We start from the raw sequence: 53,700 nt of genomic DNA, 5'->3' as shown, positions 1-53,700 counted from the left end.
TTCATCCTAGGGACGACGCCAACGGCAACTTGCCTACTTGCTCACAAAACGCCAGCATCCTGCTTGATTTCCGCCTTGTCCAGCGCGTCCAGCCGTGCGCGCATCGCCAGGTCAGGCTGCAGCGGGCCGGTCGGCGGCAGCACCACGGTGTCTTCCATGCCTACCTCGGCTTGCGGCAGGTCGCCCAGCCGGATCCGGCGAATCCGCGGCTGCTGGATCGGCAAGGTGGCGCCGCGGTAGATGATGATCTCGTGGTCCTGCGGGTAGTCGCGCGCCAGCACCTCGACCAGCAGTTCGCGGTAGGCCGGCCCGGTAGAGAAGCGCGCCAGCGACTGGTCGCCGACCAGACCCACCTGCCACAGCACCAGGTAGGCGGTCGGGTCGATCCGGCGCCGGTAGAACAGCAGCTGGCTGGCCTCGAAGTGCTGGCAGCCGTAGCGGCCGGGGTCGATGCCGAGGTCGGCGTAGAGGCAGTCCTCGGCCGAGATGCCCGGTTCCATGTGCGCCGCGTAGCCCTCGCTGCGGGCCACCTCGATCGACTTGTGCGGTGCCCAGGCGAACACGCCGGGATGGCCGTAAAACACCCCGCACACCCGCTTGCCCGCGCGCACCTCGGTGAGGATCGCCTCGACCATCTCGCGGTAGGTCTGCATGCGCGACTTCCCTTCGCGGTAGTACGGCTGCAGGCTGCGTACGTCCGGGTGCATCTTGTGCAGCCACATCTCGACGATGCCGTCGGAGAGCCCGGCGAACACCACGTCGGCCTGTTCGATGTAGCTGCGCGCCAGCGGGCCGAGGTGCGAGCCCAGGGTCATGCCCAGGCCAACGCAGACCAGGCTTCCGGGTGAACTTGCTGCATCCATGGTGGCGCACCGTCTTGGCAGTGGGATGGCGGCATTATTCGCACGCCCGCGACGGCGGCGCCAGTTCAGCGCTCCACGGGCGGCTTCGCCGGCAGCGCCTCCAGCAGCGGCTTGATCAGGTCCAGCGGCAGCGGGAACACCACGGTGGAGGATTTGCCGCTGTTGGACATGTCGGCCAGCGTCTGCAGGTAGCGCAGCTGCAGCGCCTGCGGCTGCTGCGACAGCAGCGCGGCGGCGTCGCGCAGCTTCTCGGCGGCCTGCAGCTCGCCGTCGGCGTGGATCACCTTGGCGCGGCGTTCGCGCTCGGCCTCGGCCTGGCGGGCGATCGCGCGCACCATGGTCTCGTTGAGGTCGACGTCCTTGAGCTCCACGTTGGCGACCTTGATGCCCCACGGGTCGGTGGCCTCGTCCAGGATCGCCTGCAGGGTGTGGTTGATCGAATCTCGCTGCGACAGGATCTCGTCCAGCTCGTGCTGGCCGAGCACCGAGCGCAGCCGGGTCTGCGCCAGCTGGCTGGTGGCCTGCAGGAAGTTCTCCACCTGCAATACGGATTTGTCGGGCTCGACCACGCGGAAGTAGACCACCGCGTTCACCCGCACCGAGACGTTGTCGCGCGAGATCACGTCCTGCGGCGGTACGTCCATCACGGTCACGCGCAGATCGACCCGGATCATCCGCTGCACGAACGGCACCAGCAGCACCAGTCCGGGGCCCTTGGTGCCGGTGTAGCGGCCCAGGGTCAGCACGACGCCACGCTGGTACTCCGGCAGGATCTTCACCGCGGAGAACAGCAGCAGCATGCCGAGGATTACCAGAACGCCGACGAATCCGAACATGATCATCTCCCGTCTCTCATGGATGGGTCGTGTCGGCTGGCGCCGGCTCGACCCGCAACAGCAAACCCTGCCGCGACACCACGCGCACCCGCGCACCAGCCGGCAAGGCGATATTGCTATGCACGCGCCAGCGCTCGCCGCGCACCAGCATCCACGCCTCGCCGTTGGCGCCCACCGACTCCAGCAGTTCGCCGATATCCATCCGCATCGCCGCGTCGCCGGTGGCCTGATGCGCGCGGCGCGAACGGAACACCAGCCACACGATCAGCGCCAGCAGCGCGGCCGCACCCACGGCAATGCCGGCGATCACGCCAAGGTTGACCGCATAGCCCGGCACGCCGGTATTCATCAGCATCACCGAGCCCGTCACGAACGCCACCAGTCCGCCGACGCCGAATGCGCCCACGCTGGGGTTGGCCGCCTCCGCCACCAGCAGGCCGACGCCCAGCGCCATCAAGGCCAGCCCGGCGTAGTTCACCGGCAGCAGCTGCAGCGCGTACAGGCCGACCAGCAGGCTGATGCCGCCGGCAATGCCCGGCAACATGGCACCGGGATGCATCGCCTCCAGGGCCAGCCCGAAGATACCGCCCAGCAGCAGCAGATAGGCGATGGTCGGATTGGTGATGATCGCCAGGAAGCGCGTGCGCGCACCGGGCGCATACTCGCGCACGGACGCGCCCCTGAGCTGCAGCGTGACATCGCGCTCGCCCACCCGCACCTTGCGCCCGTCCGCCTTGGCCAGCAGCTCGGCCAAGTCCGCCGCCACGAAGTCGACCACGTGCTGCTGCGCGGCCTCGCTGGCGGTCAGCGTGGCCGCGCCGCGCACCGCCTGTTCAGCCCACTGCGCGTTGCGCCCGCGCAACTGCGCCAGCGAGCGGATGTAGGCGATCGCGTCGTTCATCACCTTGTGCGACTCGGCGTCGTCGCCTGCTGCCGCCTCGTCTTTGGCGGCAGAACCGGCCGGCGCCGGCTGCTCGCCGGTTTTTGGCAGCGGCATCGGCGTGGCGCCACCCAGCGACACCGGCGTGGCCGCGCCCAGGTGGGTCGCCGGCGCCATCGCAGCGATCTGCCCCGCATACAGGATGTAGGTGCCGGCGGAGGCCGCCCGGGCGCCCTGCGGGGCCACGTACACCAGCACCGGCACCGGGCTGGCCAGCATGCCGGTGATGATCTGCCGCATCGAGTCGGCCAGCCCGCCGGGCGTGTCCAGCCGCAGCACGATCGCCACCGCACCGTCGGCCACCGCGCGTTTCGAGGCGTCATCGAAGTATTCGGCGGCGGCCGGACCGATCGGACCATCCAGCGCGATCTGCGCCACCATCGGCCGGCTTGCCGTGGGTTGGCCGGTCTCCGCCGCCAGCACCGTGACTACCGGCAGCATGCAGCAGCACATGATCCATGCCACCCTCGACCAGCGCTTCATCGGACCTGCCTCCCGCCGATTCGCCATCGACGCAGCCATCCTAGCGCGGACGGCGCGCGCAAGCTCGTCAATCGCAACTACCGGCAACCATTCCAGGGAAACCGTCATGCCAAGAATCGATACAGCTACCGTCCCGGAACGCAAGGGCTCCGGCTATCCGCCGCCTTATGCGGCGTTCGCCGGCGAACGCCGCAAGCAGGCGCTGGGCGACGCTGGCGGCTTGACCGACTTCGGCGTCAACCTCACCCACTTGCCGGCAGGCGCCTGGTCCAGCCAGCGCCACTGGCATTCGCACGAGGACGAATTCGTCTACGTGCTGTCGGGCGAACTGGTGCTACTCAGCGACGCCGGCGAACAAGTGCTGCGCGCCGGCGACTGTGCGGCGTTTCCCCGCAATGTCGCCGATGGCCACCACCTGATCAATCGCAGCGGGGAAATGGCCGTTTACCTGGAAATCGGCTCACGCTCGAACGAGGATGCCTGCAGCTATCCCGACATCGACCTGCATCTGGAACGCGGCGCAGACCGTTATTCGCACAAGGACGGAACACCCTATGCCTGAATTCCTGGGCTGTCGTGCGGCAGCGGCCATTGCGCCAGCACGTGGTAATCCGGCTGGCCGACCACGCTGTGCAGCAGCACGACGCGATCGACCGGCCACACCAATGGCGCGACTGGCGTGGCATCCAGCACCACGCCGTGGCTGTAGGCGAGCGTGACGTGCGGCGTGAAGCCCGCTTCGAGACGACGGCCTTGCCCGGCCAGGAGTAGCGCATGGCGCAGCTCGTGCCACAGCTGCTGCAGCGGCGCGGGCACGCTGGCACTGCGAAGAATGCATGGCGGCTGCCGGCCGCGGAAGCCGGCGGCCTGGTCCAGCACCCACTCGAACGATGGCGTGCGCAAGCGCTGCGCCGCCGCGGTGGCGGCGGCAACCACGTCCTGCCGCAGCGACGCGTGGTCACCGAGAAAATGCAGCGTGACGTGGTAGCGCGCCGGCTTCACCCAGCGCGCGCGCAGCCCGGGCTGGCCGGAGCGCAGCGCGGCCGCGGCCTGCGCCAGCTGGGCGCGCGTCGCCGCGTCCGGCAACAGGGCCAGGAACAGCCGATGCACCTCGGCCGGTTGCGCGTTATTGCCGCCAAGCAGGTCGAGCTGGGTCGGGCCGGGAGGCGAAAGTTGCCGGTTCATCGTCAGGTGGCGGCCGAGATGACGCGCGAAACTAGCCCGCCGTGCCCGCCGGCGCGGGCAAGGCCTGTCCGACCAGCAGGCCGCGGATCGTGCGCAGTCTGGCCTTGATCCTCGCCTCGTTGGCCGTGCCCGCGCGCAGCAGCAGCTTCTGCCCGGTCGACAGCGATTCCAGCGCCGGGTCGGCGTAGACGTAGTATGCCTTCGAGCGCACCAGGGCCGGCGGCTGGGCGGGTTCCGGCGCGGCCAGCATGTCGTCGATCGCCACGATCAGGCGATCGTTGAGATAGCCCTTCGGGTAGCCCAGCTGCCGATACGCCTGCTGGAACAGCGGATAGGCGTGCACGTACCAGGCCACCAGCGCCTGCGGATCGACGGCGTCGACCACCCGCATGTACGGCGCGTAGCGCGCGGCGTTCGCGGCGCCGGGGACCGTGGCACCGCCCACCTCCTCGACCGCAAATGCCCCCTTGGGCGCATGCGCCGGCAGCGTGAATGCCGCCAGCCCGTCGTGGCGCGGCAGCGCATCGACGGTGGCGACGATGCGCGCGACCAGTTGCTGGCTCACCAGCAACGAGGACAGCTCGCTGTCCCCGGCCAGCGCGACGAGCGCCGCGGCCACGCTGGCATCGCTGTCGCCCAGCGCGGGCAGCGCCGCGGTCGATGCCGTTGCCGGGCCGGTCTGCACCTGTTCGATCGGATGCTGGACCGACGCCGTGGCGGGAGGCACGGCGGTGGATGCCGCCGCGGCCGGCGTGCTGGATGCCGGCACGCCGGGCTGCATCGCCTTGCGCGCGAGGTACACGCCGCCCGCCACGACGGCCAGTACCACTACCACCGCGCCGATCCAGCTGCCTGTCGATGATTGCCTGCGCACGTTCACCCCTTCTGTCGTCGCGTATCCGCTATGGACTCGTTCATCCGCGATTCGTTCATTGCGGGCGCATCCCGCCACGCGAGCGTACCCGTTCCCTCGCTGCGCCGCGCCTTCCCCGGCCATAACAACCGGGTCACGTGCCCACAACGCCCCGGGGACTAAGAGCCAAGCGTGCAAGCCCGTCTTGCCGCGTGGCCCCGCGGGGTCGACCGGCCCGCCCATGCGGCAGCGCCCATGCCGGAAGCGGAGGCCTGCCCCGATGAAAACCCGCTGCGTATTCAGTACCAACGATCTGCCGGCCGCGCGTGCCGCGATGGCGGCCGCGCGCGAAGCCGGTGTCGACGACCGCGACATTTCGCTGGTCGCCCGCGAGGACATCGAACTGGAGAAGATCCCCGACCACCTGATGCAGGGACGCAACGACTTCTACCCCGCCGCCGTGCGTGGCGGCGTCTGCGGCGGGGGCACCGGCCTGCTGCTGGGGCTGGCCGCGGCCGCCGTGCCGCCGCTGGGCGTGACACTGGGCGCCGCCGCGGCGATGACCATCGCCGGCGCCGCTTTCGGCACCTGCATCGGCGAGATCGTCGGCTTCGAGGTGCCCGATACGGTGAGCCGCAAGTTCAGCGACGAGATCGCCGCCGGACGCATTCTGGTGGTAATCGACGCCCGCCGCGAGCAGCTCGACGCGGCCGAACCGGCGGTGCTGCACACCGGCGCCCGGGAGCTGCCATTCCATGCGCGTACCGCGCTGACCTGAATACGCCGGCATCCCCGGCTCAGGCCTTCAGGCGGTAGCCGCTGCGGAAGATCCACCACACCACGGCCAGGCAGACCGCGAGGAACACTGCGGTCATCCCCACGCTGACGCCCATGCCGACGTCGGACACGCCGTAGAAGCTCCAGCGGAAGCCGCTGATCAGGTACACCACCGGATTGAACAGGGTGACCTTCTGCCAGAACGGCGGCAGCATGTGGATCGAGTAGAAGCTGCCGCCAAGGAAGGTCAGCGGCGTCACCACCAGCAGCGGCACCAGCTGCAGCTTCTCGAAGTTGTCCGCCCAGATGCCGATGATGAAGCCGAACAGGCTGAAGGTGACCGCAGTGAGCAGCAGGAACGCCAGCATCCACAGCGGATGTTCGATGCCGAACGGAACGAACAGCCGCGCGGTGGCCAGGATGATCAGGCCGAGGATGATCGACTTGCTCGCCGCCGCGCCGACGTAGCCGGCGACGATCTCGAACGGCGACACCGGCGCCGACAGGATCTCGTAGATGGTGCCCACGAACTTCGGGAAGTAGATGCCGAACGAGGCATTGGAGATGCTCTGCGTGAGCAGCGACAGCATGATCAGTCCCGGCACGATGAAGGCGCCGTAGCTGACCCCGTCGATGCCGTTCATGTGCGAGCCGATCGCCGCGCCGAACACCACGAAGTACAGCGAAGTGGAGATCACCGGCGAGACGATGCTCTGCAGCAGGGTGCGCCCGGTGCGCGCCATCTCGAAGCGGTAGATCGCGCGGATCGCGTAAAGATTCATGCGCGTTCCCTCAGCAGGCCGACGAAGATGTCCTCCAGCGAACTCTGCCGGGTCTGCAGGTCCTTGAAGTCGATGCCCGCCTCGCCGAGCCGGCGCAGCAGCACGTCGATGCCGGTGTGCTCGCCCTGCGCGTCGAACGTATAGACCAGTTGCCGGCAGTCGGCCGACAGCTGCAGCGGGTAGCCGGCCAGCGCCGCGGGGATGGCTTCCAGCGGATTCTGCAGGTGCAGGGTCAGCTGCTTGCGGCCGAGCTTCTCCATCAGCTCGGCCTTGTCCTCGACCAGGATCAGCTCGCCCTTGTGGATCACCCCGATGCGGTCGGCCATTTCCTCGGCCTCCTCGATGTAGTGGGTGGTCAGGATGATGGTGACGCCGGAGGCGCGCAGCGCGCGCACCATCGCCCACATGTCGCGACGCAATTCCACGTCGACGCCTGCGGTGGGCTCGTCGAGGAACAGGATCTGCGGCTCGTGCGACAGCGCCTTGGCGATCATCACGCGCCGCTTCATGCCGCCGGACAGGGTGATCAGCTTGTTGTTGCGCTTGTCCCACAGCGAGAGGTCCTTCAGCACCTTCTCGATGTGCGCCGGGTTGGCGCTCCTGCCGAACAGGCCGCGGCTGAAGCCGACCGTGTTCCACACCGTCTCGAACGCGTCGGTGGTCAGCTCCTGCGGCACCAGGCCGATCTTCGCGCGCGCCGCGCGATAGTCGCGCACCACGTCGTGGCCGTCGGCCAGCACGCTGCCCTCGCTGGGCTTGACGATGCCGCAGATGATGCTGATCAGGGTGGTCTTGCCGGCGCCGTTGGGGCCGAGCAGGGCGAAGATTTCGCCGCGACGGATCTCCAGGTCGATCCGCTTCAGCGCCTGGAAGCCGGAGGCGTAGGTCTTGCCGAGCTGGCGAACGATGATGATCGGCGGCATGCGATCTCCTGGGGAACGGATCGGTCGCGGGAGCGTCGATGGTATGCCATGTCGCTCCCGGCATGTCGTCGCCGTCGCTCGACGCGGCGGCCGCCGTGTTGCTAAGGTCGCAAACGCACCCGGACATCCCATGAACTCGATCGAAGTAGCCTTGGCCATGCTGCTGGCGGTGGTCGGCAGCGGCTACCTGGTACGCATGCTGCCGTTCTCGCTGCCGCTGCCGCTGGTGCAGATCGGGCTGGGCGCGGTGATCACCGGCGTGTTCAAGCATGGCGTGGCGCTCGACCCGGCCATCTTCTTCCTGCTGTTCCTGCCGCCGCTGCTGTTCCTCGACGGCTGGCGCATCCCCAAGGACGGGCTGATGCGCGACCGCGGCGCGATCCTGGCGCTGGCGCTGGGGTTGGTGGTGTTCACCGTGGTCGGCGTCGGTTTCCTGATCCACTGGCTGATCCCGGCGATGCCACTGGCGGTGGCGTTCGCGCTGGCGGCGATCGTGTCGCCGACCGACCCGGTGGCGGTGTCGTCGATCACTGCGCGGGTGCCGATCCCGAAGCGGCTGATGCACATCCTCGAAGGCGAGTCGCTGCTCAACGACGCATCCGGCCTGGTCTGCTTCCGCTTCGCGGTGGCGGCGGCGATGACCGGCAGCTTCTCGCTGCTATCCGCGTCGCTGACCTTCCTGTGGGTGGCGCTGGCCGGGTTCGGCGTCGGCGTGGCGTTCACCGTGGCGGTGAGCTTCGCGCAACGCTGGCTGTCGCGGCACTTCGGCCAGGAGGCCGGCTCGCCGATCCTGATCAGCCTGCTGATCCCGTTCGGCGCCTATCTGCTGGCCGAACAGGTGCATGCCTCGGGCATTCTCGCCGCGGTGGCGGCCGGCATCACCATGAGCTATGTCGAGCTCAGCGGCCGCCTGCTGGCGACCACGCGCGTGCAGCGCACGGCGGTGTGGAACACCGTGCAGTTCGCCCTGAACGGCATCATGTTCGTGCTGCTGGGTGAACAGCTGCCCGCCAGTCTGCAGGGCGCGATGGAATCGGTGGCGCAAAGCGGCCATCGCAACCCCTGGTGGCTGCTGGTGTACGCGCTGGCGATCAATATCGGCCTGGCGCTGCTGCGCCTCGCCTGGGTCTGGATCTCGCTGCGGCTGAACGTGCTCAAGGCGCACCATCACGGCACCCCGGTGAGCCGGCCGCACTGGCGCCTACTGTTGGCGACCTCGCTGGCCGGCGTTCGCGGCGCGATCACCCTGGCCGGCGTGATGACGCTGCCGTTGCTGCTGCCCGACGGCACGCCCTTTCCCGCGCGCGAGCTGACGATCTTCCTCGCCACCGCGGTGATCCTGCTCTCGCTGCTGGTTGCCAGCATCGGCCTGCCGCCGCTGCTGAAAGGCCTGCAGCTGCCGCCGGAGCCGGCGGTGCAGCGGGAGGAGAACCTGGCCCGCCGGAGCGCCGCCAAGGCGGCGATCGCCGCCGTCGAGAAAGCCCAGCATGAACTGCTGGAAAAGGCGCCGGCCAGCGACGTCGATACCTACACCAACGCCGCCACGCGGGTGATCGCCCTGTACCAGCACTGGCTGGACGAGGACGCCTCCAGCGAAGACGAGGCGCGGCAGCTGCGCAAGGCCGACACGGCCGAACGCGAGCTGCGCCTGGCCGCGCTGCAGGGCCAGCGCGAGGCGGTCTTCGAACTGGCGCGCCACCGCCGTATCTCCGACGAGGTCTCGCGCCGGCTGGTGCGCGAGATCGACCTGCAGGAAGCGCGCTACCGCTAGACCGCCTGCCATGCTTCAACCATCCTTGGCCCCTCCCGCACCACGCACGCTCCACGGAACCAGGCCATGCATGTGTTTTGCCGATTGCTGATCGCGGCAACCCTGGCCTGCACCTGGCCGGTTGCCGCTGCCAGCTTGCCGAACCAGCCGGTGCCGTCACTGGACCTGCACCGCTACGCCGGCCAGTGGCACGAGGTCGCGCGCCTGCCGATGTACTTCGAGCGCAACTGCCTGGGTGCCGTGATCGCCACCTACACACCGAACCCCGATGGCACCGTGCACATCCACAACACCTGCCGCACCGGCAAGGGCCCGATGTCCGTGGAGGGCGTAGCGCGGATCAAGGACAACCAGCCCGCGGCGCTGGAGGTGCGCTTCGCGCCGGCCTGGCTGACCTGGCTGCCGATGGCCTGGGCCGACTACTGGGTGATCGAGGTGGACGCCGACTACCAGTGGGCGGTGATCGGCAGCCCCGGGCGCAAGCACCTGTGGATACTCTCGCGCCGCCCCGCGATGGACCAGGCGCTGTTCCTGCAGCTCAAGGAACACTCGCGCCAGCGCGGTTACGCGGTCGGCCGGCTGATCATGACCGCGCCGCTGGATTGAGCACCCGGCGCGCTCCATCCCGACCACGGCGAGGACGCCAGGCAGCTGCGGCGGCGCGCCGACGGCGCGATGTACGACGCCGAGCGGCAAGGCGGCGACCACGCGCGGATGAGCGGCACGCCACAACGATCCGTGGCGTCGACGCCGCGGCCCGGCCCAGCCAGCACGGCGCTCGCCGGTAGCAGCCGGATCCGCCCTGCTGATAGGCTCACGCGCGCACCGCGGCCGCGGCGGCATCGCCCGCCCGCGCCGTTTCCCCGCCACCGAACCGAAGGTCGAGCTGCCATGACGCGCCATGTCCACGGCTGAGTCCGCCGGCGGCATCGCCTTCGCACTGGTGCAGGCGGGCAAGCGCTACGGCAGGCTGCAGGCGCTCGAACAGGTCACCCTGGCGTTCGCTGCCGGCACCACCACCGCGCTGATCGGCAGCAGCGGCTCGGGCAAGTCCACCGTGCTGCGCCTGCTGCTCGGGCTGGAGTGGCCGGACCACGGCCACGTCGAGATCGACGGCCAGCCCCTGCAGCGCGCCGACGTGCTGCCGCTGCGCCGGCGGGTCGGCTACGTGATCCAGGACGGCGGCCTGTTTCCGCACCTCACCGCGCTGGGCAACCTGGCCCTGTTGCCGCGCTACCTCGGGTGGGATCGCGAGCGGATCCGCCAGCGCGCGGAACAACTCGCCGCGCTGACCCACCTGCCGGCGAACGTGCTGGAGCGCTATCCGGCCGAACTGTCCGGCGGTCAGCGCCAGCGCGTGGCGCTGATGCGCGCGCTGATGGCCGACCCCGACGCGCTGCTGCTGGACGAGCCGCTGGGCGCGCTCGACCCGGTGGTGCGGCACGAGCTGCAGGACGAGCTGAAGCAGATCTTCAACCAGCTCGGCAAGACGGTGATCGTGGTCACCCACGACCTCGCCGAAGCGGCCTGGTTCGCCGAGCGGCTGGTGCTGCTGCGCCAGGGCGCTGTGCTGCAGGACGGAGCTTTCCGCGACCTGCGCGAGTGCCCCGCCGACGCGTTCGTCAGCCGCTTCGTCGCCGCGCAGCGACGCTTGCCGGAGGCTCCGTGATGCACCGCCTGCTGAGCGCGCCGATGCTGCTGGCGGCCTGCCTGCTGCTGGGCCCATGTCTGCAGCCCGCGCCGGCGCAGGCCGCGCCGGTACGCATCGGCTCCAAGCAGTTCACCGAGTCGGTGATCCTCGGCGAACTGGCGCTGGCCGGCGCACGCGAAGCCGGCGTCGACGCGGTGCACCGGCGCGAGCTGGGCGGCACCCGCATCCTGTGGCGCGCCCTGCTCGACGGCGAGATCGACGCCTATCCCGAATACACCGGCACGCTCACCCAGGAACTGCTGAAGGGCATGCCGGCAAACGCGGACATCGCCAGCCTGCGCGCGCGGCTGAAACCCCTGGGCATCGGCATCACCGACTCGCTCGGCTTCAGCGACAGCTATGCGCTCGGCATGCGCGACGATGTCGCCGCGCGGCTGGGCATCCGGGACATTTCCGACCTGCTGCAGCACCCCGGCCTGCGCTTCGGCTTTTCCAACGAGTTCATGGACCGCGGCGACGGCTGGCCCGGCCTGCGCCAACGCTACGGCCTGCCGCAGGCGAAGGTGAGCGGTCTCGACCACGCGCTGTCGTACCGCGCGGTGGCCAGCGGCGCGGTCGACGCGATCGACCTGTACAGCACCGACGCGGAAATCCCCTACTACCACCTGCGCACGCTGCGCGACGACCGCCATTACTTCCCGCGCTACGACGCGGTCTACCTGTACCGCCTGGCGCTGGAGCAGAGCGCCCCCGCCTTCGTCGGCGTGCTGCGCAAATTCGCCGGCAGCATCGACGAGGACGCGATGCGCGCGATGAACGCGCGGGTGAAGCTGCGCGGCGTGAAGGAAAACGTGGTGGCTGCCAGTTTCCTCGGCATCCATGCGCACGACCACGAGGGCGGCCGGTGGACGCAACTGCTCCAGCGCAGCGTCGAGCACCTCAGGCTGGTGGCGATCTCGCTCGGGCTGGCCATGCTGCTGGCGATCCCGCTGGGCATCCTGGCGGCCCGGCGGCGGCGTCTCGGCCAGTGGCTGATCGGCTTGACCGGCATCCTGCAGACGGTGCCGTCGCTGGCGATGTTCGTGTTCATGATCCCGCTGCTCGGCATCGGCACCTGGCCGGCGATCGCCGCGCTGTTCCTGTACAGCCTGCTGCCGATCGTGCGCAACACACACGCCGGCCTGGTCGGCATCGCCCCGGAACTGCGCGAGTCCGCCGCCGCGCTGGGCCTGCCGCCCGGCGTGCGCCTGCGCTGGGTCGAGTTGCCGCTGGCGATGCGCTCGATCCTGGCCGGGATCAAGACCGCGGCGGTGATCAACGTGGGCACCGCCACGCTGGCAGCGCTGATCGGCGCCGGCGGCTACGGCCAGCCGATCCTCACCGGCATCCGGCTGGACGACGTGGGCCTGATCCTGCAGGGCGCGATCCCGGCCGCCGTGCTGGCGCTGCTGGTGCAGGGCCTGTTCGAGCTGGTCGAGCGCCGGCTGACCCCGCGCGGGCTGCGGCTCGAAGCACGCCAGTAGGCCCGCGCGCGCTCAGAGCCTGTTCATGATCTCCAAGTACCCCGCGCCGGGAGCTGTTTGTCCGCAGGCCAAGGAAGAACGTGGGCACGCGGGGAGAGTCCATGGATGGACTCGGCTTTGAGGAGCTGAGGAGTGGACGTCCGTCCACGACCGAGTGATGACGCCGGCATGCGGACAAACAGACCCGGCCCGAAGGGTTGTCATCGAGCGGCTGCGAGGCAGTCGCTCGATGACAACGCGGGGCACTTGGAGATCATGAACAGGCTCTCAAGCCTTCTTCAGGAAACACGCCTTCAGCACCAGCCCCTTGATCTTGTCCGAGCTGCCTTCGATGTGCTCGTCGTCGCCGTCGACCAGGCGGATGTTGCGGATCACCGTGCCCTGCTTCAGCGGGATCGACGACCCCTTCACCTTCAGGTCCTTGATCACCGTCACCGTGTCGCCACTGGCAAGCACGTTGCCGTTGACGTCGCGCACCACCAGCGCGGCGTCGCCTGCCTGGGTTGCCGCCGCGATCGGCCACTCGTGGCCGCAGTCGGCGCAGACGTAGTTGTCGCCGTCCGGATAGGTGTTTTCCATCGCGCACAGCGGGCAGGCGGGGATGTCGGACATCGGTCGATCCTGGTCGTCCAATCAATGGGCCGGCGATTATACTGGCCAGCGGAGCATGGCTTGCCCCGGCCAGGTGGCCCGGACGGCAGCACCCGTGATCATCGCCGCATCCTCGACCACTCGAGCCCCGACTCGACTATCCTGACCGTCTCCCCCTTCCCCGAGACATACGCCGATGTACCGCCTACTGCTGCTGTTGCTGGCACTTGCCCTGTCCGCTTCCGTCGCCGCCGCCGCGCCGGAAGAAGCCGCCTTGGCCGGGCTTCCTCATGTTGCGTTCCCCGCGCCGAACCGCGTGGCCTCCGGGCGCCTGCAGGCCAGCGACATCCCTGCGCTGAAGCGCGCCGGCATCCGCCAGGTGATCGACCTCAGCCTGGACAGCGAGACGCCCGACTTCGGCGAAGCGGCCGCCGTGCAGGCGGCCGGCATCGGCTATCACAACCTGCCGATCCGCGGCGCCGACGATCTCACCCGCGACCAGGTGATGCAGTTCGACCGCCTGCTGCGTGAGGCCGGCGAGCAGCCGACCCTGGTGCATTGCGCCAGCGGCAACCGGGTCGGCGCGATGATCGCCCTGCGCGCCGCGCTGCTCGGCGGCCAGTCGACCGACGCCGCAGTGGCGGAAGGCCACCGCTGGGGCTTGAAGGGTCTGGAGCCGGCCGTGCGCGAGCGGCTGCAGGCGTGGTCGGGCGATGACACGAAGGCCGCGGCGCCGCCCGCACACTGAAGCGCCGCGCCCGGCGGCGCCAAAGCCGGCGCGCAAGTGGGGTACCATGCGCGCCACCTCGAACTGCCCCGCCACGGCCCTGGACCCGATCCCCGCATCGCCGCCCGTTCCCACCCCGCTGCCGCTGCGCGCGGTGCTGCTGATGCTGGGCAGCGCCGGCTTCTTCGCGCTGATGGCGGTGACCATCCGCTTCGCCTCGGCCCAGCTGCACCCGTTCCAGATCACCTTCTTCCGCAGCGCGTTCGGTGCCTTGTTCGCCCTGCCGCTGCTGCATGGGCACGGCTGGGCGCTGCTGCGTACGCCGCGCTTCGGTTTCTACGTGATGCGCTGCGTGCTCGGCATGGGCGGCATGCTGGCCGGCTTCTGGGCGATCGTGAACCTGCCGCTGGCCGAGGCGGTGGCGCTGTCGTACTCCTCGCCCTTGTTCGTCACCATCGGCGCGGTGATCTTTCTCGGCGAAGTCGTGCGCCGGCGCCGCTGGAGCGCGGTGGTGGCGGGCTTCATCGGCGTGCTGGTGATCGTGCGGCCCGGCAGCGCGGCGTTCGCCGCCGGCAGCCTGGTGGCCCTGCTCGCGGCGGCGTTGACCGGCGCGGTGACGATCAGCATCAAGTCGCTGACCGGCAGCGAGCCGGCCGACCGCATCGTGCTGCTGACCACGCTGCTGTGGGTGCCGCTGTCGCTGCCCGCCGCGCTGGCCGTATGGCAATGGCCGCATGCCGCCATCTGGCCGTGGCTGGTGTTGTCCGGCGCGCTGGGCACCAGCGGCCACTGGTGCTGGACGCGCGCGCTGCGGCTGGCCGACGCCTCGCTGCTGGCGCCGTTCAGCTACCTGCAGCTGCTGATCGTGGCCGTGCTGGCGTGGTGGATCTTCGACGAACAGGTGGATCGCTACACCGCGGCAGGCGCGGCCATCATCATCGGTGCCAGCCTGTACATCGCCCACCGCGAACACAGCCTGGCGCGCCAGCGGCGCCGCGAGGTGCGCGCCGCGAACGCCGAGCCGCCGATCTGACGCGAGCCGCGTCCGGCGCCAATCACTCCACGTCGGACCAGTCAGTCAGCTCCGCAAGATCCGGCAGGTCCACCACGCTGGCCAGCTCCGCCAGCAGGTCGAGTGGCTCGGGCGCGGCGCCTGCCGCCAGCGGCCAGCGGCCTACCACTTCGTACTTCGACTGGCCGAAGAAGCTGCGGATCAGCACGAACTCGGACACCTGCCACTGGATCGCCGCGACCGATTCCTCGACCGCGTCGACCGCATGGCCGTGCAGCAGGCTCACGTGCGGCAGGAAGCTGGACACGCCACTGACCTGCAGGCCCACACGCGACTGCGCCACGGCAATCGCCTTGCGCAGCTCCAGCGCCGCGGCGGTGGTGAGCCCGTCCGCGCACAGCACGAACGGGAACTGCCCGTCCCTGGCGCTGAAGCGCATCGCTGCATCCAGCGTCACGGTGAACCCCTGGGCGCGCACGTCGCCGGCCGCGGCCAGCAGCGATTCTTCCAGCGGCCGGCGCAATCGCTCAGGCTTGCCCATCGGGCACAGCGTCAGGTGCAGGTCGTCGATGCCGACCGGCGTTCCCTCGACCCGGTGCGACTTGCGGAAACGCTCGCCCACGCCGGCGATCGCACGACGCGTCTGCTCATCCGGCAGCAACGCAAAAAAGTAGTTGATGCCGGCGGCGAGTTCGAACGGGTTCAATGAAGTGGAAATGAGCGCTGCCTCCATGCCATCGCCTGAATTAAGCCGAGCCGCGAAGCGGCTTCGGCTTGAATGAAGTTTTAGAGCCGCTACCGCTCACTGGCAGCCCCTGCGATTTGCTTGCAGAGAAGCGCAGCCGACCTAGGACATTGGTTCCGAGCTGAGGTTGCGACTCTATCCAGCTCAGTAGTCAAGGCGGAGCCATTGATGTGGCGCAACACGAAGACTCGGAACTTGGGGTCACTGGCGATGAGCTGCTGTGCTTGGCTGAGCGAATCCCAGCGAGTAGCAAGCAGGTGGACGATCTTGTCGGTGAATCCCTCAGCAATGGAACCATCGTCGCAATGACCATACTGCCTATAGGATGCATAGATGGATTGCCATGAGGCAAGCGAATCAACGGAGCTCTCAGCGGCCTGCGCCTCTGCAGTGGTGCACTTCTGCGCCCAGGCAGAGGAAGCGACTAAAAGAAGGACTATGGCAGTTGCAATGCGCATCATGCGGCTCTAACACGCCAGTGACCCGTTGCCGACTGTCCCGCGACACCAAGTCGGCCAGTCAATGGGATCCAGCTTGCCGTTTGTCCATCGGACGCACAAGTACCATCCTCGTCTGCATCCCGAGGCAGCGGTCATCTATCCCGCTCTGCGGGATGATCCGGAACAACTGACCGGACGGCTTCCGGCACGGGACCCGCGTGTGTAGATTCGGCGAACCCGCATATGTGATCCAGCCCATGTCGCCACGATTCGTCGCCACCCTGCTCTGCCTGTCCGCGTTCTCGGCGCCCATGGCGACGGCCATGGAGGCAGCTCGACCGCAGGCGCGCAATTTCTTCCAGGAACTCAAGCCGCTGCCCAACGACCTGGCGCGCTACCAGTACCTGCATCGGCTGATGCCGCAACTTTCGGACGACGACCGCAAGCAGGCGCGCCAGTTCCTCGCCTTTGCCGACGCCAATCTCGACCTGTACCGGGCCGCCGTCAGCGACTTTCCGTTCGCCAGTGCGGGCCGCGCCGACCGGGCCGTGCCGTCACCGACGCAATGGCAGGCCGTCAACGCGGTGGATGCCATCACCAGGCTCGCTGCGAACCGCCGCATCGTGATGGTCAACGAAGCCCATCACGACCCGCATACCCGCCTGCTCACGCTGGCCTTGCTGCCGCGCCTGCGTGCCTAGGCTTCACCCACTTCGCTGCCGAGGCGCTCGACAAAAGGGATACCGAACTGGCCCACCGCGGTTACGCACTGGCCACGAGCGGCAGCGAATACCTGCGCGAACCGCTGTACGGCGACATCGTGCGCGAGGCGATCCGGCTCGGCTTCGTGATCGTGCCGTACGAGTCATCCGACATGACGCCGCAGATCCGGGAAAACAGCCAGGCCGATAATCTGTATCGCCGTGTTTTCATGGCAGACCCGGCGGCACGCCTGTTCGTGCATGCCGGTTATGCGCACATCGACAAGGCTCCCGGCGGGCTGGGTGAGGATGTCAGACCGATGGCGATGGAACTGAAGCGATTGAGCGGTTTCGATCCCCTGTCCATCAACCAGACCGTATTCAGCGGAGTCGATCCCCCCCGCGACAGTCGCCGCCTTACCAGCAACTGATTGCGGCATTGCACCCGGCCAGGGCGATGGTTCTGCTGAATCGTGTCAACGGCAAGCCGTGGAGCGCCTACCCCCAGCGCAATGACGTCAGCGTGATCCTCCCGCCCACCAGCGACACCCCGCGTCCCGAGTGGCTGCGCAGCGACCAGCGGCGCCACGCATGGCTGATCGACACCGCCCTGTGCGCGCGAACCCGCCCCTGCGTTATCGAGGCACGGCTGGCAAACGAACCGGACGATGCCACCCCGGCCGACCGATACACCTTACTGGACGTGCACGAGCGAGCCGCGCTTTATCTGCCGCCAGGCGAGTACAGGGTGCGGGCATGGGGTGCGAGCGGCAGGACGCTAGGCGAGCGCCGCATTTCGATCGGCAAGTGAGGAGCGCCGTCGCACTCCAAGCATGGGCTTCAGCGCAGCTGGCTGTCCTTGCTGCCGCGGCGGTTGTACAGGCTGGCGCTGCGCTGCTCCGCGTCCTGCGCTTCCTGGCAGGCCACGCACAGGCGCACGCCGGGCACGGCCTGGCGCCGTGCCGCGGGAATCGGCGCGTCGCACTCCTCGCAGTGCTTGAGGCCCGGGCCCTTGCGCAACTGCTGGCGCGCCCGCTGCACCGCATCGTCGACCGTGGCGTCGATCTGCTCCTGCACGGCGCCGTCGCCCGCCCAACCGGTTGCCATGGCCCTACCTCCGAAAACCCGCCGATATGACGTACCACAAGCGGTGATCTGGGTGCGCCGGAAAACGTTTCAAGCACCGGCGGCCCGTCGTCGCCGCCGGACGGCATGGCCACGCGACGCGCCGGGTGCGTCGATTGGCAACATGAGTAGGTGCGGCGAAAGTGCCAGAATGGCGCTTCGCCTTTCATGGAGATCGCGTCATGAGCTCGTCGCCGCCCGCCACCCCCGCTTCTGCCACCTTGCGCAGCGACGACAGCGTCGCCAAGCAGCTGTTCCTGGGCAACATCCTGGAAGAGAACCTGTTCCCCTACCCCGAGATCAACGCCCGCGACAAGGAAATGCTGGGCGCGATGACCGACGCGATCGACCAGTTCCTCGCCGACAAGGGCGCCGAGCTGAAGCAGTACGACCGCGACGCCGAGCAGCCGGCCGAGTTCATCCAGGCGCTGCGCGAGATGGGCCTGTTCGGCCTGATCATCCCCGAGCAGTTCGGCGGCATGGAACTGTCCAACGGCGCCTACGCGCGCGTGCTGGGCCAGACCAGCAGCCACGACAGCTCGGTCTCGCTGACCATCGGCGCGCACAGCTCGATCGGCATGAAGGGCCTGCTGCTGTTCGGCAGCGACGAGCAGAAGCAGCGCTACCTGCCGAAGCTGGCCAGCGGCGAGATGATCGCCGCGTTCTGCCTCACCGAATCCGGCGCCGGCTCCGACGCCGCCTCGATCCGCACCAAGGCGGTGCGCAACGACGACGGCAGCTGGACGCTTTCGGGCGAGAAAATCTGGATCACCAACGGCGGCATCGCCGACTTCTACACCGTGTTCGCGCGCACCGACACACCCGAGGGCAAGATCACCGCCTTCCTGGTCGAGGCGAAGTGGCCCGGCGTGAGCCACGGCCCGCACGAGGACAAGATGGGCATTCGCGCATCAAGCACCACCACGGTGGCGTTCGCCGATGTGCGCGTGCCGGCAGAAAACGTGCTGGGCCCGGTCGGCAAGGGCTTCAAGGTGGCGATGAGCATCCTCAACTCGGGCCGCACCGGCCTGGGTGGCGGCGCGGTGGGCGGCATGCGCACGCTGATCCGGCTGGCCAGCGCGCAGGCGAAGGAGCGCAAGCAGTTCGGCCAGCCGATCGCCGAGTTCGGCCTGGTGCGCGAAAAGATCGCGCAGATGACGGTGGACTGCTTCGCCGCCGAGAGCGCGGTGTGGATGGTGGCGCACCTGATCGACGGCGGCGGCAGCGACTACTCGGTCGAGGCGGCGATGAGCAAGGTGTTCGCCAGCGAAGCGGTGCAGCGCGCGTCCTACGAGGCGCTGCAGATCGCCGCCGGCAACGGCTTCATGCGCGAGTTCCCGTACGAACAGATCACCCGCGACACGCGCATCCTGTCGATCTTCGAGGGCACCAACGAGATCCTGCGGCTGTACATCGCGCTGTCCGGTCTGAAGGGCGTGGGCGCGGGCCTCAGCGAGCTGAAGGCCGCGGTGGGCGACATCTTCAACGAGCCGATCAAGGGCTTCGGCGTGCTCGGCAGCTACACCGGCCGGCGCATGCGCGAGGCCACCGGCTACGGCATCGACCGCATCGCGCACGAGCTGTCGCCGCGGCTGCGCAAGGTGGCCGCCACCTACGAGAAGTACACGGTGGAGTTGTCCAGATCCTCCGACGCGCTGCTGCGCCGCTACGGCAAGAAGGTGGCCGACATGCAGCACGCGCAGAAGCGCCTGGGCGACATCGCGATCGACCTGTTCGTAGGCCTGTGCGTGCTGTCGCGCGCCGACAGTCTGCTGAAACAGGCGCATCCCGCCGCCAACGAAGCCGTGAACATCGCCGAGGTATTCGCACGCCAGGCGCGCCGGCGCATGGCGCGCAACGTACGCGGGCTGGAACGCAACGAGGACGAGGCGATCGAACAGCTGGCCGGCGCGGTGCTAGCGCACGATGGCTACATGTGGGACGTGATCTGAAACCCGACGAAGGAGAACCCGCCATGCGCATCCCCACCGTCCGCGCCAGCACCGGCAATGCGCCGTACGCGGTCGATTTCACCGACGACCAGGGCAACACCTGGCACGCCGACGAACCGCTCGACGAAGGCGGCGCCAACACCGGTCCGGCGCCGCACCGGCTGCTGCTGTCCGCGCTGGGCGCCTGCACCGCGATCACGCTGCAGATGTACGCGGCGCGCAAGCAGTGGCCGCTGCAACACGTCGACGTCGAGCTCGCGTTCAACCCCGACGGCACGCCCGAGTCGGGCAACGACATCACCCGCGTGATCACCCTGCAGGGCGAGCTGGACGACGAGCAGCGCGAGCGCCTGCTGCAGATCGCCAACAAGTGTCCGATCCACAAGGTGCTGACCGGCGAGGTGCGCATCGCTTCGCGACTCGGCGGTTCCCCGTAACGCGCTGCTACCGCGGCTGGGACCTCGACTCGACAGGTGGCCGTGCCGGCGTCACGCGCGTCGCAGCGCGGCCGTCTGGAAGGCCGTTCCGGGACAGGTACCACGGCCGTCATCCTGGCTTCCCCGCACTGCTGTCCGGAATGAATTCGCCGCAGGGCGGCGGAAGAGCTGCGGCACAGTGTTGGGCGGTCATCACCCGCAACCTCGCCCCAAAATCTCCGCTCGCCTTGCCGTCATTGCTGCGAAGGCGGGACAAAAGCGAGCCACGTGAGCGTTGAACAGCCGAAGGCTGGCTCCGCAGGGGCGAGCACAGCGAGTTGTCGCACTGCCCTACGCATTCAGGCCACCGAATCAAGTGCGATCCCGGCCTTCGCCGGGATGACGGTCGGGAAGATTGCGGGAATGGTGGCCTTGGGCGCAGGGCGTGGATTTATTCCGGACAGCAGCAGAACAGCAACAAACTTTTCCTCACCACCCTTCCTTGACACTGCCACCCGGATAGGGTAAATGGCTTCGACGTGGTGCTTTTCGGGGAGGCACGGCCATGATTTTCCAGAACGTGATTTGGGCGATCACGCTGACAGGCATGGGGCTGGTGACACTGGGCTTCATCTACGCGATCGCGCAGGCTGGCAGGCCAGCCGATACCGCCGAGGCAGAGCGGGCACATCGAACTTCCATCAGCTTGCGCCGCGTCTTGTTCGCGGCGCTTTTGCTGTTGGGTATCGGGATCGCCTGGGCCAGCCTGCGACCCTTTCCCATCCCGGCGCAGCATGCGCCGCTGCAGGCGGCGCAGGTGGTCGATGTGGTCGGCCACCAATGGACCTGGGACGTCAGCCAGACCCACCTGACCGCAGGCGAGCCGGTGGAGTTCCGGGTGACCGCCGGCGACGTCAACCACGGCTTCGCGATCTACGCCCCGGATGGGCGCATCGTCATCCAGACCCAGGCGATGCCCGGCTTCACCAACAAGATCCTGTACACCTTCCGCACGCCGGGCACCTACAAAATCATGTGCCTCGAGTACTGCGGCGTCGCGCACAACGGGATGACCGCCGAACTCGACGTCGCTGCCCGGGGGGACAAGTCATGAGCTCGCTCGAACTCTACCCGCAGGACGAAAAACTGCCGCGCGGCGAACACGTGGCGTTCAACCTGTACATGATCACCGCGTTGCTGCTGTTCGTGCTGATGATGCTGCTGGGCCTGACCATGCGCATGACCCAGGCCGACTGGACACCGGTGCAGGCCGCGATGTTCTACAAGATCATGACCATGCACGGCGCCGGCATGGTCGGCGCCATGAGCCTGGCCAGCATCGCGGTGATGTGGTTCTTCCTGCGCAAGTACGTGTCGCTGCACCTGTGGGCGTTCGTGAGCAACTACGTGCTGTTCATGCTGGGTGCGCTGTGCATCATCTGGGCGGTGTTCGTCGGCGACTTCGCCAGCGCGTGGACCTTCCTGTACCCGCTGCCGGTGCACTCGATGGGCCTGTGGAGCAACGGCGCCGCCGCCGTGTTCATGGTCGGCTACCTGCTGATCGGCGTGGGCATGCTGCTGTTCTACCTGGACGCCGCCGCGGCGATCATCCGGCGCTACGGCAACCTGGGTCGCGGGCTGGGCCTGCAATGGCTGTTCGGCGGCGCGATCGACCCGACCCATCCCAAGGCCGTGGTCGCCAGCACCATGGTGATCATCGCCAACTCGCTGGGCATCCTGGCCGGCGCGGTGGTGCTGGTGATGTGCCTGATCAACGTCTACGACCCCGAGATCGCGCTGAACGCGCTGGTGGCGAAGAACCTGATCTACTGGTTCGGCCACATGATCATCAACGCCACCATCTACATGGGCGTGATCGCGGTCTACGAACTGCTGCCGCGCTACACCGGCAAACCCTACGGGGTCTCGCGCCCGTTCCTGTGGTCGTGGGCGGCGAGCACCGTGTTCGTGATCATCGTGTTCCCGCACCACCTGCTGATGGATTACGCGGAGCCGCGCTGGATGCTGGTGATGGGCCAGATCATCTCCTATGCGGCCGGTTTCCCAGTGTTCCTGGTCACCGCCTACGGCGTGCTGACCAACATCCATCGCTCCGGGTTGCGCTGGACGATGCCCTCGATGCTGGCCGTGCTGGCGCTGTTCGGCTGGGCCGCCGGCATCGTGCCGGCGATCATCGACGGCACCATCGGCGTCAACCGGGTGATGCACAACACGCAATGGGTGCCGGGGCATTTCCACTTCTACCTGCTGCTCGGCGTGCTGCCGATGGTCCTCACCCTGCTTTACCACGTGGTCGGCAGCCGCCGGCGGGCGCCGGTGAACAGCGGAACCGACCGCGCCGGCCTGCTCCTGTATGTCGTGGGTGGCATCAGCTTCTGCATGGTGTTCCTGTACGCCGGCCACATGAGCGTGGCGCGGCGCTTCTCCACGCACCTGCCGGAATGGTTGCCATACGACCGGGCCGGTTCCATCGCCGCGATGGTGCTGATCCTGGGCATGCTGGTGTTCGCCACGCGCATCATCGTCGGCCTGCTCAAGGCGCCGGTCGATGCCGATGCTGCGCACCCTGCTGGCTAGCGCCCTGCTGCTGGTGCTCGGTGGCGCCGTGCTGACGGTTGCCACCGACGGTTTCCACGCATTCACCAGCGAAACCGCACGCCGCCTCGCGGTGCGGCACGACCCGCCGCCAGTACCGGCGGTGACGCTGGAAACCCAGTCAGGCGCGCACGTCAAGCTGGCCGAGCTGCGCGGTCGCTGGGTGCTGGTCGACTTCATCTACACCCGCTGCCTGACCTGGTGCCTGGCGCTGGGCGGCGAATTTGCGCAACTGCAGGATCAGCTCGCCACGCCGCTGGCCGACGGCCGGCTGGTGCTGCTCAGCATCAGTTTCGACCCGGCGCACGACACGCCCGCCGAGCTGGCGGCCTACCGGCAGCGCTTCCGTGGCCGCGACCACGGCTGGCTCATCGCCCGGCCGACGAGCAAGAACGACCTGCGGCAGCTGCTGCGCACCTTCGGCGTCACCGTGGTGCCGGACGGGATGGGCGGCTACGTGCACAACGCCGCGATCCAGGTGGTCGACCCGCAGGGGCGGCTGGTGCGGATCCTGGACGGGGGCAATCCGCAGGCCGTCGCGCAGGTCATGCGGCGCAAGCTGCCATGAGCATCGCCGGACGCCAGCGACTGGCGCCGGCCTTCGCCGCCGTGCTGTTCGTAGCCCTGCTGCTGCTGCCGGCGCGGGCGTGGCTGGAGGGCAGCATGACCCTGCAGATGCTGGTGCAGATCCCGCTGCTGATCGGCGTCGGCTACCTGCTGCCGGCCGCGCTGCCGCCGCGGCTCGACGCCAGCATCGCGCGCTGGAACCACCACGGCATCACCAGCCTGGTGCTAGCCAGCCTGGCTGGCATGTTCTGGATGCTACCGCGCTCGCTGGATGCCGCCGCCAGCGAGGCCTGGATGGCGTTCGCCAAATTCACCAGCGTACCGCTGCTGATCGGCCTGCCGCTGGGGCTGGGCTGGCCGCGCATGGGTTTCGTGGTACGCGGCGTGTTCCTGCTCGAACTGATCGCCACGTTTTTCCGGCTGGGCTGGCTGTATCTGGTCTCGCCGATACGTTTGTGCAACAACTACCTGCTCGACGACCAGCAGCACTCGGGCGAAGCCATGCTGGTGATCGGCAGCCTCCTGCTGGCCGGCGTGACCATCAAGCTTTTGTGGGGGCGCTTCAACTCGACTTGACGGGCCGCCGGCACCACGTCAGCCAATACCTGCCAGCCGGAGCAGCGCCGCCACGAGCGCGCCCGCAACCACCACCAGCAGGAACGGCGCGCGCAGCCACAGAGCGGCAGCGGCGGCGAGCAAGGCGCCGAGCCGGGCGTCGAATGCCAACACCGGGCCGGCGCTGAACGTGTTCATCGCGGTCAGCGAAGCCAGCAGGCCGATCGTCAGCGTGCCGGCCACCCGGCTCATGTGTTCGTTCTCCAGCCAGCGCGCAGGCACCAGGTAACCGGCCAGCTTGATCGCGTACGCCGCCGCACTGGCCAGCAACAGCCATCCCCACAGCGCCATCAGCGGTGCTCCTGCGGCGGTGTGTCGGCACCATCGAAACCGACCGGATCGACGTCCGGCTCCAGCCCCTCGTCCGCCGGCCCGCGACTGAACCAGCCCCACAGCGCCGCGACCAGTGCAGCGAGCAGGATCGGCACGCCCGGCGGCACCCGCGGCATCGCCAGCACGGTCACCAGCGCGCAGACCACGGCCAGCGCCACCGGCTCGCGGGCGCGCAGGCGCGGCCACAGCAGGCCGAGGAACGCGGCCACCGCCGCGCCGTCCAGGCCCCAGCGGCGGGGATCGCCCAGCGCGTCACCGAGCAGCGCGCCGGCCAGGGTGAACAGGTTCCACAGCACGAACACACCCAGCCCCGCGCTCCAGAAGCCGCGGCGCTGCTCGCCGGGATCGAGCTGGCCCGCGGCGGTGGCGGCAGATTCATCGATGGTGAGCTGGGCGGCAAGCAGCCGGCGCCAGCCGCGCGGCCTGAGCATGCGGTTCAGCTGCATGCCGTAGACTGCGTTGCGCACGCCCAGCAAGGTGGCCGCTCCGAACGCTGCCGAACCGGCGCCGCCGCCGGCCAGCACGCCGATGAAGGCGAACTGCGAACCGCCGGTGAACATCAGCGCGCTCAGCGCCACCGTCTGCCACACGCCGAGCCCGGAAGCGACGCCGAGCGCGCCGAACGACACGCCGTACAACCCGGTCGCCACGGCAATCGAGAGGCCAATCTTCACGGCGGGGGACAGCGCGGGGCTCACCGGCGGATTTTATCCCATCGGCCCTCCGTCCTGCGGGATCGCCGCCCTCTTTCTCTTTTTAGTACATTACTGTAATATACAGTTATGGAAACAATCACAACGAAGATATGAGCGACTTCTTGGCCATCGAACAGAAGCTCGCGGTCAGCACGCGCAGGCACCGCGGCTTCCCCCGCGACCAGGCCATGCTGGTACGCATGGTGAAGCTGCTGCACAAGCTGTTCAGCGACCACGCCAACCTGCTGCTGCGCGCGCATGACCTGACCCACCCGGAATACAACGTGCTGATGATGCTCGACGGCAGCAAGGGCGGGCTGAGTCCGTCGCAGCTCGGCGAAGCGACCAGCGAGAAGTCGTCGAACACCACCCGCCTGATCGACCAGCTGCTGGCCAAGGGCCTGCTCACCCGCTCGCCCAGCAACGGGGACCGCCGCAAGCTGCTGGTGCAGCTCACCGACGAAGGCGAGGCGCTGATCCGGCAGGTGGTGCCGGCGGTCACCCTGCAGCTGCAGGGCTTCTTCGCCGGCATCACCGACGCCCAGCGCAGCCAGCTGGAACACCTGCTGAAGAAGGTACTGTGCGGGGTGGAGTCGCAGGGATGAGCAACGCCGCGAGCGCGGAACTGCCGGCAACGCCGGCGCCGTCCTGGCGCCAGCAGATCGCCCACGCCATGGCCGGCGAGAAGGCCGCGTGGCTGTTCGTCCTCAAGACCCTGCTGGCGATCTACCTCACCGGCTGGCTGGCGATGCGACTGCAACTGGGCTCACCGTCGGTGGCGATGGTCACCGTGATCGTGGTGATGAACCGGCAGTCGGGCATGGTGCTGGCCAAGAGTCTCTATCGCGGTCTGGGCACCCTGCTCGGCTGCACTGGCGCCATCCTGGCGGTGGCGCTGTTCCCGCAGCAGCCGTTGCCGCTGGTGCTGTTCATCTCGCTGTGGGCCGGGCTGTGCGCCGGCGGTGCGGTGCTGTTCCGCCACTTCCGCGCCTATGCCTTCGTGCTGGCCGGCTATACCGCAGCGATGATCGTGCTGCCGGCCATGCACCATCCGGTCAACGTGTTCGACAGCGCGTTCGCGCGCACCTCCGAGGTGCTGCTGGGCCTGCTGGTGGCCAGCGTGGTGTTCGACGCGGTGTTCCCGGTCCGCCTGCGCGGCGACCTGCGCGGCAGCGCCGACCGCAACTTCGACGGCTTCCTGGATTTCATCCGCGACAGCAGCCGCGGCGCGCTGGTCGACCATGAGGCGATGGAGCGCACGCAGATGCGCGTGGTGCGCGGTGCACTCGGCTTCGAGGACCTGCGCACCGCCGCGTTCTTCGACGACCCTTCCCTGCGCACCCGCAACGGCGTACTGAAGCTGCTCAACCAGCGCTTCATGGTCTCGGCTTCGCGCTTCCAGTTACTGCATCACCTGATCGACCGCCTGCGGCGCAAGGGCTCGACCGCCGCCGTGCAGGCGTTGATGCGCCTGCTACGCCCACTGGGCGATGCACTGGACCAGCGTGCCACGCGCGACGACCTGGACCGGCTGGCCGACGAGCTTGCCGCCTGCCGTCGACGGATCGTCATGCAGGCGACGCACGAGCGCGCCGCGCTGGAGCCGCCCTGCCACGACGACTTCGATACCGGCTACGCGCTGATCCGCCGCTTTCTCGACGAACTGCGCGACTACGTGCGCATCAAGGCCCACCTGGACCTGGGCCGCCGCGCCGGCAAGCCCTTGCCGCGAGCGCGTGGCCGCGTGCACTTCGCCCGTACCAACGACAGCCATGCCGTGATGCTGGCGATGCTGCGTTCGGCGGCAGTGACCCTGGTGCTGTCGCTGTTGTGGCTCTCCAGCGGCTGGACCGGCGGCGGCATCGTCCTGTTTGGTCTGGTGGCGCTGATCTCGATGGCCTCGGCGGCGCCGGATCCGGTGTTCGTCTCCAAGCGCATCGCAGCCGGCCACCTGCTGGCGCCGATCGTGGCGCTGCCCACCTACAGCGTGCTGCCGTTGCTGCCCACCTACCCGCTGCTGGTGCTCGGCACGCTGCCGCTGCTGATGCTGTCGCTGTACCTGGTCACCCGGCCCAGGCTGGCCATCATCGGCACCGCCATGAGCGTGGGCATCCTGGTCGCGCTGGCGATCGGCGAGGCGCCGCACGTCGATGCGCCGATGTATCTCAACAGCGGGCTGACTTTCGCGGTGGGCGCCTGCCTTGCGGTGGCGATCTTCAAGCTGATTCCCTCGGGCCACGGCAGCAAGGGGCGTCGTCGCCGGTTGCTGCGCCGCCTGCGCGGGCTGGTCCGGCTTGCCGCCAGCGCGCCGCTGCCGGGCCTGCTGCCGCGTTTCGAAAGCCTCGCCCGCGACCTGTTCCAGCAGATCGTGGCGCAGACCCGGCCGGGCAGTCGGCATTCGCACGAACTGCTGGGCTGGGCCCTGATGGTGCATGAAACCGGCCACACCCTGATCGAGCTGCGCCACGACCTGGCCGAACAAGCGCCGCCGCCCGCGCTGCACGCCGACCTCGCCGCCGCGCTGGACGCGCTGGCCCGCGTCTACGAACGGCTGGACCCGGCCGACCGCGCCGCTGCGCTCGCCCGCATCCGCCATGTCCTGGCGCAGATCGACTTCACTCACCCGACGCTGCGCGAACACCTGCACCTGCTGCTGGGCGCACTGGAGGACGGCGATTCCATGCTGGCCGCCGGCGTCGCCCGCCAGCACCGTCTGCAGCGTTCGCCGGGAGCCGCCCATGCCGTATGAAGTCTCCCTCGGCGGCATCTACTTTCCCGGTGTGCTGGTGCTCGCCGTCCTGCTGCTGCCCGTGCTGTGGCTGCTCGACCACCTGCTCGGCCGCATCGGCCTCTACCGTCATGCGACACATCCGTCGCTGCTGCGCATCGCGCTGTTTGCCGGCGTCTGCAGCGTGGCGACGCTAGCCATGTTTTCCTGAGGTATCCCTGTCATGAGAAGTACAACCCTGATCCGTGCCGGCTTCACCGCCGCGATGGTGCTGCTAGCGGCGGCGACCGCGTACGCCGCCTGGCAACACTACATGTTGTCACCGTGGACCCGCGACGCGCGTGTCCGCGCCGAAGTGGTGCGCATCGCGCCGGATGTCTCCGGCCTGATCACCCGCGTCGCGGTGAAGGACAACCAGCCGGTGAAGAAAGGCGACCTGCTGTTCGTGGTGGACCGCGACCGCTACCAGCTGATCGCCGACCAGGCCGAGGCCGACCTCGCCGCCGCCGAAGCCGCCGCGGCGGCCGCCGGCGCGAACACCTCGGCCGCCGCCGCTGGCGCGCAGGCCAGCGAGGCCGAGGCCGCCATGCGCCGCCTGCAGGCACAACGTCGCGACCGGCTGGGCGACGTGATTTCGCGCGAGGCGCGCGACGATGCCTCCGCCGCGGCCGAAGCAGCCCACGCCAACTGGCGCCAGGCGCAGGCCGGGCGCAGCGCCGCCAGTGCCAGCCAGCGGCGCGCCCTGGTCGCAGTGCGCCAGGCGCGCATCGCGCTGGAGCGTGCGCAGCTCGATCTGGCCCGCACCGAAGTGCGCGCACCCAGCGACGGCACCATCACCAACCTCGACCTGCGCGCCGGCGACTTCGCCGACACGGGCAAGCCGCGCATGGCCCTGGTCCAGCGCGACGACATCTGGATCTATGGCTACTTCGAGGAAACCAAGCTGCCGCAGGTGCACGTCGGCGATCCGGTCGACATCCGCCTGATGGCCGGCGGCATGCACCTGCGCGGCCACGTCGACAGCGTCGCGGTGGGCATCGCCGACGGCGCCAGCCCCACCAGCGACAGCCTGCTGGCCCAGGTCGAGCCCACCTTCAACTGGATCCGGCTGGCCCAGCGGGTGCCGGTGCGCGTGCGCATCGACGCGTCCTCGATCCCGAGCGGAGCCGTGCTCGCCGCCGGCATGAGCGCCACCCTGGTCGTGCAGGGAAACCCGCAGAGCTGATCGTCAGGCCGGCCGTGGCCGGCGCAACAGCCGCAGCGGCGCGGGTACGCCGCCCTGCTCGGCAGTGAGGCCCGACATCACCAGCCGCCGGAACGGTCGCAGCCGTGCGCCGGCGCCCAGCGCCAGCTTGCGCAGCGCACGCGCCGGGCGGCGGTCGTCGGTATACAGGCCGGCCAGTGCGTTGGTGGCCAGGTACAGCGGCCGCGTAGCCAGCCGCAGCCGGCGTTCGTAGCGCGCCAGCAGCGCCGGTGCGGCGATAGACTGGCCGGCGGCCTGCGCGGCGCACAGCTCGCGCGCCAGCAGATCCTGCCCGAGCAGGCCGAAATTGAAGCCGTGCGCAGTGACCGGGTGCATGCCCACCGCCGCGTCGCCGATCAACGCGAAGCGCTCGGCCACGAAACGCTTCGCGTACACGCCCACCAGCGGATAGGCGCAGCGCGGGCCGGCCACGGTCATACTGCCCAGCCGGTGCCCGAAACGTTCGGCCATGGCCGCTTCCAGCGCCGCATCGTCCAGCGCCAGCAGCTCGCGCATTGCCGGCGGGGCCAGGGTCAGCACCACCGACGAGGTATGCGCATCGTGCAACGGCAGCAGTGCCAGGGTCTGGCCGTGACCGAACCACTCCCACGCCACCTGCTCGTGCGGCACCTGGTGGCGCATGCGCAGCACCAGCATGGTCTTGCCGAAGTCGCGCATCTCCGCGCCAATGCCCATCGCGCGGCGCGTTTCGGAGAAACGGCTGTCCGCTGACACCACCAGTTGCGCGCGCAGCATGTCGCCGTTGTCCAGCTCGACCTCGGCGCCGTCGGTACCGGTGCGCACGGCGTCGACCCGCGCGCCGGTGATGCGCTCGACCTCGCTCAGGCCTGCCACCTCTTCGTATGCGGCGCGGCGGATCGCGTGGTTCGACAGCAGCCAGCCCAGCTGTTCCTTGCCGGCCTCGCCGTGGCGGAACATCAGGCCGTCGCGGTCGTCGCCGTCGAGCACCATGGCGTCACGCAGCGTGCCGATCTCATCCTCGCGCAGGCGCGCCCACAGGCCCAGTTCGCGCAGCAGCCGTCGCGAGTGGTGGGTGATCGCGATCTCGCGGCCGTCGTCGGCTGGCGCCATCAGCGCCGTCTCTTCCTGCCGCTCCACCAGCGCGATGCGCAGGCCGCTGCCGGCCAGCGAGCGGGCGAAACACAGCCCGGCAGGGCCGGCCCCGACGACCACGATATCGAACGACATGGCAGAACGCTCCTGGGGTTGATCGTCGGCAAGCGACGAGGCGCGACGCCGGCCCGCGCCGACGCCGATCAGGACAGCATCGCCGGCCGCCGTCGCGTCAGCCGCCGCAACCGCCGCAGCAGATCGACGGCAACTGCACCACCTGCTTCGGCGCCACCGACCAGCCGACCTGACGCAACACCTCGATCAGGTCCGCCGCCGTCGCCGAGGCGGATACGCGCATCACCAGGCCGCTCATGTCCAGGTCGGCCACCGCGGTGGGATCGACGTTGAACAGGGCATCCTGCACCACGGCCGGATCAGGGGAGGCCTCGGTCAAGGCAATATGGAACTCCATCGGATTTCCTCGTTTCAGGGGCACCGCATCGGTGCCGTCGACGCCCATATTCGGCACGCTCTCTGGCTGCCACCTTGATCCAGATCAAGTGCGCAGCGGGCCATGGCGATCCGGCTGGCGACCATTCATCGCATGGACAATCTCCACAAAAAGGCGCCGCCATGCCCTTGCAGCTCTACGCCCACCGGTTCTCCTCCTACTGCCAGAAGGTGCTGATCGCGCTGTACGAGAACGGCATTGCGTTCGAATGGCGCGTGCTCACGCCGGACGATGCCGTCACCGACGCCGAGTTCACCGCGCTGTGGCCGATCCGCCGCTTTCCCCTGCTGCGCGACGGCGAACGCACGGTGGCCGAGTCGGGCATCATCATCGAGTACCTCGATCGGCATTACCCCGGTACCGCACCGCTGATTCCCGTCGACGCCGACACCGCGCTCGAAGCACGCGCGATGGACCGCTTCTTCGACCACTACGTGCACACTCCGCTGCAGAAGATCGTGTTCGACAGCCTGCGCCCCGCGGCCGACCGCGACCCCTACGGCGTGAAGGAGGCACGTGCCCTGCTCGACACCGCCTACGCCTGGCTGGAGAGGAAACTAGCCGGCCGCCATTGGGCCACCGGCGGCGACTTCAGCCTCGCCGACTGCTCCGCCGCGCCTGCGCTGTTCTACGCCGACTGGACCCACCGCATCCCGGCAAGCTGCATCAACGTCACCGCCTACCGGCAACGCCTGCTGGCGCGCCCCTCGTTCGCCCGCGCGGTGGACGAGGCGCGACCGTACCGCCCGTACTTCCCGCTCGGCGCACCCGACCGCGACTGAGGTGGGCGCCATCGGCCGCAACATCGAGCTCGCCATGCCCCCGCTTCGTAGAGCGGGCACCGCCCGCCGCTCTTGATGGCGCGCACCGTTGAAAAGCGCGGCGGGCCGTGCCCGCCCTACGAAACCGGCGCGGACCGCGCCACCTGCCGCGGTTACGGTGCGTCACTCGGCCGGCAAGGCCTGGGCGCGGCGCAACCGGCGCTCCTTCCACAGGTAGCCGATGCCCAGCAGCACGAACCACACCGGGCTGGCAATCAGCGCCTCGCGGGTATCCGGCTGCAGGCTCAACAGCACCAGCACGAACACGAAGAACGCCAGGCAGGCCCAGCACATGAACACGCCGCCGGGCATCTTGTAGGTGGAGGCTTCATGCAGCTGCGGGCGCTTGCGCCGGTAGGCCAGGTAGGCGAACAGGATCAGCGACCAGACGAACATGAACAGTACCGCCGACAGCGTGGTGATCAGGGTGAACGCGGTGACCAGGTCGGGGATCAGGTAGATCATCGCCGCGCCCAGCAGCAGGCAGAAGCAGGAAAACAGCAGGCCCAGCGACGGCACCGCCGCCCGCGACAGCCGCGCGAACATCTTCGGCGCGTGCCGTTCCTCGGCCAGGCCGTACAGCATGCGGCTGGTGGAGAAGATGCCGCTGTTGGCCGACGAGGTGGCCGAGGTCAGCACCACGAAGTTGATCAGGCTGGCCGCGGCCGGGATGCCGGCCAGCACGAACAGCTCCACGAACGGGCTCTTGCCCGCTTCCACCAGGCGCCACGGCGTCACCATCATGATCGCGACCAGCGCCAGCACGTAGAAGATGATGATGCGCACCGGGATCGAGTTGATCGCCTTCGGCAGGTTGCGCTTCGGGTCCGCCGTCTCGGCGGCGGTGGTGCCGACCAGCTCGATGCCGACGAAGGCGAACACCGCGATCTGGAAGCCGGCGAAGAATCCGCTGATGCCCTTCGGGAAGAACCCGCCGTCACTCCACAGGTTGGCCAGCGAAGCCTTGTGCCCGCTCGGCGAGGTGAAGCCCCAGGCAACCAGCGCGAAGCCGGTAACGATCAGCGCGACGATCGCCACGATCTTGATCAGCGCAAACCAGAACTCCAGCTCGCCGAACAGCTTCACCGTGACCAGGTTCAGGCTGAGCAGCAGCAGCACGCACAGCACCGCGGGAATCCACGGCGCCAGCCCGGGGAACCAGAACTGCGTATAGGCGGCGATCGCAATCACGTCGGCGATCGCGGTGATCACCCAGCAGAACCAGTAGGTCCAGCCGCAGAAGAAACCAGCCCACGGTCCGAGCAGGTCGGTGGAAAAGTCGATGAAGGATTTGTACTCGAGGTTGGACAACAGCAGCTCGCCCATCGCCCGCATCACGAAGAACAGCATCACGCCGATGACCAGGTAGACCAAGAGGATCGACGGCCCGGCCAGGCTGATCGTCTTGCCCGAGCCCATGAACAGGCCGGTACCGATCGCGCCGCCGATGGCGATCAGCTGCAGGTGCCGGTTGGAAAGGCTGCGCCTCAGATGATCGGGGTGTTCCAGCGATGCGGTCATGCGGCGCGCCTTGACGTTGGGAAGCCGCCAACATACCGAAAAGCGCCCGCCGCATCCACGCGCCGCGCCATGCGGCGCCCCGCCGCTACCCCCAAATGCCCGGTTGGACCCACACTGATCCGCGAAGACCCCAACTAATTGACATCCACGCCGAGGAACCCACCATCATCGAAGTGCACCCGAAAGTTCTCCTTGTTACAACCTGTCATCTCATGACAGTGAGGACACTGCGCTCGGTTCGCAAAAAGTATTGAGGTGTCGAACGACTCGCTGTCGCCAAAGAAGATAGGAGACGGAAGCCACTGGTGACAATACTCGCAGCGAATCTCGATGCTCTTCGTCTTGGACATTTGCATCCTTCTGCGGTCTAACGCTGGAGTTAAGCGGCGGCGTAGCCGTCCGCCTTGAACGAGTAGTTAGAGCGCACCGCCGCCTACAGCGAGCTCAAGACAACAGCAACCGAAGGTAGCAAGATTAACGCCACACAGGCACCGGCACGAACCTTTGCGGCGGAAAAACTGTAGCCGGACAACCAGAGCGCCGTAAGGAGGCTCGCTACACCGATGAACAATACTGCCAGCGACTGGTGTCGAGAAGCTTCGATTTGTGCGCGTGAAGCTGATGGCGACGGGTCGCCAAGTTGCGACATGACGCCATAGTAAGCCAGCAACCAACCGGCTAGAACAAGAAGCAAAGCTAAATTTGCCGCGGTGGTCTGTTTCATGCGCTCTAACGCTGGAGTTAAGCGGCGGCGAAGCCGTCCGCCTTGAACGAATTGTTAGGCTGCTGCTAGAGCAAGCCCTAGTGCCTGGAACATCGCAGCGATGGCTGCTGCAAACGCCGCGCGTCGGCTCCATGTGGTTTGCGCCTTAGTTGTCTCTACGAAAGCGAAGCCGTCTACGACCATTTCAGGGTTGCCAGTGCCACCAGGTTTGAGTGGGATTCGAACCTTTGCAGAGATATACCAAAGCGCAGCAGCGATGAGTGCGAAGAGTGCAGCCAGAGCATTTGACATGCTGCTTGCGATGCGAAGTGACATGGTGAGCCTCAATCCCTTTTGAAAGCCTAACGCTGGAGTTGAGCGGCGGTGTAGCCGTTCGCCTTAAACGAGATGTTAGCCCGCTACAGAAGTAGCTGGGAGCGGAGGTTTGCACGATTGACTGCGTGGTTTTGCACGAAAACCTCGCCTGTTGTTCGTTGCGTCAAATTCTCGTACGTCTCAGAGCCGAGCCCATAGCCGTTTGACCAAGCTATAACGTCACCTATTTCCAAGTCCCAGCCTGACATCAGCTCGATGATCGTAAAGCCGTCGTCCTCCGTGACTATTGCGACCATGCCACGGTTCGCATTGATCGCGGCAACTTGACCGGTCCGGCGCATGTTCGTTGCTCCTAAAGGCTAACGCTGGAGTTAAGCGGCGGCGCAGCCGTCCGCTTTGAACGAGTGGTTAGAACCGCCACCAACAGCAACCAGGCGCCCAATTATAGATCGCCCCTGAAAGTCGGGATGAAGCCAAGCGTGCCAAAGGAAACCACGAATGCGAGTAGAGCGACGATAGTAATCAGGAATCCGCATAGGACAAACATAATTGCGACAGCACCCGTCGCCTCGACCCAGCCGCCAAAAATAACGACGCATTCGCTCCCCAGTAGAAACGGCTGTCCCGGCTCATGAATCTCTGATTTCCAATGTTGGACTGACCGTGCTACTTGTTCGGAGAGATGTAGTACACATGATATGAAAAAGGCCAAGAGCCCAACGCCGCCGATTGTCATGAGAACTTGAAGGCTCAACTTTCCTGCGTCGGTCTTCGGGAAAATTGCGTAGATTGCTCCGGCAAGGTACATGCCATAGACCGCCGTAGCTAAGACTATGCGGTGAATCATGCTCGGATGAGAAGTGTTGAGCCCCATTACGGTTGAGCCCTAACGCCTGAGTTAAGCGGCGGCGAAGCCGTCCGCCTTGAACGAGTTGTTAGGCATTGTTGCTGCGCAAGTGAAAACGCATGGTTTCTTTGAGCCCGCCAATCTTGTAAATCTGGCGATTCGCCTTCCTGACTGCTGCACGATAGGACTTTGGAAAGTCGTCGAACAGGAAATATATCTCTTGGACACCGTCTAAGGTCTTTTTGCCTACAATCACATTTGGGTGTGCAATGTAATTTCGGACACGCTGTACCGCCTTGACCGTCTTGAGGTACTCGAAGGCTTTTGGCCTAGGCTTGAACGGGAGCGTTCGAAATAGCTCGATGCGATCATTGAAAGAAAGGCGATTCTCAAAGGCAGTTACGAACTCGTGCCCTCGCTCCCTAGGAGTGTAGTAAATGCTAATCATCAGAAGTAACAGATCGCTAAATCTCTGCGCATCTTCCAACACCTCTTGTCGGATGTCAGAATCTTCGAGAAGCGCTTTGATGGTGCTGGACGGAGTACTCATAGATGCCTAACGCTGGAGTTAAGCGGCGGCGAAGCCGTCCGCCTTGAACGAAATGTTAGACGGTTGCGACGCAGCTTGCTCGGGCGACAATAACTAGCCAACGAGTGCACCGCTTGAACAACCGACTACCCCAAAACTACCAGCTCTGAAAGCTGAGACTTGCGATGACGCTGCGCGAAAAGTTGCTGCGGCGACGGACGACAAGCTAACGCGAAGCTGGGCGAAACGCATGCAACGAAGAACCACCACGAGCTACCGACTAACGCTTGAGTTAAGCGGCGGCGTAGCCGTCCGCCTTGAACGAGTAGTTAGAGCGCACCGCCGCCTACAGCGAGCTCAAGACAACAGCAACCGAAGGTAGCAAGATTAACGCCACACAGGCACCGGCACGAACCTTTGCGGCGGAAAAACTGTAGCCGGACAACCAAAGCGCCGTAAGGAGGCTCGCTACACCGATGAACAATACTGCCAGCGACTGGTGTCGAGAGGCTTCGATTTGTGCGCGTGGAACTGATGGCGACGGGTCGCCAAGTTGCGACATGACGCCATAGTAAGCCAGCAACCAACCGGCTAGAACAAGAAGCAAAGCTAAATTTGCCGCGGTGGTCTGTTTCATGCGCTCTAACGCTAAGTAGACCCCAAAAGTGGGGTGTTGCATCAAGTATGCGGCTCCGCCCCTGACCGCACAAGCCGACAATTCCTGCGGCAGATCAGGCTCTTGCGCGGCAGCACCGCTATCGATACGGGTACAGGTAGCGGTGTTATCCGACACTTTTGAGGGTGTATGAGTTACACAGGCAAAAGTACGGGTGTAACCGGGTGCGAAAATGCCGTGGCGGCCGGATCGGGTGCAGGCGCATCGGGGGGACAAGGAGGCGGGTTTGCATTCCCGGGACGGAAGGCCGATCCGCCACCCCTGGCTCTCTTTACGCCGCCGGATTCCACGCCACCTGATTGCGGCCCTGGTGCTTGGCCCGGTACAGCGCGACATCGGCGGCATTGACCAATTGCTTGAAGTCCGCGTCGATGGCCGTGGCCACGCCCACGCTGGTGGTGATGTCGATGCTGCGGCCCTCGAACAATGCCGGTTCCGCCGCCACGGCGGCGCGCATGCGCTCGGCGAGTGCGTCGGCGGCCGCTGGCTTGATGGCGGGCAGCACCAGCATGAACTCCTCGCCGCCGTAACGCGCGAACAGCGCCTCGCGGGCCAGTCCCGCGCCACGGATCACCCCGACGAAATGGCTGAGCACCGCATCGCCCGCCGCGTGGCCCCAGTTGTCGTTGATCGACTTGAAGTGGTCCAGGTCGAACATCAGCACGCTGCAGGCCTGTCCGCGTGCGCGGCAGGCCTGCACCAGGCGCGTGCCCGCCTCGATCAGCGCGTTGCGATTGAGCAGGCCGGTGAGCCCATCGGTGCGCGCCAGCCGGCGCAGGTCCAGGGTCAGCCGCTCGGCCAGCATCAGGGTGAACCCGGTGCTCAGCAGGAACGAGGACAGGATGCCGAACAGGTAGTTCCAGGTGGTGAGCAGTTGGTCGAGCGGCGAGTGTGCGAACAGCTGCGGAAACAGCACCACCACCGAACGCAACAGGTAGAACAGCGCGTCGATGGTGAAGATCAGTGCGGTGAAGCTGCAGGTGTTGCGCATGTCCCGCGGCGAGCGCCACAGCAGCACCCAGACCATCCATGCGTCCCAGACCACGCTGTAGCCGCCGAACATCAGTGCCGAGATCGTCTGCGTCGGTGGCGACAGGTAGACGTAGACCTGGCAGGCGACGAACAGGCCCACCACCGCCATTGACCAGCGCCAGCGCAGCGGGTAGTGCAGGTGAATGGCGATGCCCATCAGCATCAGCGCATTGGCCAGTGCGATCAGGCCGCCGCCCACGACCGTTGAGAGCAGGCTGCCGTTTTCGTTCAGGCCCTGCAGGAGCACGGCGACGGTTATCACCCAGAACGCGGTGGCCCAGATGCGCAGCGCCGGCAGGCCGCGCAGCACCAGCCCGAGCAGGGTGAAACTTATCGAGATGGCGATGCCGATGGCCGCGCCGATGACGCCGAGCGTAAAAAGGTCGAAGTGCATGCCCATTCCCGTATGCAGACCGAAAGCCGGGGTCGGCGTGCCGCTTCCATCATGCGCACGCGGGGCTTTCGGGCCGACACGCCCCGCAAGGTAGCACGGCAGGACGCCGGCATTTCCGGCCGATACCACGCCGCGCCAGCCTCAATGCACCCGCCCCCGAAGCGCGTACTCTGCGGGTGGACACCCCGCCAGCGCCCTGAAACCGCGCAGGAGTTTTCCACGAAAGCCGCGGTTCCACGCTTGCCTATACTTGCAGCGTTCATCCTCGCTGCGGACGCCACTGACGCGCCTGCGCCACCCTCCCGGAGCCCACCGCCAAGCATGCCACCGGCCATTCGACGTCAGCATCCCCCGCAAAACCCAGACAACCCGCAGGCCCGGGTCTCCGGCCTCGCGCAGCTGTCGCTGGACAAACAGTTCCATGGCGACCTTGACGCCACCAGCCAGGGCGAGATGCTGGCAGCGGGCGACGGCACCACCTCGGGTGCCTGCGTGGCGCTGGAAAAAATCAGCGGCAAGCTGCATGGTCGCAGCGGCAGCTTCGTGCTGCTGCACCGCGCCTTGATGGTCGACGGCATGCCGCAGGAGTGGACGGTGGCGGTGGTGCCCGGCTCCGGTACGGGCGAGCTGGCCGGCCTCGGCGGCGCGATGACGATCACCGTCGCCAACGGCAAGCACGGTTACGATCTCGGCTATACCCTGCCCGGCCGCCGAGCGGCCTGACCATGCAACCCCGGGAAGCACCGCGATGAACCAGCACACGGAAGTACCCAGCAGCGCCACGCCGAAAACGCCTTCCGTGCTGCGCCGGATCCCGGCCGGCATCTGGGCGCTGGGCATGGTCTCGATGCTGATGGACACCTCCTCGGAGATGATCCACGCGCTGTTGCCGGTGTACCTGGTCAGCGTGCTCGGCGCCTCGGCGCTCGCCGTCGGCTTCATCGAGGGCATCGCCGAATCCACCGCGGCGATCACCAAGGTATTTTCCGGCGCGCTGTCGGACTGGCTGGGCCGACGCAAGCTGCTGGTGGCGATCGGCTACGGCCTCGCCGCGTTCACCAAGCCGATCTTTCCGCTGGCGAGCACGCTCGGCTGGGTGGTCACCGCACGCTTCGTGGACCGTATCGGCAAGGGCATCCGCGGCGCGCCGCGCGATGCGCTGATCGCCGACCTGGCGCCGCCCGCACTGCGCGGCGCCTCGTTCGGCCTGCGCCAGTCGCTCGATACCACCGGCGCGTTCCTCGGCCCGGCACTGGCGATCGTGCTGATGTGGCTGGCTGCCGACAACATCCGGCTGGTGTTCTGGTTTGCGGTGCTGCCGGCCTTCGCCGCATTCGCGCTGGTGGTGTTCGGCGTGCACGACGTGCCGGACAGCGGGGAAAAGAAGCGGGCGCGCTCGCCGCTGTCGCGCGCCGAGTTGGCGCGCCTGCCGCCGTTGTACTGGGGCGTGGTGGCGATCGCCGCGGTGTTCACCCTGGCCCGCTTCAGCGAGGCCTTCCTGGTGCTGCGCGCGCAGGAACTGGGGCTGGGGCTGGTGCTGATCCCGCTGGTGCTGGTGGTGATGAACGTGGTGTATGCGCTGTCGTCCTACCCGGTCGGCGTACTGGCCGACCGCTTCGACCGCGGCACGCTGCTCGGACTGGGCGTGCTGGTCCTGGTGCTGGCGGACCTGGCGCTGGCCCTCGTCGGCGGGTTGGCCGGGCTGGCGCTGGGTGTGGTGCTGTGGGGTTTGCACATGGGCATGACCCAGGGCCTGCTGGCCGCCATGGTCGCCGACACCGCACCGGCCGACCTGCGCGGCACCGCGTACGGCATGTTCAACCTGGTGAGCGGGCTGGCGCTGCTGGCGGCCAGCGTGGTGGCCGGCGAGTTGTGGGACGCGTTCGGCTCGCACGCCACCTTCCTCGCCGGCGCCGGCTTCGCGATCGTGGCGTTGCTCGCGCTGGTGCCGGTGGCACGGCGGGTGCGCAGGAAGCGGCCTGCGCCGGGCTGAACAGCGCACTGCGCATCGCGCGACGCGCTCGACAGGCGGTGCGTCCACCGCGCCGATGCCGGTTTCGCCGGTGCCTGTTCGTCATCCAGGCAGTCCCGTCGATTCGACACATGCCGCTTGCGCACCGCTACGAAAGCAGGTGCCGCTCCACCGCTGCGGCATCCACCTCGCAGCGACCCTCGGCGCAACGTTCCGCCGTTGGCGCCGCGGGCGTGGCATCGAGGCGCTGCTGCGCCGCCTCGGCCAGCAGCGTGCCGATCTCCGCGCCGAGCAGCAGGTCGTCGTACACGCCGAACACCTGGCGACGCAGCCGCCCTTGTGCGTCGATCAGGATCGCGGTCGGCGTGCCCTGCATGGCGTACGCGCGCATGGTGCGCGGGATCGGGTCGCCGTCCGGGCCGGGCATGTCGATGCCGACGGGAAACGTCACGCGGTATTCGTACAGAAACGCGCGCAGCGACTCCGGACCCATCGCCGCATGATGCTCGAACACCGTATGCAGGCCGACCACTGCCAGCGGCGCACCCTCGAACAGCTTCGCCACGCGCTGTGCCTGGGGGATGCCGTGCGTCACGCAGCCGGGACAAAGCATCTGGAAGGCGTGCAGCACCACCACCCGCCCGCGGAAGTGGTCGAGGCTCAGTGGCTCGGCAGTATTCAGCCAGGCGCTGGTGCGCCACTCGGGTGCCGCTTCGGGCTTCATCAGAAATCTCCGTCCTTGACGTATGGGTAGGTCCACAACGTCATCTGCAACAGGCACGACTTCAGCCACGCAGCGTACATCTTCCCCACCTCGTCGGCGGTGTGACCCTTGCCGGCAAGGAACGGTTTGAGCGTATAGGTCACCGGATAGACCAGCGCAAACAGGTCGCGAAACGGCACGATCGCGGTGGAGGCGGCGCCGTCGGTGCGGTTCTTCTTCGCGCGGTGGTGCGCAGGCCGATCTCGTGCTGGTAGTCGAGCCACGCCTGGTCGTATTCGGCATCGGCAGTGTCGAGGATCCAGTGGCCGAAGCGCTTGCGCACGGCGCCGAGGTAATCGCCCAGCGGCTTGCCGTCGGTCCTGCCGGTGAAGGACGCCAGCAGGTGCGGCTGCGCGCCGATGAAGCCGTACCAGACGTCGATGATCGCCTCGACCTGATCCGCCACGATACCGCGCGAAAGGCGCAGATACTTGACGTCCTCGTCGTCGAACAGGATGCTCTTCTTCATCAGTTCGAAGTCGCCGGGCGTCACTGGAGAACGTGCGATCGCACCGGTGCCGAAGGTGTATCCGGGAATGGCGTGGTTCTCTTTCATGGCCTGATTCCTCTCGTTTCGCCAGGTTCGAAGCGCGGGCCTGCGCTCCGTGGCCACGGACTCTAGCGACGGCACCGGCGCGCGTCAGGAAGGCACTTTTCGGTAAGGTGGTTGCGACATGGGCGAACACGAACCCGCGGGCAGCAGGCGGCCGGACCCGGCGGACGCCACTGCCGTTCCCGTCGCCTCGATGGTCGAGAGCATCGTCGGCTGCAAATGGTCGGTCCAGCTGCTGCAGCTCTGCGCGGAAGGCAACCACCGCCCCAGCGCGCTGCTGCGTGCCTGCACCGGGCTCTCGGCCAAGGTGCTGAACGAGCGCCTGCGCAAGATGACCCGCTTCGGCATCATGCACCGCACCGTGCATGGCGAGAAACCGCCGGTCGAGGTGGAGTACCGCCTGACGCCGTTCGGCCGCCGCTTCATGGGCATCCTCGAAGAGGTGCAGCGGCTGCAGCAGGCGGTCGAACATGGCGCGATCGGCGACGCTGGCGAAGCTGCGGAAAGAACGCGGCGGGGACACGCCTGACTGCCCCGCGCTGAGCCATCGCTTCGCAGCGCGTCAGCCTCAGCGCGGCAACGCGGCCTGGCGACCTTGCAGGAAACGGCGCACGGCGGGATCGCCGGCAAGGCCGATCGCGATGTCGAAGGCGTGCCGCGCGTCGCGGCAGGCATGCGTCCTGGCCAGCAATGCCGGATTCGCGGGGCAGCCGGTGCGCGGCCAGTCCGCCAGGGCCGTGGCAAAGGCTTCGGACAAGGCGTCCTCGGCCGCTGCCACGTCATGCATGGCAGCGGCGAAGATGGCGACGAGCTTGCCGTAGCTGCGGCGGGCCACGGCGTCCGCCGCACGGCATGCCTGCGCGGTACGATCCAAGCCACATGCACATCCTCGGGCCAGACGATGCACCGCTGCGCCGGCGCGGATTCCGCCAGCACACGGCAGATGTTCTCGGCGCCGAATACCGTTGCCCCATCCTTCATGAGCCCGGCCGCTTGAGTGCGGAGTTCCCCGCATAGTCACGCGCATCCAGCGACGCCCGGTCGTGGACCGGGGCGAACTCGCAGGCCACACCCAACTCCCGCGCGAACACGCGCACCAGGCGGGTGAAATGCGAACGACTGCGACCGGTGATCCGCGGCGGCGGACTCACACCGGTCGTGTCGCTTGCACCGGACAAGGCACTACATCCTGCGTTCCATCAACCGCGGCTTTCACGGCTTTCCCGTCGAGCCACCCTGCGCGAACGCGACGAAGCCTTCCATGAACTTGTGCAGCTGGTCGCTGGTGCGCGCGTCGGCGATGGCGCCATCGGCATCGAACACGCTGCTCGCGTGCGACACCATCAGGCGGCCGCCGGTCCACAGTTCCGCGCCGAGCGTGCGCAGCACCGGCAGCCAGGCGTTCTGCGACAGGATGGTGCCGAAGCCGCCGGGCGAGGCGCCGATCAGCGCGACCGGCTTGCCGGCGAATACGCGCGGGATGTCGGCTGGCGGCCGGGTCAGCCAGTCCAGCGCGTTCTTGGTCACGCCGGGGATGCTGTTGTTGTATTCGGGCGTAGCGATCAGCAGGCCGTCGGCCGCGGCGATCGCCTCCTTCAGCGCCGTCACCTCGGCCGGAAGGCCGTGCGCGGCCTCGTCGTCGCCGTTGTACAGCGGGAACGCGGCGATCGACATGATCTGCAGCCGGCTGCCGGCTGGCATCGCCGCCACCGCGGCATGCAGCAGCGCGGCATTGAACGAGCCCTTGCGCAGGCTGCCGGAAAAACCCACCAATGCGGCCATGTTCCACCTCGGAGCGGCGACAGTAGCGGCAAGAGTAATGCGGAAACGGTGACGCGGATGGCAACCCGATCGGCTCGCCGCCGTCACGTCGGGAGGCGGCCGGGTTACGATGCCGCTCCTTCGCCGCACCGCGGCGCGTTGCCATCATTGTTCGGGACAATCCGCCGTGTCGCATTACTCCGGTCCCCTGCTCACACGCCCAATCGCCGAGGCGCTGCTGGCTGCACGCGATGCCGGTGCGGGCGAATGGGCCGGCTCGCTGGATCTGGGCCGCTCGAACGACAGTGCGTCGCTGCAGACGGACACCTGGCGGTGGCAGGGTCAGCGCTACCCGTATCCGCACAAGCTGAAGGACCGCACGATCCACTACTGGGACGGCGACGACTTCGCGCCGGTGGCGCGCTACGCCGGCTCGCTGATCAAGCTGGTGCCCACCGAGTGGGGCGCGCCCACCTTCGAGATCGACGGCATCAAGATGCTGCCCACTGCGAAGGAATCGCCGGTCGCGGACGCGCGCCGCAAGGTGGCGCTGGTCGAGCCGCGCGGCAAGGTGGTGCTGGATACCTGCGGCGGCCTGGGCTACTTCGCGGCCTGCTGCCTGGAGGCCGGCGTGGCGCGCATCCTCTCGTTCGAGAAGAACGCCGACGTGTTGTGGTTGCGCACGCTCAATCCGTGGTCGCCGGACCCTGACGCTCCGGCCAGCGGCGGCCGCCTGCAGCTCACTCACGCCGACGTGTCGCAGGCGATCGCGCAGATCGCCGACGCCTCGGTGGACGCGCTGCTGCACGACCCACCGCGCTTCGGCATCGCCGGCGAACTCTACGCGCAGGCGTTCTACGACCAGCTGGCGCGCGTGCTGCGCAAGGGCGGCCGGCTGTTCCACTACACCGGCAGCCCGAACAAACTCACCAGCGGCCGCGACGTGCCGCGCGAGGTGGCCAGGCGGCTGGAGAAAGCCGGCTTCAAGGCGCAGCTGGCGCTGGATGGTGTGCTGGCGGTGCGACGCTGAGCCGGCGCCGGGAGGCACTGGGCCAGCCCCTTCCCGCCATCGCCTACTTGCGCGCCGCGATGATCTCGCCCAGGTAGTCTGGCGTGCCCTCGATGCGCACCAGGTGCGGGTATTGCGGGCCGTCGTGATAATCCACCGGCACGGTCGTGTATTCGCCCTGGTATTTCAGCAGCAGCTGGATCGGCGCCTTGCTGCCCTTGGCCGCGGCGATCGCGTCTTTCAGCACGTCGCGCGTATAGGCCGTACCGTTTACCGCCACCAGGGTCGCGCCGGTGCTGACACCGGCCTTGAACGCCGGGCCGTTCCAGCGCACGTCGTTGATCTGGTCATTCTTGCCCACGGTCAGGCCGATCGACCAGGCGAAGTTGAACAGGTGGCGGGGCGATTGCGGCCGGCTGTCGTACTGCTTCTCGTAGGCACTTGGCTGGTCGGTATAGACCAGCTTCCAGCCGCTGCCCTCGATGCCGTCCAGCAGCGGTGGCGTGCGCGCCTGTGCACGCGCGCGCAGGAAGCTGGCCCAGTCGTACGGTGCCACGCCGTTCAAGGTCGACACCACGTCGTCGAAGGTATAGGTCCTGGTGACGAAACTACCGTCGTCGACGCCGAAAAACGCGCGTGCGAAATCGTCCAGCGACTTGCGGTCGTGGCTCAGCGCGCGCAGCTTCGCGTCCACCGCCAGCCACAGCATCTGCCCGCCGCTGTAGTACTCCTCGCTCATCTGCCAGCTGCGGTACGGCAGGCCGGAGCGGCGCGCCGCGGTCGGGTCGTTGGTGGTGTCCTCCAGCGTACGCCAGCCGAAGCCAGGGCGGTTGCGCTCGTAGTTGGCCGCCACCATCGCCAGCGCATCGCGGAACTGCTCGGGCGTCCACAGGCCGGCGCGCGCGGTCAGCACGAAGCCCCAGTACTGCGTCTGCCCCTCGTACACCCACAGCAGCGAACCGCCCATCGGCACGTTGAAGTTCGGCGTCCACAGGTCGGCCGGGCGGCGGAACTTGCCGTTCCACGAATGCGTGTACTCGTGCGCCAGCAGGTCGCGGCCGGGGGCGGCGTCGCTCCAGGCGGTGAAGTAGTCGGCGCCCAGGCCGTTCTCGCTGGACCGGTGATGCTCCAGGCCGTTGCCGTCCAGCTCGTCCGACAGCGAGAACAGGAAATCGTAGTGGTCGTAATGGTGCGAACCGAACAGCTTCGTCGCCTGCGTCACCAGCGCACGGTGCACCTGCAACTGCGGCGGCGTGACCTCGAGATACTTCGGCGCATCGGCGACGACATCCATGTGCACCGGCACGGTGCCGCCGGGATTGAGGTCGAAGCGCTTGAAGTAGCAGCCGGCGTAGATCGGCGAATCGACCAGTGTGTTGAACGTCACCGGCTTGAAGCGGATGGTGTCGCCCGCGTGCGAGACCGCTTCCAGCGCGCTGCCGAACTGCCAGCCTTGCGGCAGCGTCACACTGGGCGCGAAGGTGATGCCGCGCGTGTAGTGGCCGGCCGGGTACAGCGCCATCTTGTTCCATTCCAGCGCCAGCATGCGGTCGGTCATCTCGATCGAGCCATCGCTGCCCGTGCGGCCGGACAGGTACTGGAAATCCGCGTCGACGCTGGAAACGCCGGCGGGCACGTCGAGATGGAACGCGTACACGTCGTACTCGTCGCGCGTCCACGCCAGCGGCTTGCCGCCGGCGCTGAGCGCGAGACCGGCAAGCATGGCGATCGGGCCGGTCGGCGAGTGGTCGCCGGGAATCCATTGCGGATACAGCAGGGTCAAGGCGCCCGGCTGTACCGGGATCGTCTCGTGCACGCGGAAGATGCCCTGCGAGGTGTCGCCGGCATCGACGTGGATGGCGATCGTGCCGGGGTACGGCACGTCCTGCGGCGGCGGCACGCTGACACCCGGCGCCGCCTGCGCCCAGGCGATACCCGCCGCGAGCGCGAACCATACCGCCAGCGCCCCACCCGTCGCCCTGCGGTGCGCACCGGCCGGCAACCCGGCGAGAGAAACAATGGACATGAGCGACTCCGGCAGGCAGACCAAAGGATTTCCACAACCTAGCATCCCGGCGCCGCAGCGAGGCCGGGACGGAACGTGGCGATTTCAAGTGTTCCCGCAACCAGGGCTGAATTCGCCAATCGCATCCGGATGACCATCGGATCGGCACCGACCGAAAAGGCGGGCATGGTATATTGACCACCGCTGGTATCGGCTTGGCTTCCACCGATACTTCCGGCTATGGGCTGCAACGGCTCTGCAAGGAGGCGAACGCCGCGCTTTACCGCGCCAGGCGGGTCGGGCGCAACCGCGTCATCGCCGATACCGGGAACGGCAATCTGGTCGAAACCTGAAACCCCGGTCTGGCTTCGCGCCTCTTAAGAAAACCGGCGCCATGCCGATTGCCACTCAGGCCCTCAGGATCCATCGATGTCGCGACACGTCCGAATGCTCTCTTGCACAACGAAATCACCTGCCGAGAATAGAAGGCGCCGGTCGGTTCGGCCGCGCCCGCCCGATACCCAGGGTAGGCACATGAGCATGTGCGGCCCATCTCGCCACACCATCAGCGCCCACCCCAGAGGATGGCCGAAATGACGGCCAACAGGGGTTTCCCCACCCGCCTAGGCAACCGCGTCGATTGGAACGACCCCGAATTGCAGAAGCTGCTGAGCAAGATCGAAGGCTGGGACCTGGACAACCGCGAAAACTTCGTGCGCGAGGACGTGCAGATCCAGGTCGGCTGGAGCGCCGGATCCGTCCGCGCTGCCACCCTGGTCTGGAAACGCGAGAAGGTCATGGTGCTGGAAGCCAGCCTGCAGATCCCCACCGGCGAATTCGTGCGGGTGGATACCTTCGTCGCCGACGGCATGCGCAGTGTGTGGGGCGTGGTGGTCGAAGGCCGGGCGGGAAGGCGCGAGGAGGACCGCAGCAACGGCATGAACGTCTACTGGCTGCACGAGTGCTGACCACCGGCCCGTGTGCGCAGCACGGGCCAATCCCTGCACCACCTCACCGCAGCGGCGTCAGCCGATGCGCAGCCTGCTCAGGAACAGGCCATGCTCGCGATCCTCGACGCGGTGGCCCTCGCGCCCCTCGACGATGCAGCCCCACACGCTGCGCGTGCCGCCGGCATGCTGGGTGTCCACACGCACGCGGTCGCCCAGCGGCAACGGAAACCGGGTCACCAGCACCATGGCCTGCTCATCCATCGAGACCATCTGCGCCGGCTTGCTGACCACGGAATTGGCCGTCCATCCGGAACTGATCTGGATCTGCACGTCCTGCAGCGGATGATCGCTGCGGTTGTCGAGCTTCCAGCCGTCGATTTTCTGCAGCAGCGCATCCAGGTTCGGGTCATCCCAGTCGACCTGGCCGACCGAAACGCTCGAGCGTGATTTGTCGTGGCCCATGTGCTGATCTCCGCCGGGTCTGCGAATGGACATGCTGGCGTGTTCCCGCGCCAACATAGCAGAACCGCCGCCTGACGACGGCGCGGAGATGACAGCCATGTCCATCATCCCTCCCCGCTGGCGGCGACAGAGCTTTGTCCACCGCTTCCGGCGTATAAGCTGGCTGACCCACCAGCCCCAAGAGGCCGTCATGAATGCCCTGTCGAAATTCGCCGCGCTCGCCCTGGTGGGGAGCGCCGCCCTCGCCGCGCCGGCGCTGGGCGCCCTGAAGGAAGGCGCCAGGGCGCCCGGCTTTTCTGCGCCGGCCTATCTCGCCGGCCAGCCGTTCACGTTCAAGCTTGCCGATGCGCTGAAGAAGGGCCCGCTGGTGCTCTACTTCTTCCCCGCCGCGCACACCCCGGGCTGCAACCTGGAAGCGCACCTGTTCTCCGAGGCCATCGAGCAGTTCAAGGCGCAGCATGCCACGGTGATCGGCGTCACCGCCGGCAACACCTCGAAGCTGGCGGCGTTCTCGCAGGAGACCGAGCATTGCGGCGGCAAGTTCGCGGTTGCCGCGGACGAGGGCGCGAAGATCGCCAGGAGCTACGACGCGCTGCTGCCGATGCGGCCAGGCTGGTCGGACCGCACCTCCTATGTGATCGCCCCGTCCGGACAGATCGTACATGTCTATTCGAACCTGAACCCCAAGCAGCATGTGCGCGAGACGCTGGACGCCGCGCAGGCGCTCGGCAACTAGCGCGCTGCGGAGGCGGCAGCGGTTCGACCGGCTCGCCCCAAGGCGAGCCGGCTGCTTTCGTCTGTCCGACGGGTGGATGAAAAACGGCGGCCCTGCCCTCTTCAACGCGCCAGCTCAGCGCATGTCCATCGCGAGAGCTGGCTACGTCAGATCAAATGCCTGGTGTGTCCGATGCGCGACTAGCCATCCGTGGCCCGCACCGGCCAGGGGTCATGCAACGCTCTGCCGGGGGCGTCGCAGGTTCACGGCGTGATCGCCGAGATGCGGGTGGCCCAGTTGCCCAGCGCTCCGCGCGTGCCGCCGCACTGGAACAGCGGGGCGGTCAGGTACTCGCTCAGGGTGCAGGTCTGCGCGATGTATTCTGAGGCGGTCCAGATCGTGTTGCCATCCGCCGCCGCCGCGCCGTAATCGCCCCAGCGCGGGCGGTTGCCGGCCAGGTAGGGGATCCCGGTGAAGCCGTCCCACGGGCCCGCGCCCGCGGCGGCGACATGCACCTCGCCGGCGCCGAGCTTTGCGTCCAGCCCGGCATAGCCGGCGCTTGGATGGTCGTTCGGGCCGACCACGGTGAACGCGATGACGCCGCGCCCGCTCTGCGTGACGGCCGCCGCACCGTAGGTCAGGTTCGCGTCGGGCAAGGCCAGCGTGCCGTTGGCGGAGAGACCAGCGGAGGCCGGATTGATGACGAAGTAGTTGATGCCCGAGCCGTGGCTGCCATCGGCCAGCAGCACGTCAGTGTCCAGCGTGCCCCAGAGCTTGCCGTTGGCGTAGCTCACCTGCTGCATGCGCGAGTCGTTCACCGCCATCGGGCGCGGTGCGGGATAGACGATGTTGGGGTAACCCAGGTAGTTCGGCGCGCAACCTTTTAGCGCAAAGCAGTCACGCAGCGGCGTATCGCCCGGCTTCTGTTGCGCCAGGCTGCTCGGCACGGCGTAGGTCTGCACGGTCAGCGGCGACACGTTCAGCGCCAGCGCCGCCGGTGCGCTGTCGATGGCCTGCGTGTTCGACACCGACCACAGCCAGAGCGTGTTGGAAATGCCCGAATCGTAGAACACCGCGTCCGAGCTCAGCAGGTACTCGGTGCCGCCGCGCGTGTCGACATACTGCCCGCCGGAGGAAATGGCCGGCCAGACCGTGAACGCCGGCGCCGGAACGCTCGGGTCGCCGCCATTGAACAACACCACGTTCGGCGCGGCCGCACCGCTGGCCAGCGCCTGCTTGGAAATGGCGTAGATCTGCGCGCCGTAGAAGCCGGGACCGAACAGCGAGAACTCGTTGGTGGTCAGGAAGATCGCATGGGCGTCGGCGCCGATGTGCGGGTAATCGCCCAGGCAGAAGCCGCCCGCGCAGCCGTGGTCCGGCGTACCCTCGGTGCCGTTGTTCTGCACCGGCAGCCGGTAGATGGTCCAGGCGCCGGTGGGGTCGGCACCCTGGCTGACCGCGATGTCCAGATGGTTGGTGCCCGCCAGCGGCGAGGTGGTGCCGACGCGGTCGAGCGTGAGCACGACCTGGAACCAGCGCTGCGTGCCAGCGTCGTAATAGCAGGACGGGTCGGTGATGCTCGGTCCGTACGCCCTGGTCGCGCGGTTGATCGCCGCCGGATAGCCGTAGAACGTGTTGAGATCGACCGGACCGACGAGTTTGTTGCCGGCCCTGTCGTAGATCGACAGCACGTCGTTGACGCTTTCCATGACGAAGCCGTTGCCGGCGCACAGGCCCTGGTCGGGCGGCTCCACCGAGAACTGGTTGCCGCCGTTGGCGTAACGCTGGTCATGGAAATCGAGGCCGTCGAAACCGCCCAGCAGCTGCGGGTTCGCCTTCGCGCGGCGGGCCGTTCCCATCCGGTTGCTGCCGGCGTGGCCGCGGGCGATGCTGCGGTTCACCACCGGCTGCGGCCCGAGGTCGCTGCCGCCACCCGAATCGGCATCGCCAGCGGTCATCGCCGGATCCAGTTCCAGGTTCGTCAGCGCCTGTCCGCCGGCGGGCGTGGTCACTGGCGTGGTGGTGCCCGCCTTGTGCAGCTGGAGGGTGGTTGGCGTCACAGCCAGCGCGCTCGTGGCAAACGCCACGGCCGCCACTGCGATGAGCAGTCGAGTCTTCATCGTGTCGGTCTCCGTTCGTCGTTGGGACCGCGCCCCCTGGGGCGCCGGTGCCGCTCATGCCGGCACGGCGTCCACCGCAAGTACGCATACTTGACATATGCGCCCAGCCACGATACGCGCGCCCGAGCGAAGTCGCCATCCCCCGGTGGAACCGGCCGGTCCGCGCCGGCATGCCGGCGCTTGCTCGCGCCTGACGGCGTGAGCGACGAAGGCCGCGAATCGCTGCCGCCCTGCGTCAGGCGTTCCGCCCCGGGGCTACGGGTTGGCGTGGCGCCGCGGGCGCCGCCGAGGCGTTGTCCAGGGCGCAAGCCCTGCCGCTGGCGCTGCCTGCCCCGGGCTTCCGTCAACGCCCGCCGCGGCGTCCGCCTTTCATCCGCGGCGGCACCAGCGCCCATAGCGACTGGCCGACCGCGGCACGCAGCCGCGGCTGGTGCATGACCACGCCGCCGAGCAGGCCGACCGCGCAGCCCAGCACGGTATCCAGGAAGCGCGACTGGATCAGCGCCGCGTGCGAGGCCTGCGGGTCGAGCGTGGCGGCCTCGGCCAGCAGGATCGTCAGCGGCGTGATGAACACCGTCGCCAGGCCGTAATGGCGCACGACCAGCCACTCCACCGCGAACGACAACAGCATCAGGATCGGCGCCACCGCCCAGGGACCCAGCGGCAGCGACAGCAGGCCCCACGCCACCAGCATGCCGAGCGCGGTGCCGGCAACACGCTGCAGGTTGCGATTCCACACCGCGCGCAGCGTCGTGCCCTGGATCACCGCCATGCAGCTCACCGGCACCCAGTACGGCCGCTCCATCTGCAAGGCCACCGCGAGCAGCAGCGAGAGGCCGACCAGCGCACCGATCAGCACCGAGTCGAGCACCACGTAGTCGAAGGTGGGCCTGGGCAGCGGTTTCACCGGTGACGGTGCCTGCAGGCGCAGCACGACCAGGCTGTAGCCGAAGGCGATGACGGTCGCCAGCAGCCCGCCGAGAAACACCAGCCCGACCCTCAGCGGCAGTTCCAGAAACGGCACCGGGGAATACGCGCCGATCGCCGCGACCATCACGAAGAACAGGCTGGCCGGCGGCCCCACGCGGTAGTAGCGGCAGGCCATCGTGACCAGCACCGCGATCACCGTCAGCAGCGGCACCGTCGCCACCGCCACGGCGTGGCTCATGATGCCGAGCGCGTAGCACGCCGCGAGGGCGAACGCACAGACCATCAGCCTGGCCATGCGGTGGTACATCGGCGTGTCGGGCAGGTACAGGAACGCCAGCCCGCCCAGCGACGAGACCAGTCCGTAATCGAGCCGACCGAAGTACGCGCCCACCAGCACCGGCAAGCCGGTGGCCAGCCCGGCCGCCACCGGCATCTGCCAGCGCCGGCGCGAGGGATGGAACGTGGACAGGTGCTGCCATTCGACGCGCAACCAGCGTCCCAGTGTCGTGCCTTGGACTGACTGGGTCATGGGCCGGCGAACGCCGCGAGCAAGCCCGCGGGCACGCGGTCGTGGCGCATGCCGCGCGCCGGGAAAGCTCCCGGCAACATGAAGCCGCCGCGGCCTTCCGCCTGCCATTCCGCGTAGGCCCCGCGCAGGAACGCCAGGTAGTTCGCATCGTGTACGCGGGCGAGCACGGCATCGTCGTACCCGCGCGGCGCTTCCACCGCCCAGCCCGCGCGCGCGATCGCCGCCAGGATGTGGTCGACCCGCGCCGGCATCTCGAAGCACGGCACCAGCTCGCCGCAGTGCAGTTCCATACCGCCGTCATGCAAAGCGTGCAGCGGTGAATGGATCGTCTTCATCGAATCCTCGTGGCGAAACGGGCGGGATGCATCGTTCCACAACCGGCTCCGCCAGGAACAGCCTCCGGCCCCCATGCTCCATTCCGATAATGGCCACGGCAAAGGCGACCGTCACGCGAAACGCCTGTGCGGCAAGGTTCCCTCATCGCCGGCGCCAGCAGGGCGACACGCGGCCGCGGCGTGGCTGTGCCAACCGGTGAAACACGCCTGAGCCACTCCGCCGCGTTCAGTCGTTCGTCTTGCGGCCCCTGGGCACGGTGAGCACGATCGAGACGATCGCCGCCACCACCATCAGCACGTTGAAACCCAGCGCCACGAAGGCGGCTTCGCGCACCGCCAGGTTGTCCTGGCGGCCGGCGAAAGTGATCACGCCTTCCAGCCAGCGCACGCTGCCGCTGTCGCCCGCCAGCGCGGTGAACACGGCGGCGGAGATCGCCACGCCGAAGGCGGCGCCCAGCGACGAGGCCATCTTGTAGATGCCCGAGCCCGAACCGCCCTGCGCCGCCGGCAGGTTGGACAGCGCAGCGTCGGTGGAGGGCGTGGCGTAGAACGCCAGGCCCAGGCCGAACAGTGTGTAGCCGATCATCGCCAGCACCTTGTACTGCCCCAGCAGCAGTTGCGTGGGCATCAGCAACGCGATCGCCACGCCGGTGATCAGGCAGCCCCAGATCATCGGCTTGCGCGGGCCGAAGCGCTGCAGCAGCTTCTCGCCCACGCGGATGAAGGCGATGATCGCGATCGCATAGCCCAGCGTCAGCATGCCCGCCTGCTGCGCATTCATGCCGCCGCCCAGCTGCACCAGCTGCAGCGAGACGATCAGCGTGCCGGCGGTGGCGTTGATCAGGAAATTGGAAATCGTGGCGCCGGTGTAGGTCGGGTTGCCGAACAACCGGAAATCGAAGAACGCATTGGCCGAGCGCCGCTCGATCAGCACGAACAGCACGCCGAATACCAGCGTCGCAGCGATCAACCCGAGCACCGACGGGCTGGCCCAACCCAGCGTGTTGCCCTGTGTCACCAATACCTGCAGCGCCAGCATCGCCACCATGAAGGCCAGCACCCCGGGCAGGTCGAACTTGTAGTCGCCGTGGGTCTCGGCCTTGTTCTCCGGCGTGCCGCGCATCAGCCACAGGCCGAGCACGTTGACTGCGATCGCCAGCCAGAAGATCGAACGCCAGCCCAGGTTCTGCGACATCAAGCCACCGACCAGCGAGCACAGCCCGCCGCCGCCCCACGAGCCGATCGACCACAGCGACACCGCACGCTGGCGCGCGGCGCCATCCCAGTACGCCTTCACCAGTGCCAGGCTGGCCGGCATCACGCAGGCCGCCGACAGCCCCTGCAGCGCGCGCCCCGCCAGCAGCACCGGCGCGGCCATCGCACCGGTGGGCGTGATCGCCACCAGCAGCGAGCCGGCGATGCTCAGGTAGAAACCGATGCGGGTGATCCGCAACCGCCCGACCCGGTCGGCCAGCCCGCCCATGACCACGATGAAGATGCCCGAGAACAGCGAGGTCAGCGCCACCGCGATGTTCATGGTGGCCGCATTGATGCCCAGGTCGCGCTGCATGTCGGGTGCGATATTGAGCGTGGTCTGGGCGAACAGCCAGAACGAGACCACCCCCATGATGATGCCGAACAGCAGGCGGTCGTTGCCCTGGAAGTGGGTGGACGGCTGGCCTGGTGCGGGCGTGGCGACGGTGTTCATGTGAACTCCTTGGGCAGCGGCCTGCGGACGAAGCCGACGGTAGTACAGGCCGGGGCCGAATGCACCGGGCGCCGCCTTACCGGTGAAGCTGCAATCCCCTTTCTGGAGGCGCGCCGCCTGCACGGCACTTCCCGGCGAAACCCGGCCTCGCCGCCGCCCTCTTCATCACGGCCCCAGCATCCGCGGCACCAGCGCGTGTCATCCCGACGTGTCCCACAGCAGGTGGACCGCAATGGCGATGGGCAGGAACAGGCCAGCCAGACCAGATAGACACGGGGAGAGGGGCTCGATGCAGCAGCCCTTCTCCCTCCGGGAGAAGGTGGCGCGCAGCGCCGGATGAGGGTGCGGGGC

General features: G+C 67.7%; 60 protein-coding genes. 29 read left to right on the top strand and 31 right to left on the bottom strand.

What is annotated here, in order from left to right; genetic code table 11:
* Window positions 1-41: 41 nt before the first annotated feature.
* The 3 genes from AC3WTD_RS02650 to AC3WTD_RS02640 form a co-directional block, all read right to left on the bottom strand.
* A complete protein-coding gene (locus AC3WTD_RS02650) occupies window positions 42-863 on the bottom strand; it encodes an SAM-dependent methyltransferase (protein ID WP_492612835.1) in 822 nt (273 codons plus the stop codon).
* 65 nt (window positions 864-928) lie between these two features.
* Window positions 929-1,699, bottom strand: coding sequence for a slipin family protein (locus AC3WTD_RS02645; RefSeq protein WP_037089073.1), 771 nt, complete (start codon window positions 1,697-1,699; stop codon window positions 929-931).
* A gap of 16 nt (window positions 1,700-1,715) precedes the next feature.
* Window positions 1,716-3,122, bottom strand: coding sequence for an NfeD family protein (locus AC3WTD_RS02640; protein WP_492612834.1), 1,407 nt, complete (start codon window positions 3,120-3,122; stop codon window positions 1,716-1,718).
* Between AC3WTD_RS02640 and AC3WTD_RS02635 the strand changes: the two genes are divergently transcribed.
* Complete coding sequence (locus tag AC3WTD_RS02635) at window positions 3,091-3,684, top strand: cupin domain-containing protein (protein ID WP_492612833.1); 594 nt, start codon at window positions 3,091-3,093, stop codon at window positions 3,682-3,684. The two genes, AC3WTD_RS02640 and AC3WTD_RS02635, sit on opposite strands and share 32 nt — an antisense overlap.
* Here the strand turns inward: AC3WTD_RS02635 and thpR are convergent.
* Both thpR and AC3WTD_RS02625 read right to left on the bottom strand, forming a co-directional pair.
* Window positions 3,675-4,307 (bottom strand): RNA 2',3'-cyclic phosphodiesterase, encoded by a 633-nt coding sequence (gene thpR, locus AC3WTD_RS02630; RefSeq protein WP_492612832.1) that lies wholly within the window; start codon window positions 4,305-4,307, stop codon window positions 3,675-3,677. The two genes, AC3WTD_RS02635 and thpR, sit on opposite strands and share 10 nt — an antisense overlap.
* 31 nt (window positions 4,308-4,338) lie before the next feature.
* Window positions 4,339-5,181 carry a DUF3014 domain-containing protein gene (locus AC3WTD_RS02625; protein ID WP_492612831.1) on the bottom strand — a complete coding sequence of 281 codons (843 nt, stop codon included), beginning with the start codon at window positions 5,179-5,181 and terminating at the stop codon, window positions 4,339-4,341.
* A gap of 259 nt (window positions 5,182-5,440) precedes the next feature.
* On the opposite strand from AC3WTD_RS02625, the gene AC3WTD_RS02620 reads away from it, so the two are divergent.
* On the top strand, window positions 5,441-5,938 hold the full coding sequence (locus AC3WTD_RS02620; RefSeq protein WP_492612830.1) for a hypothetical protein: 498 nt from the start codon (window positions 5,441-5,443) through the stop codon (window positions 5,936-5,938).
* 19 nt (window positions 5,939-5,957) lie between these two features.
* Here AC3WTD_RS02620 and AC3WTD_RS02615 read toward each other — a convergent pair whose 3' ends face one another.
* Together AC3WTD_RS02615 and AC3WTD_RS02610 are read right to left on the bottom strand one after the other, a co-directional pair.
* On the bottom strand, window positions 5,958-6,719 hold the full coding sequence (locus tag AC3WTD_RS02615; RefSeq protein WP_492612829.1) for an ABC transporter permease: 762 nt from the start codon (window positions 6,717-6,719) through the stop codon (window positions 5,958-5,960).
* Window positions 6,716-7,642 carry an ABC transporter ATP-binding protein gene (locus tag AC3WTD_RS02610; protein WP_492612828.1) on the bottom strand — a complete coding sequence of 309 codons (927 nt, stop codon included), beginning with the start codon at window positions 7,640-7,642 and terminating at the stop codon, window positions 6,716-6,718. Before AC3WTD_RS02610 ends, AC3WTD_RS02615 begins: the two co-directional genes overlap by 4 nt.
* A gap of 130 nt (window positions 7,643-7,772) precedes the next feature.
* On the opposite strand from AC3WTD_RS02610, the gene AC3WTD_RS02605 reads away from it, so the two are divergent.
* From AC3WTD_RS02605 to AC3WTD_RS02590, 4 genes are all read left to right on the top strand, one after another.
* The gene (locus AC3WTD_RS02605) at window positions 7,773-9,413 is read left to right on the top strand and encodes a Na+/H+ antiporter (RefSeq protein ID WP_492612827.1); all 1,641 of its coding nucleotides are present in this window, start codon (window positions 7,773-7,775) and stop codon (window positions 9,411-9,413) included.
* 66 nt (window positions 9,414-9,479) lie between these two features.
* Entirely contained in the window at window positions 9,480-10,019 is a 540-nt protein-coding gene (locus tag AC3WTD_RS02600) for a lipocalin family protein (RefSeq protein ID WP_492612826.1), read from the top strand.
* 295 nt (window positions 10,020-10,314) lie between these two features.
* Window positions 10,315-11,082 carry an ATP-binding cassette domain-containing protein gene (locus tag AC3WTD_RS02595; RefSeq protein WP_235642276.1) on the top strand — a complete coding sequence of 256 codons (768 nt, stop codon included), beginning with the start codon at window positions 10,315-10,317 and terminating at the stop codon, window positions 11,080-11,082.
* Complete coding sequence (locus AC3WTD_RS02590) at window positions 11,079-12,587, top strand: ABC transporter permease/substrate-binding protein (protein WP_492612825.1); 1,509 nt, start codon at window positions 11,079-11,081, stop codon at window positions 12,585-12,587. Before AC3WTD_RS02595 ends, AC3WTD_RS02590 begins: the two co-directional genes overlap by 4 nt.
* A gap of 267 nt (window positions 12,588-12,854) precedes the next feature.
* Here AC3WTD_RS02590 and AC3WTD_RS02585 read toward each other — a convergent pair whose 3' ends face one another.
* On the bottom strand, window positions 12,855-13,199 hold the full coding sequence (locus AC3WTD_RS02585) for a zinc ribbon domain-containing protein YjdM (RefSeq protein WP_027491807.1): 345 nt from the start codon (window positions 13,197-13,199) through the stop codon (window positions 12,855-12,857).
* Between the two features lie 175 nt (window positions 13,200-13,374).
* On the opposite strand from AC3WTD_RS02585, the gene AC3WTD_RS02580 reads away from it, so the two are divergent.
* A complete protein-coding gene (locus AC3WTD_RS02580) occupies window positions 13,375-13,926 on the top strand; it encodes a protein tyrosine phosphatase family protein (RefSeq protein ID WP_492612824.1) in 552 nt (183 codons plus the stop codon).
* A gap of 46 nt (window positions 13,927-13,972) precedes the next feature.
* On the top strand, window positions 13,973-14,938 hold the full coding sequence (locus AC3WTD_RS02575) for a DMT family transporter (RefSeq protein ID WP_492612823.1): 966 nt from the start codon (window positions 13,973-13,975) through the stop codon (window positions 14,936-14,938).
* Window positions 14,939-14,960: 22 nt separating this feature from the next.
* On the opposite strand, the gene AC3WTD_RS02570 is transcribed toward AC3WTD_RS02575, so the two are convergent.
* Window positions 14,961-15,650, bottom strand: a complete 690-nt coding sequence (locus tag AC3WTD_RS02570) for a 2'-5' RNA ligase family protein (RefSeq protein WP_492612822.1) — start codon at window positions 15,648-15,650, stop codon at window positions 14,961-14,963.
* A 709-nt stretch (window positions 15,651-16,359) separates the two neighbouring features.
* Here AC3WTD_RS02570 and AC3WTD_RS02565 point away from each other — a divergent pair.
* From AC3WTD_RS02565 to AC3WTD_RS02555, 3 genes are all read left to right on the top strand, one after another.
* Entirely contained in the window at window positions 16,360-16,803 is a 444-nt protein-coding gene (locus AC3WTD_RS02565) for a hypothetical protein (protein WP_492612821.1), read from the top strand.
* Between the two features lie 119 nt (window positions 16,804-16,922).
* On the top strand, window positions 16,923-17,234 hold the full coding sequence (locus AC3WTD_RS02560) for a hypothetical protein (protein ID WP_492612820.1): 312 nt from the start codon (window positions 16,923-16,925) through the stop codon (window positions 17,232-17,234).
* Window positions 17,235-17,260: 26 nt separating this feature from the next.
* Window positions 17,261-17,614, top strand: coding sequence for a hypothetical protein (locus AC3WTD_RS02555; protein ID WP_492612819.1), 354 nt, complete (start codon window positions 17,261-17,263; stop codon window positions 17,612-17,614).
* Between the two features lie 29 nt (window positions 17,615-17,643).
* On the opposite strand, the gene AC3WTD_RS02550 is transcribed toward AC3WTD_RS02555, so the two are convergent.
* On the bottom strand, window positions 17,644-17,910 hold the full coding sequence (locus AC3WTD_RS02550; RefSeq protein WP_027491813.1) for a DksA/TraR family C4-type zinc finger protein: 267 nt from the start codon (window positions 17,908-17,910) through the stop codon (window positions 17,644-17,646).
* Window positions 17,911-18,110: 200 nt separating this feature from the next.
* Here AC3WTD_RS02550 and AC3WTD_RS02545 point away from each other — a divergent pair, with 200 nt between their 5' ends.
* The 6 genes from AC3WTD_RS02545 (at window position 18,111) to AC3WTD_RS02520 (ending at window position 24,055) form a co-directional block, all read left to right on the top strand.
* Window positions 18,111-19,880 carry an acyl-CoA dehydrogenase family protein gene (locus AC3WTD_RS02545; RefSeq protein ID WP_492612818.1) on the top strand — a complete coding sequence of 590 codons (1,770 nt, stop codon included), beginning with the start codon at window positions 18,111-18,113 and terminating at the stop codon, window positions 19,878-19,880.
* Between the two features lie 23 nt (window positions 19,881-19,903).
* Window positions 19,904-20,317, top strand: coding sequence for an OsmC family protein (locus AC3WTD_RS02540; protein WP_027491815.1), 414 nt, complete (start codon window positions 19,904-19,906; stop codon window positions 20,315-20,317).
* Between the two features lie 544 nt (window positions 20,318-20,861).
* The gene (locus tag AC3WTD_RS02535) at window positions 20,862-21,410 is read left to right on the top strand and encodes a cupredoxin domain-containing protein (protein ID WP_051257501.1); all 549 of its coding nucleotides are present in this window, start codon (window positions 20,862-20,864) and stop codon (window positions 21,408-21,410) included.
* Entirely contained in the window at window positions 21,407-22,894 is a 1,488-nt protein-coding gene (locus tag AC3WTD_RS02530) for a cbb3-type cytochrome c oxidase subunit I (RefSeq protein WP_492612817.1), read from the top strand. The genes AC3WTD_RS02535 and AC3WTD_RS02530 overlap by 4 nt, the downstream gene beginning before the upstream one ends.
* Window positions 22,866-23,480, top strand: coding sequence for an SCO family protein (locus tag AC3WTD_RS02525; protein ID WP_027491818.1), 615 nt, complete (start codon window positions 22,866-22,868; stop codon window positions 23,478-23,480). The genes AC3WTD_RS02530 and AC3WTD_RS02525 overlap by 29 nt, the downstream gene beginning before the upstream one ends.
* Window positions 23,477-24,055 (top strand): hypothetical protein, encoded by a 579-nt coding sequence (locus AC3WTD_RS02520; RefSeq protein WP_027491819.1) that lies wholly within the window; start codon window positions 23,477-23,479, stop codon window positions 24,053-24,055. The genes AC3WTD_RS02525 and AC3WTD_RS02520 overlap by 4 nt, the downstream gene beginning before the upstream one ends.
* A gap of 18 nt (window positions 24,056-24,073) precedes the next feature.
* Here AC3WTD_RS02520 and AC3WTD_RS02515 read toward each other — a convergent pair whose 3' ends face one another.
* Window positions 24,074-24,385, bottom strand: a complete 312-nt coding sequence (locus AC3WTD_RS02515) for an AzlD domain-containing protein (RefSeq protein WP_027491820.1) — start codon at window positions 24,383-24,385, stop codon at window positions 24,074-24,076.
* On the bottom strand, window positions 24,385-25,101 hold the full coding sequence (locus AC3WTD_RS02510; RefSeq protein WP_235642282.1) for an AzlC family ABC transporter permease: 717 nt from the start codon (window positions 25,099-25,101) through the stop codon (window positions 24,385-24,387). The genes AC3WTD_RS02515 and AC3WTD_RS02510 overlap by 1 nt, the downstream gene beginning before the upstream one ends.
* A 131-nt stretch (window positions 25,102-25,232) precedes the next feature.
* On the opposite strand from AC3WTD_RS02510, the gene AC3WTD_RS02505 reads away from it, so the two are divergent.
* The 4 genes from AC3WTD_RS02505 to AC3WTD_RS02490 are packed head-to-tail and all read left to right on the top strand — an operon-like array spanning window position 25,233 to window position 29,075.
* Window positions 25,233-25,727, top strand: a complete 495-nt coding sequence (locus tag AC3WTD_RS02505) for a MarR family winged helix-turn-helix transcriptional regulator (RefSeq protein ID WP_492612816.1) — start codon at window positions 25,233-25,235, stop codon at window positions 25,725-25,727.
* On the top strand, window positions 25,724-27,871 hold the full coding sequence (locus AC3WTD_RS02500; protein WP_027491823.1) for an FUSC family protein: 2,148 nt from the start codon (window positions 25,724-25,726) through the stop codon (window positions 27,869-27,871). Before AC3WTD_RS02505 ends, AC3WTD_RS02500 begins: the two co-directional genes overlap by 4 nt.
* Window positions 27,861-28,061 carry a DUF1656 domain-containing protein gene (locus AC3WTD_RS02495; protein WP_027491824.1) on the top strand — a complete coding sequence of 67 codons (201 nt, stop codon included), beginning with the start codon at window positions 27,861-27,863 and terminating at the stop codon, window positions 28,059-28,061. Before AC3WTD_RS02500 ends, AC3WTD_RS02495 begins: the two co-directional genes overlap by 11 nt.
* A 12-nt stretch (window positions 28,062-28,073) precedes the next feature.
* Window positions 28,074-29,075, top strand: coding sequence for an HlyD family secretion protein (locus AC3WTD_RS02490; protein WP_492612815.1), 1,002 nt, complete (start codon window positions 28,074-28,076; stop codon window positions 29,073-29,075).
* Window positions 29,076-29,078: 3 nt separating this feature from the next.
* Here AC3WTD_RS02490 and ubiM read toward each other — a convergent pair whose 3' ends face one another.
* Window positions 29,079-30,302: a 5-demethoxyubiquinol-8 5-hydroxylase UbiM gene (ubiM, locus tag AC3WTD_RS02485; RefSeq protein WP_492612814.1), complete on the bottom strand. Its 1,224-nt coding sequence runs from the start codon at window positions 30,300-30,302 to the stop codon at window positions 29,079-29,081.
* A 97-nt stretch (window positions 30,303-30,399) separates the two neighbouring features.
* Window positions 30,400-30,639: a hypothetical protein gene (locus AC3WTD_RS02480; protein WP_027491827.1), complete on the bottom strand. Its 240-nt coding sequence runs from the start codon at window positions 30,637-30,639 to the stop codon at window positions 30,400-30,402.
* Between the two features lie 161 nt (window positions 30,640-30,800).
* Here AC3WTD_RS02480 and AC3WTD_RS02475 point away from each other — a divergent pair, with 161 nt between their 5' ends.
* Complete coding sequence (locus AC3WTD_RS02475) at window positions 30,801-31,460, top strand: glutathione S-transferase family protein (protein ID WP_492612813.1); 660 nt, start codon at window positions 30,801-30,803, stop codon at window positions 31,458-31,460.
* Window positions 31,461-31,622: 162 nt separating this feature from the next.
* Here the strand turns inward: AC3WTD_RS02475 and cycA are convergent, their stop codons facing one another.
* The 6 genes from cycA to AC3WTD_RS02445 form a co-directional block, all read right to left on the bottom strand.
* A complete protein-coding gene (gene cycA / locus AC3WTD_RS02470) occupies window positions 31,623-33,020 on the bottom strand; it encodes a D-serine/D-alanine/glycine transporter (RefSeq protein WP_492612812.1) in 1,398 nt (465 codons plus the stop codon).
* A 433-nt stretch (window positions 33,021-33,453) separates the two neighbouring features.
* Window positions 33,454-33,744, bottom strand: a complete 291-nt coding sequence (locus tag AC3WTD_RS02465) for a hypothetical protein (protein WP_492612811.1) — start codon at window positions 33,742-33,744, stop codon at window positions 33,454-33,456.
* Window positions 33,745-33,798: 54 nt separating this feature from the next.
* On the bottom strand, window positions 33,799-34,059 hold the full coding sequence (locus tag AC3WTD_RS02460) for a hypothetical protein (RefSeq protein ID WP_492612810.1): 261 nt from the start codon (window positions 34,057-34,059) through the stop codon (window positions 33,799-33,801).
* Window positions 34,060-34,994: 935 nt separating this feature from the next.
* Window positions 34,995-35,456, bottom strand: a complete 462-nt coding sequence (locus tag AC3WTD_RS02455; RefSeq protein ID WP_492612809.1) for a hypothetical protein — start codon at window positions 35,454-35,456, stop codon at window positions 34,995-34,997.
* Window positions 35,457-35,781: 325 nt separating this feature from the next.
* Window positions 35,782-36,072 (bottom strand): hypothetical protein, encoded by a 291-nt coding sequence (locus AC3WTD_RS02450; RefSeq protein ID WP_492612808.1) that lies wholly within the window; start codon window positions 36,070-36,072, stop codon window positions 35,782-35,784.
* A gap of 310 nt (window positions 36,073-36,382) precedes the next feature.
* Window positions 36,383-37,537: a GGDEF domain-containing protein gene (locus tag AC3WTD_RS02445; RefSeq protein WP_492612807.1), complete on the bottom strand. Its 1,155-nt coding sequence runs from the start codon at window positions 37,535-37,537 to the stop codon at window positions 36,383-36,385.
* Window positions 37,538-37,858: 321 nt separating this feature from the next.
* Between AC3WTD_RS02445 and AC3WTD_RS02440 the strand changes: the two genes are divergently transcribed.
* Together AC3WTD_RS02440 and AC3WTD_RS02435 are read left to right on the top strand one after the other, a co-directional pair.
* Complete coding sequence (locus AC3WTD_RS02440) at window positions 37,859-38,260, top strand: DUF3224 domain-containing protein (protein ID WP_492612806.1); 402 nt, start codon at window positions 37,859-37,861, stop codon at window positions 38,258-38,260.
* Between the two features lie 25 nt (window positions 38,261-38,285).
* Window positions 38,286-39,530, top strand: coding sequence for an MFS transporter (locus tag AC3WTD_RS02435; RefSeq protein WP_027491832.1), 1,245 nt, complete (start codon window positions 38,286-38,288; stop codon window positions 39,528-39,530).
* A gap of 127 nt (window positions 39,531-39,657) precedes the next feature.
* Here AC3WTD_RS02435 and AC3WTD_RS02430 read toward each other — a convergent pair whose 3' ends face one another.
* From AC3WTD_RS02430 to AC3WTD_RS02420, 3 genes are read right to left on the bottom strand one after another with little or no spacing between them, the layout of a single operon-like run.
* Window positions 39,658-40,233, bottom strand: coding sequence for a peroxiredoxin family protein (locus AC3WTD_RS02430; RefSeq protein WP_492612805.1), 576 nt, complete (start codon window positions 40,231-40,233; stop codon window positions 39,658-39,660).
* Entirely contained in the window at window positions 40,233-40,412 is a 180-nt protein-coding gene (locus tag AC3WTD_RS02425; RefSeq protein WP_492612804.1) for a protoglobin domain-containing protein, read from the bottom strand. The genes AC3WTD_RS02430 and AC3WTD_RS02425 overlap by 1 nt, the downstream gene beginning before the upstream one ends.
* On the bottom strand, window positions 40,373-40,828 hold the full coding sequence (locus AC3WTD_RS02420; RefSeq protein WP_492612803.1) for a protoglobin domain-containing protein: 456 nt from the start codon (window positions 40,826-40,828) through the stop codon (window positions 40,373-40,375). Before AC3WTD_RS02420 ends, AC3WTD_RS02425 begins: the two co-directional genes overlap by 40 nt.
* Before the next feature lie 118 nt (window positions 40,829-40,946).
* Here AC3WTD_RS02420 and AC3WTD_RS02415 point away from each other — a divergent pair, with 118 nt between their 5' ends.
* Window positions 40,947-41,354 carry a winged helix-turn-helix transcriptional regulator gene (locus AC3WTD_RS02415; RefSeq protein WP_492612802.1) on the top strand — a complete coding sequence of 136 codons (408 nt, stop codon included), beginning with the start codon at window positions 40,947-40,949 and terminating at the stop codon, window positions 41,352-41,354.
* 39 nt (window positions 41,355-41,393) lie between these two features.
* On the opposite strand, the gene AC3WTD_RS02410 is transcribed toward AC3WTD_RS02415, so the two are convergent.
* Together AC3WTD_RS02410 and AC3WTD_RS02405 are read right to left on the bottom strand one after the other, a co-directional pair.
* Window positions 41,394-41,660, bottom strand: coding sequence for a hypothetical protein (locus AC3WTD_RS02410; RefSeq protein ID WP_492612801.1), 267 nt, complete (start codon window positions 41,658-41,660; stop codon window positions 41,394-41,396).
* A gap of 377 nt (window positions 41,661-42,037) precedes the next feature.
* Window positions 42,038-42,607, bottom strand: coding sequence for an NADPH-dependent FMN reductase (locus AC3WTD_RS02405; RefSeq protein ID WP_492612800.1), 570 nt, complete (start codon window positions 42,605-42,607; stop codon window positions 42,038-42,040).
* Between the two features lie 109 nt (window positions 42,608-42,716).
* Between AC3WTD_RS02405 and AC3WTD_RS02400 the strand changes: the two genes are divergently transcribed.
* Window positions 42,717-43,616 (top strand): class I SAM-dependent methyltransferase, encoded by a 900-nt coding sequence (locus tag AC3WTD_RS02400; RefSeq protein WP_492612799.1) that lies wholly within the window; start codon window positions 42,717-42,719, stop codon window positions 43,614-43,616.
* 43 nt (window positions 43,617-43,659) lie between these two features.
* Here the strand turns inward: AC3WTD_RS02400 and AC3WTD_RS02395 are convergent, their stop codons facing one another.
* Window positions 43,660-45,621, bottom strand: coding sequence for a M61 family metallopeptidase (locus AC3WTD_RS02395; RefSeq protein ID WP_492612798.1), 1,962 nt, complete (start codon window positions 45,619-45,621; stop codon window positions 43,660-43,662).
* A 194-nt stretch (window positions 45,622-45,815) separates the two neighbouring features.
* Between AC3WTD_RS02395 and AC3WTD_RS02390 the strand changes: the two genes are divergently transcribed.
* Together AC3WTD_RS02390 and AC3WTD_RS02385 are read left to right on the top strand one after the other, a co-directional pair.
* Window positions 45,816-45,953 carry a hypothetical protein gene (locus tag AC3WTD_RS02390; protein WP_185754583.1) on the top strand — a complete coding sequence of 46 codons (138 nt, stop codon included), beginning with the start codon at window positions 45,816-45,818 and terminating at the stop codon, window positions 45,951-45,953.
* Between the two features lie 240 nt (window positions 45,954-46,193).
* Window positions 46,194-46,568 carry a hypothetical protein gene (locus AC3WTD_RS02385; protein WP_027491840.1) on the top strand — a complete coding sequence of 125 codons (375 nt, stop codon included), beginning with the start codon at window positions 46,194-46,196 and terminating at the stop codon, window positions 46,566-46,568.
* 57 nt (window positions 46,569-46,625) lie between these two features.
* Here AC3WTD_RS02385 and AC3WTD_RS02380 read toward each other — a convergent pair whose 3' ends face one another.
* Window positions 46,626-47,117: a hypothetical protein gene (locus AC3WTD_RS02380; protein ID WP_255324826.1), complete on the bottom strand. Its 492-nt coding sequence runs from the start codon at window positions 47,115-47,117 to the stop codon at window positions 46,626-46,628.
* Between the two features lie 85 nt (window positions 47,118-47,202).
* On the opposite strand from AC3WTD_RS02380, the gene AC3WTD_RS02375 reads away from it, so the two are divergent.
* A complete protein-coding gene (locus AC3WTD_RS02375; protein WP_027491842.1) occupies window positions 47,203-47,748 on the top strand; it encodes a peroxiredoxin in 546 nt (181 codons plus the stop codon).
* 242 nt (window positions 47,749-47,990) lie between these two features.
* Here AC3WTD_RS02375 and AC3WTD_RS02370 read toward each other — a convergent pair whose 3' ends face one another.
* From AC3WTD_RS02370 to AC3WTD_RS02355, 4 genes are all read right to left on the bottom strand, one after another.
* The gene (locus AC3WTD_RS02370) at window positions 47,991-49,847 is read right to left on the bottom strand and encodes a hypothetical protein (RefSeq protein ID WP_492612797.1); all 1,857 of its coding nucleotides are present in this window, start codon (window positions 49,845-49,847) and stop codon (window positions 47,991-47,993) included.
* A 343-nt stretch (window positions 49,848-50,190) separates the two neighbouring features.
* Window positions 50,191-51,306, bottom strand: coding sequence for an FUSC family protein (locus AC3WTD_RS02365; protein ID WP_235642292.1), 1,116 nt, complete (start codon window positions 51,304-51,306; stop codon window positions 50,191-50,193).
* Window positions 51,303-51,641 carry an arginase family protein gene (locus AC3WTD_RS02360; protein WP_027491844.1) on the bottom strand — a complete coding sequence of 113 codons (339 nt, stop codon included), beginning with the start codon at window positions 51,639-51,641 and terminating at the stop codon, window positions 51,303-51,305. Before AC3WTD_RS02360 ends, AC3WTD_RS02365 begins: the two co-directional genes overlap by 4 nt.
* Window positions 51,642-51,867: 226 nt before the next feature.
* Window positions 51,868-53,349, bottom strand: coding sequence for an MFS transporter (locus tag AC3WTD_RS02355; protein WP_027491845.1), 1,482 nt, complete (start codon window positions 53,347-53,349; stop codon window positions 51,868-51,870).
* Window positions 53,350-53,700 lie beyond the last annotated feature (351 nt).

It is taken from the genome of Rhodanobacter sp. FW106-PBR-R2A-1-15 (assembly GCF_058789735.1).
The sequence above is the reverse complement of the archived record's forward strand: the minus strand, read 5'-3'. Positions and strand labels throughout refer to the sequence as shown.

Coding starts and splice junctions, on each gene's coding strand:
- AC3WTD_RS02385 (WP_027491840.1), top strand. CDS start 46,194: ATGACGGCCAACAGGGGTTTCCCCACCCGCCTAGGCAACCGCGTCGAT.
- AC3WTD_RS02415 (WP_492612802.1), top strand. CDS start 40,947: ATGGGCGAACACGAACCCGCGGGCAGCAGGCGGCCGGACCCGGCGGAC.
- AC3WTD_RS02605 (WP_492612827.1), top strand. CDS start 7,773: ATGAACTCGATCGAAGTAGCCTTGGCCATGCTGCTGGCGGTGGTCGGC.
- AC3WTD_RS02515 (WP_027491820.1), bottom strand. CDS start 24,385: ATGGCGCTGTGGGGATGGCTGTTGCTGGCCAGTGCGGCGGCGTACGCG.
- AC3WTD_RS02400 (WP_492612799.1), top strand. CDS start 42,717: ATGCCGCTCCTTCGCCGCACCGCGGCGCGTTGCCATCATTGTTCGGGA.
- AC3WTD_RS02600 (WP_492612826.1), top strand. CDS start 9,480: ATGCATGTGTTTTGCCGATTGCTGATCGCGGCAACCCTGGCCTGCACC.
- AC3WTD_RS02450 (WP_492612808.1), bottom strand. CDS start 36,072: ATGAAACAGACCACCGCGGCAAATTTAGCTTTGCTTCTTGTTCTAGCC.
- AC3WTD_RS02645 (WP_037089073.1), bottom strand. CDS start 1,699: ATGTTCGGATTCGTCGGCGTTCTGGTAATCCTCGGCATGCTGCTGCTG.
- AC3WTD_RS02610 (WP_492612828.1), bottom strand. CDS start 7,642: ATGCCGCCGATCATCATCGTTCGCCAGCTCGGCAAGACCTACGCCTCC.
- AC3WTD_RS02585 (WP_027491807.1), bottom strand. CDS start 13,199: ATGTCCGACATCCCCGCCTGCCCGCTGTGCGCGATGGAAAACACCTAT.
- AC3WTD_RS02365 (WP_235642292.1), bottom strand. CDS start 51,306: ATGACCCAGTCAGTCCAAGGCACGACACTGGGACGCTGGTTGCGCGTC.
- AC3WTD_RS02465 (WP_492612811.1), bottom strand. CDS start 33,744: ATGAAACAGACCACCGCGGCAAATTTAGCTTTGCTTCTTGTTCTAGCC.
- AC3WTD_RS02480 (WP_027491827.1), bottom strand. CDS start 30,639: ATGGAGTTCCATATTGCCTTGACCGAGGCCTCCCCTGATCCGGCCGTG.
- AC3WTD_RS02475 (WP_492612813.1), top strand. CDS start 30,801: ATGCCCTTGCAGCTCTACGCCCACCGGTTCTCCTCCTACTGCCAGAAG.
- thpR (WP_492612832.1), bottom strand. CDS start 4,307: ATGAACCGGCAACTTTCGCCTCCCGGCCCGACCCAGCTCGACCTGCTT.
- AC3WTD_RS02535 (WP_051257501.1), top strand. CDS start 20,862: ATGATTTTCCAGAACGTGATTTGGGCGATCACGCTGACAGGCATGGGG.
- AC3WTD_RS02455 (WP_492612809.1), bottom strand. CDS start 35,456: ATGAGTACTCCGTCCAGCACCATCAAAGCGCTTCTCGAAGATTCTGAC.
- AC3WTD_RS02550 (WP_027491813.1), bottom strand. CDS start 17,910: ATGGCAACCGGTTGGGCGGGCGACGGCGCCGTGCAGGAGCAGATCGAC.
- AC3WTD_RS02525 (WP_027491818.1), top strand. CDS start 22,866: ATGCCGATGCTGCGCACCCTGCTGGCTAGCGCCCTGCTGCTGGTGCTC.
- AC3WTD_RS02380 (WP_255324826.1), bottom strand. CDS start 47,117: ATGGACATGGCTGTCATCTCCGCGCCGTCGTCAGGCGGCGGTTCTGCT.
- AC3WTD_RS02540 (WP_027491815.1), top strand. CDS start 19,904: ATGCGCATCCCCACCGTCCGCGCCAGCACCGGCAATGCGCCGTACGCG.
- AC3WTD_RS02355 (WP_027491845.1), bottom strand. CDS start 53,349: ATGAACACCGTCGCCACGCCCGCACCAGGCCAGCCGTCCACCCACTTC.
- AC3WTD_RS02520 (WP_027491819.1), top strand. CDS start 23,477: ATGAGCATCGCCGGACGCCAGCGACTGGCGCCGGCCTTCGCCGCCGTG.
- AC3WTD_RS02490 (WP_492612815.1), top strand. CDS start 28,074: ATGAGAAGTACAACCCTGATCCGTGCCGGCTTCACCGCCGCGATGGTG.
- AC3WTD_RS02360 (WP_027491844.1), bottom strand. CDS start 51,641: ATGAAGACGATCCATTCACCGCTGCACGCTTTGCATGACGGCGGTATG.
- AC3WTD_RS02445 (WP_492612807.1), bottom strand. CDS start 37,537: ATGCACTTCGACCTTTTTACGCTCGGCGTCATCGGCGCGGCCATCGGC.
- AC3WTD_RS02620 (WP_492612830.1), top strand. CDS start 5,441: ATGAAAACCCGCTGCGTATTCAGTACCAACGATCTGCCGGCCGCGCGT.
- AC3WTD_RS02420 (WP_492612803.1), bottom strand. CDS start 40,828: ATGAAAGAGAACCACGCCATTCCCGGATACACCTTCGGCACCGGTGCG.
- AC3WTD_RS02565 (WP_492612821.1), top strand. CDS start 16,360: ATGTCGCCACGATTCGTCGCCACCCTGCTCTGCCTGTCCGCGTTCTCG.
- AC3WTD_RS02495 (WP_027491824.1), top strand. CDS start 27,861: ATGCCGTATGAAGTCTCCCTCGGCGGCATCTACTTTCCCGGTGTGCTG.
- AC3WTD_RS02370 (WP_492612797.1), bottom strand. CDS start 49,847: ATGAAGACTCGACTGCTCATCGCAGTGGCGGCCGTGGCGTTTGCCACG.
- AC3WTD_RS02555 (WP_492612819.1), top strand. CDS start 17,261: ATGGTTCTGCTGAATCGTGTCAACGGCAAGCCGTGGAGCGCCTACCCC.
- AC3WTD_RS02640 (WP_492612834.1), bottom strand. CDS start 3,122: ATGAAGCGCTGGTCGAGGGTGGCATGGATCATGTGCTGCTGCATGCTG.
- AC3WTD_RS02500 (WP_027491823.1), top strand. CDS start 25,724: ATGAGCAACGCCGCGAGCGCGGAACTGCCGGCAACGCCGGCGCCGTCC.
- ubiM (WP_492612814.1), bottom strand. CDS start 30,302: ATGTCGTTCGATATCGTGGTCGTCGGGGCCGGCCCTGCCGGGCTGTGT.
- AC3WTD_RS02595 (WP_235642276.1), top strand. CDS start 10,315: ATGTCCACGGCTGAGTCCGCCGGCGGCATCGCCTTCGCACTGGTGCAG.
- AC3WTD_RS02615 (WP_492612829.1), bottom strand. CDS start 6,719: ATGAATCTTTACGCGATCCGCGCGATCTACCGCTTCGAGATGGCGCGC.
- AC3WTD_RS02435 (WP_027491832.1), top strand. CDS start 38,286: ATGAACCAGCACACGGAAGTACCCAGCAGCGCCACGCCGAAAACGCCT.
- AC3WTD_RS02430 (WP_492612805.1), bottom strand. CDS start 40,233: ATGAAGCCCGAAGCGGCACCCGAGTGGCGCACCAGCGCCTGGCTGAAT.
- AC3WTD_RS02580 (WP_492612824.1), top strand. CDS start 13,375: ATGTACCGCCTACTGCTGCTGTTGCTGGCACTTGCCCTGTCCGCTTCC.
- AC3WTD_RS02460 (WP_492612810.1), bottom strand. CDS start 34,059: ATGTCACTTCGCATCGCAAGCAGCATGTCAAATGCTCTGGCTGCACTC.
- AC3WTD_RS02635 (WP_492612833.1), top strand. CDS start 3,091: ATGATCCATGCCACCCTCGACCAGCGCTTCATCGGACCTGCCTCCCGC.
- AC3WTD_RS02650 (WP_492612835.1), bottom strand. CDS start 863: ATGGATGCAGCAAGTTCACCCGGAAGCCTGGTCTGCGTTGGCCTGGGC.
- AC3WTD_RS02395 (WP_492612798.1), bottom strand. CDS start 45,621: ATGTCCATTGTTTCTCTCGCCGGGTTGCCGGCCGGTGCGCACCGCAGG.
- AC3WTD_RS02405 (WP_492612800.1), bottom strand. CDS start 42,607: ATGGCCGCATTGGTGGGTTTTTCCGGCAGCCTGCGCAAGGGCTCGTTC.
- AC3WTD_RS02545 (WP_492612818.1), top strand. CDS start 18,111: ATGAGCTCGTCGCCGCCCGCCACCCCCGCTTCTGCCACCTTGCGCAGC.
- AC3WTD_RS02375 (WP_027491842.1), top strand. CDS start 47,203: ATGAATGCCCTGTCGAAATTCGCCGCGCTCGCCCTGGTGGGGAGCGCC.
- AC3WTD_RS02530 (WP_492612817.1), top strand. CDS start 21,407: ATGAGCTCGCTCGAACTCTACCCGCAGGACGAAAAACTGCCGCGCGGC.
- cycA (WP_492612812.1), bottom strand. CDS start 33,020: ATGACCGCATCGCTGGAACACCCCGATCATCTGAGGCGCAGCCTTTCC.
- AC3WTD_RS02440 (WP_492612806.1), top strand. CDS start 37,859: ATGCCACCGGCCATTCGACGTCAGCATCCCCCGCAAAACCCAGACAAC.
- AC3WTD_RS02575 (WP_492612823.1), top strand. CDS start 13,973: ATGCGCGCCACCTCGAACTGCCCCGCCACGGCCCTGGACCCGATCCCC.
- AC3WTD_RS02570 (WP_492612822.1), bottom strand. CDS start 15,650: ATGGAGGCAGCGCTCATTTCCACTTCATTGAACCCGTTCGAACTCGCC.
- AC3WTD_RS02505 (WP_492612816.1), top strand. CDS start 25,233: ATGAGCGACTTCTTGGCCATCGAACAGAAGCTCGCGGTCAGCACGCGC.